Source organism: Bradyrhizobium sp. JR4.1, from assembly GCF_040548605.1.
In the GTDB taxonomy this organism is placed as follows: domain Bacteria; phylum Pseudomonadota; class Alphaproteobacteria; order Rhizobiales; family Xanthobacteraceae; genus Bradyrhizobium; species Bradyrhizobium canariense.
The window spans coordinates 171,791-226,630 of sequence record NZ_JBEPRY010000008.1; the positions used below are offsets into that span (position 1 = coordinate 171,791).

Sequence of the window (54,840 nt, forward strand, 5' to 3'; positions counted from 1 at the left end):
CCGGTCCCGTGGCGGCGATCCTGCTGCGCCGCGCCGGCATCGAGTCCGCGATCTACGAGGCCTGGCCCTATTCGAAAGGCATCGGCGGCGGCCTTCAGATCGCACCGAACGGCATGCAGGTCATGGACGAGATCGGCCTTTCGAACGAGCTGATCAGCCGCGGCTCGATCGCGGAATCGTTCGACTTCTATTCGCAAGCCGGAGAGAGGCTCGGCTCGATCAACCGCGACATGGCGCGGCGTTTCGGCCAGCCCGCGGTCAATGTCTGCCGCGCCACGCTGAACGAGATGCTGATCGACAAGGCCTGGTGCGCGTGCGTTTCACTCTATTTCGAGAAGCGCCTGATCAAGATCGAGGATCGCGGCGACCAGCCGATCATCGCCTACTTCGCCGACGGCACCACGGCCGAAGGCGACTTCCTGATCGGCGCCGACGGCGTGCACTCAGTGACGCGCCGCCAAGTGGTGCCGGACGGGCCGCAACCGTTCGACACCGGCCTGATCGGCTTCGGCGGCTTCGTGCCGCACGCCGTCCTCGGTGGCCGACCGATCGGTCGGCACGTCGAGACCACGTTCGGGCAGAGCGGCTTCTTCGGCTATGGCTATTGCAGTCCCGATCCGAACGACGGCGTGATGTGGTGGAGCACGCAGCCGGCGCACGGCATGGACGCGGCGATGTTTCGCGCGCTCGACGATGCAACGCTGAAGCAGCACCTGCGCGGTTTCCACCGCGGCTGGCACGACCCGATCCCTGGCATCATCGATGCAGCCGAGAACATCGTGGTCACCGACACGCTCGACGTCGCCACCCTGCCGACCTGGTCGCGCAAGCGCTCGCTGCTGATCGGCGATGCCGCCCATGCGACCAGCCCGCATGCCGGTCAAGGCGCCTCGCTCGCGCTGGAAGATGCGATGCGCCTCGCCCGGTTGATGCAGCAAGGCCAGGAGCTCGGCGTCACCTTCCGGGCCTTCGAGGCCGAACGACGCCCTCGCACGGAAAAGATCGTCGCCATGGCCCGCCGCAACGGCAACAGCAAGCGCGAGTTCAGCGCCACCGGCGCGTGGATGCGAAATCAAATGATGAAGTGGCTGCTGCCCCTGGGCGCAAAGAGCATGGAGTTCATGTACGCGTACGACGCGCGGGCGGTGTAAGCGCATCAGGTCGAACCGTACTCGGCCGCGTCATGGACGGCGCAAGAAGAACCAGTCGCAGAGCGTTGAAACATAGTCATTATAACCAATGTCACATCCATAAGCTGCATAACCATATTGGAAAGACCATCCCATGATTGCAGTGACCGGTGCCACTGGCCAACTCGGCCGGCTTGTCATCCATTCCTTGTTGAAGGCTGTGCCAGCACAGCAGATTACAGCCGTCGTCCGAGATCCAGCCAAAGCAGAGGCCTTCAAGGCTGAAGGTGCTGCCGTCCGCCCAGGCGACTACGACGATCCCACGGGCCTGGAACGTGCTTTCGCCGGCGTAAGGAAGCTGTTGCTGATCTCGGCCGGCGAGCCCGGCAAGCGGGTTCGCCAGCATGAGAACGCGATCACCGCGGCGAAGGAATCTGGGGTTGAGCTAATCGCCTATACCAGCTTGCTGCATGCAGACATTTCGACACTGGAGCTTGCCGCCGATCATCGGGCGACCGAGACGCTGCTGAAGGCGAGCGGCGTGCCATATGTGTTGCTGCGCAACGGCTGGTACACCGAAAACTATCTCGGCGCGTTGCCAATGGCGCTTGCGCATGGTGCGTTTGTCGGCTGCGCCGGCGAAGCGCGCATCGCGTCGGCGAGCCGCCTCGACTACGCGGATGCCGCCGCCGCAGTCCTGACGTCGCGGGAGGATCAATCGGGCAAGGTTTACGAATTGGCGGGCGACGAGCCCTACACGCTTGCCGAACTGGCGGCCGAAGTTGCGCGCCAGACAGGCAAACCAATCGTCTACAGGAACATGTCGGAAGCAGGGTTTGGTGAGGCGCTCATTGGCGCGGACCTTCCCGAGCCGGTGGCGCGCATGCTCGTCGGGTTCGACATCGCAGCGGCAAAGGGCGATCTGTTCGACGATCGGCGCGACTTGAGCGACCTTATTGGTCGTCCGACGACGCCGTTGCGCGCGGCGGTCTCCGATGCACTTGCAGCGGTGGCCCTCCAAGCGCCACCGCCTGTCGCCGTGAAGGGATAGTCAATGCGAGCTGCAATTGTTCATTCGTTTGGTTCTTCACCGACCTTTGGCGAGTTTGCAGAGCCTTGCGCGGAGGCTGGCGAAACGGTCATCGACGTTCTCGCCGCGCCGCTGAGCCCGATCGTGAAAAGTCTCGCCGCGGGCAAGCACTACACGAGCAATACCAGTTCGGGCAGCGCTGGCTTCGTGCCTGGTGTCGATGGGGTTGGGATGAATTCCACCGGTGAACGGGTGTATTTCATATTTCCCAAGTCCCCGTTCGGCTCCATGGCGGAGAAGTCGCTGGTCGCATCGAGCGCGACCGTGCCTGTGCCCGATGGTATTGACGACGCGCGGGCGGCTGCCGTCGTAACCAGCGGGCTCTCTTCGTGGGTTGCTCTCACGCGCCGTGCGAAGTTCGTGCGGAGCGAGGCCGTGCTGATTAACGGTGCGACCGGGTCGGCGGGAAGCCTGGCGGTTCAGATCGCCTCCTATCTGGGCGCCAGCAGGATCATCGTGACCGGGCGAAATGCAACCAAGCTCGCCGCGTTCCCCAAGACGGTCGAGACAATCCGACTGGACGAAAATGTGGACGCTTCGCTGCAACGCGCGTTCTCCGAAAAGATCGATGTAGTTCTCGACTATCTCTGGGGGAGCCCGCAACCAGAGTCATCGCTGCGGCAACGGACGGACGCGGATCTCGCAGTGGAGAACCTGCCATTCGTTACGTCCAGCTCGGCTCAATCGCTGGAGAAACAATCCCACTTTCGGCGCATGCGCTGCGCAGCTCTGGCCTGGAGATTCTTGGCAGCGGGATCGGCAGTCTCTCGATTTCGGAACTGATCTCGGGGGCCGGAGAACTTTTGGCGGCTCTGCCAGCCGGCGGTTTTGACACCCCGGTGAAGACGTTGCCCCTCACGGCGATAGCCGAGGCCTGGAACGACGCTGCGGATGACCACCGGATTGTCTTCCGACCATAGACCTGCTCAATCTTCGAATCCCCGATCATTCGGCTCCACGTGAGCGGACGTCGGCACGAGGATTCGCTCAGGCGCCTGTAGCACTCTCCTCGTCTTCAAGCTTCTTGCGCAGCGCCTTCATGAGGCGACCCGCGATCCTGAGGTCTTCCATCGGGAGACCTTGCACCAGGGAGTTGATTCTGGGGTCATACAGGCGGATGGCAGCGTCGTAAGTCTTCCGTCCCTTGTCCGTCAGCACCACAAGGTGCGCGCGACGGTGATGTGGATTGGGCTCGAACGTAACGAGCCCTTCCTGGGCCAGGTCATTGACGATGCGCTGAACGTTCTGGCGGTTCGCTCCGAGGTCGCGGGCGAGCCAGGCGACCGGCTGGGCGCGGTCCGCGGCTACGATTGCCCCCAGAATTTGCCAGCGCGCGCTGGTCAGGCCGAGCGGAGCGACCAGCCGGTCGCCCCACGTCACGGTCAGGTTGTTGACCCTGAACAGATCGAGAATGAGCTCAGTCAAAGCATCACCGGCCGGGGATCGCTTGGTAGCGCGCATATTGTTACCATGACCTTAGTTGACATCATAATGTCAATATGGTTCTCTGCAGCATAAATATCGACATCATCATGTCACATTGAACAGGCTGGCCGTATTCGGTCAAGGGAACCCAATTATGATCAAGGTGATCCATCCCATTGCTGGCGCAATCGCGCTTCTGACCATCTCGACATTTTGGCTGTCGACCGCACTCAGCGAGCTTTTCGCATCCCAAGCCGTCATCACCGCCGTCAAGACCGCCATACCATGGGGCTTTCTGTTGCTGGTCCCGGCGCTGGCGGCGGCGGGGGGCACGGGCCTTACGCTGGCACGGGGTCGGCGAGCCGGCCTGGTCGGCGCCAAGGTCAAGCGAATGCCGCTGATCGCCGGCAATGGCGTCCTGGTCCTCGTCCCCGCCGCACTGTTCCTCGCACATAAGGCGAGCGCCGCCGAGTTTGATGCGGTCTTCTATGCGGTGCAGGCTGTCGAGCTTGCCGCAGGAGCTGTGAACATCACCTTGCTCGTGCTCAACACGCGAGACGGCTTGAGGATGAAAGGTCGGTTTCGCCGCCTGGGAGAAGGGAAGGTGACAGCTACTTCTCCACTGTGAACGTCAGCCCTGCATTCTCCTGCAGCCGCTTGATCAGCTTGTGCTGCATCGCCGCGCCCGGCGTCCAGAGACCAGCCGGTACGGCCGGCGTGTCGCGCAACAAGCAGATTGCGCATTCGGAGATGATCTTCGCCGTCGACGCATAACCCGGATCGAGATCGCCCTTGACCGCCGCGCGAACCTGACGGCCATCGGAAGCAATCGCGACATAGAGCAGGTCGTAATGACCGTTGTCGCGCTCCTCCTTTGAGGGGCCCTCGCCCGGCTTGAGCGCTTCAGGACCGGTCTTTTCGCTGTTGGCGGCCATGACGCGCTTGGCGTTGGCCTGCCCTTCCTCCCCCGCCCCCGTCAGCACCATTTCGTCGTAGACAAAATCCCGGCCATACGGGAATCCCATCAGCAAGTTGGAGCGATGGACATTGCGCGTGTTGAGGATCGCCATCGCGAACGGTGCGGACCAGGATTGCAGGTCCTCCTCGAAGATGGGCCTGTTGCCGCGCGGCTGTTTCGGTCCCTCGAAGCCCGGCGTGAAGGCAAATGGGTCTTTGAGGATCGACACCAGGCTGAGGTCCTGCGCCACCGCCTCAAAGGTGACCCTTGCACTTGTCGAAGTGCCGCCGGAGAATTTCCAGCTGAGGTCGCGGACGCGGCCCTTGACGCGCGGTGCCGGTGCGCCGAACGCGCGCTTGGCCTGCTCTTGCACGAAGAACGCACCGAGCTCGAACGGCACCGAGTCGAATCCGCAGGAGAACAGGATCCGGGCGCCGCTCGCTTTCGCTGCGGCTTCATGCTTGTCGATCATCCGCTTCAGCCAGATCGGCTCGCCGCAGAGATCCATGTAGTCGGTGCCCGACGCGACGCAGGCGGCAAGCAGATCGGAGCCATAGAGCTGGTATGGACCGACCGTGGTGACGACCAGCTTCGCCTGATCGACCATCGCCCGCAATGACGTAGAATCGGCTGCGTCCGCAACGATGAGCGGCGTGTCGGCAGGCGCGCCGATCGCATCGCGGACCAATGCGAGCTTGTCACTGCTGCGACCCGCCATCGCCCATGTCGGCGCGCCGTCACCGACGTAATGCGCGGCCAGGTACTCGGCGACGAGCTGGCCGGTATATCCGGTTGCGCCGTAGACGACGATGTCGAATTTTGCGGACACGAATCGGCTTCCTGGGGATCGTGGGCTTTAAGCTTCCACAGCGAAGGTCAGCCCAGCATTCTCCTGCAGCCGCTTGATCAGCTTGTGCTGCATCGCCGCGCCCGGCGTCCAGAAGCCGGCTGCGACGTCGGTCGTGTCACGCAGCATGCAGATCGCGCATTCGGAGATCATCTTCGAGGTCGAGCCGTAGCCGGGATCGCGGTCGCCGGTGACGCCGGCGCGAACCATGCGGCCATCGGGTGCGATCGCGATATAGAGCAGATCGAACAGACCGTTTTCGCGCTCTTCCTTCGACGGCCCCTCGCCCGGCTTCGGTGCGTCGGGGCCGGTCTTGCCCGCATTGGCAGCCATCACGAGCTTGGCGTTGGCCTCGCCCTTCTCGCCGGGACCGGTCAGGACCATCTCGTCGTAGACGAAGTCCTGGCCGTAGGGAAATCCCATCAGCATGTTGGAGCGGTGAACGTTGCGCGTGTTGATCAGCGCCATCATGAACGGCGCCGCCCAGGATTGCAGGTCCTCCTCGAAGGCGGCCCTGTTGCCTTTCGGCTGCTTCGGACCGGTGAAGCCGGGCGTCAGCGCAAAATGGTCGTTGAGGATGGCGACAAGGCTGAGATCCTTGGCCACCGCATCGAAGGTCGCCTTCGCGCTCGCGGCGGTGCCGCCCGAGAGCGTGCCGCGCATGTCGCGCACACGCCCTTTCACCCGCGAGGCCGGCGCGCCGAACACACGTTTGGCTTCTTCCTGGACGAAGAACGTGCCGAGCTCGAACGGCACGGAATCGTAGCCGCAGGAAAACACGATCCGCGCGCCGCTCTCTTTTGCAGCCGCCTCGTACTTGTCGATCATCTGGCGCATCCAGATCGGCTCGCCGCAGAGATCGAAATAATCCGTGCCCGTGGCCACGCAGGCCGCGAGCAGTTCCTCACCGTAGAGCTGATACGGCCCGACGGTGGTGATCACCGACATCGTCCGTTCCGCCATCGCCTTCAGCGAGGCCGCATCCGACGCATCCGCGACAATAAGCTCTGTATTCCCGGGTGCGCCGATCGCATCGCGCACCGATTTCAGCTTGCCGAGGCTGCGGCCCGCCATCGCCCATTTGAGCGAATGGTCGCTCTTGTAATGCTGGGTCAGGTATTCGGCGACGAGCTGGCCGGTAAAACCGGTCGCGCCATAGACGACGATGTCGAATTTCGCAGAGCTCATGGTCGGCCTTTACTTTACTTCTTCGCGTAGCTCACGCCCATGCCGGCACGGACGTCGCTTTGGATACCATAGGGCGGGATCGGATAACGCAGTCCGTTCTTGGCCAACGCCTTCATGCCCACAACCGCCTTGGCGAGATGTTCCGGCTTCAGGGCCATCAGCATCTCCTCGTCCGGCACGCCGCCATAGCGCCGTTCGGCATAGCATGGCAAGGACAGGCTGGGCTCACCGCTCTTGAGCGCCCTGCCCCAGGAATCGGCGCAGGCGGTCTCGCCAACCACGCCCCACTCGAACTTCTTGTAGCCGGTATATTGCAGCCCGTTGATCAGGATGATCATCTGCCCCGGCGTCGCATAGACGAGACAGATGTCGGGCGGATCGAGCCGGCCGCTCGCCAGCGGACTGACCGCGAGCGCCTGATATTGCCCGAACGGAACCACATCCAACGCCTCCTGGCGCTTGCGTGCGTCCTCGGCCGTGCCGTGCCAGACCCCGACATAGTTTTCGCCGGCGAGCCATTTCTCATCCTGCGGTGCAAGACCGATCACGGCGCGGCATTGCGCGCCGACGAGATCGTCGGCGGTGATGCCGACGGTCCAGCCCAGACGCGCCGCCATGCTGACGATCTGGTCGGTGGTGTGGACCGCGTTCGGCCGCCGGATTTTCGGGATTGCCTCCATGTCCGCGGTCCGCGCGAACAGCTTCATGCCGATCACCGTGGTCTTCAGCCGCAAAAGGCTGTTGAGATCGGCGACGAGGCCGGCAAGATCGATGCTGTCTGCACTCTGCTGTTGCATGGCGTCCTCCCGGCCGGCAGTCGCGCGCCGGCGCTGATATTGCTTGTTGAACGGTTCTAGTCCTTCGCCGGTCCCGGGAGCAACTCGCCAGTCCGGCCCATCAGGCGGTAGGCGACGAGCCCGATCCATTCGCGCACGGCGACCTCGGTTCGGCCGAGCCCGTCCGTGCCGACATTGGTGAAAGAGAAGAGATCGTCACGGCCGCCCATTCGCCAGTCCACGGGATAGGCTTCGACGTCAAATCCCGCCTTGCGAAAGATCCCCATCGAACGCGGCATGTGAAAGGCCGAGGTGACCAGGAGCCAGCGTTCGCCCGGTTTCGGTGATACCAATTGCTTGGTGAAGATCGCATTCTCGTAGGTGTTGCGAGAGTCCCGCTCGAGGATCAGGCGCTGCTTCGCGATGCCCAGATTCTCCAGGATCGGCGCGGAGTAGTCGGCCTCCCGGGAGTCCGTCGAAACCAGGTTCGCGGTGCCCCCGGTGAAAACAACGCGCGTGTTCGGATAGCGGCGCGCGAGCTCGGCCGGCGCAAACAGGCGATCGGCCGCGTGCGCGACGACCGGCGTGCGGTGTGCCGCCGACAGATCGGTGTCGACCGAGCCGCCGAGCACGATGATGCCGTCGGGCGCACCGCGCGACGGATCCCACGGCGGAAAACGCGACTCCAGCGGATAGAGCAAAAGGTTACCGAGCGGCGAAAACGCGGCGAGCGCCAACATGATCAGCGTGGCCGCGGCGAGCTTGCGGCCGAATGCGGCAAAGCGCGTCGCCATCAGGACGACCGAGACGATCCCGAGCTCGATCATCAAGTTGATCGGCAGCACCGCGGCGCCGAGGGTCTTGGACAGGACAAAAAGCAGGGGAGCCTCGCTGGAATGATCGTGCCTGTTGCGCGCGGGCTTGACCCGCCCGTCGATCTTCAGAAAGCTTCTTGGAAGAGGATCGATTGCCTGGTCAAGCCCGGGCCTGTGAAACGGACGGACACCACATGACCCATCACCACCTGCATTCCAGCCCCGAGACCTGTCATTGGGGCTTCTTCGAGGCTGCGCTCAAGCCCGTCCTCACTATCGCGAGCGGTGACGAGGTCACGGTCGACACGATCAGCGGCGGTCCGGACATGCTGCCCGACCGCAGCAAATTTCACATTCCGCCCGAGATGCACGAGGTTCATGCCAAGAACGAGCGCATGCTGCCGGGCCACATCCTCACCGGCCCGATCGCGGTCGAGGGCGCCGAGCCCGGCGATGTGCTCGCGGTCGAGATCCTCGACGTCCAGCTCCGGCAGGATTGGGGCTGGAACATGATCAAGCCGCTGTCCGGCACCCTGCCCGACGATTTCCACGAGACGCGCATCCTGAACATCCCGCTCGACCGGTCGCGGATGGTCGCCCGCATGCCGTGGGGGCTCGACCTGCCGCTCAAGCCGTTCTTCGGCGTGATGGGCGTTTCGCCGCCTCCGGCCTGGGGCCGCATCTCCTCGCTGGTCCCGCGCGCCATGGGCGGCAATCTCGACAACAAGGAGCTTGGCGCCGGGGCGACGCTGTATCTGCCGGTGTTCGTCCCGGGCGCGCTGTTCTCCTGCGGCGATGGCCACGGCGTGCAGGGCGACGGCGAGGTCTGCGTCACCGCGATCGAGACCGCGCTCCAGGGCCGCTTCCGTCTGACGCTGCGCAAGGACCTCAGGCTCGACTATCCCCGTGGCGAGACGGCGACGCACTACATGACCATGGCCATGGACCCCGACCTCGACCAGTGCGTGGTGCGGGCACTGCGCGACATGATCGTGCTGCTCGGCGAAAGGCGCAATTTGTCGCGCGAGGACGCCTATACGCTGTGCAGCCTGGCGGCCGATCTGCGGGTGACCCAAACCGTCAACGGCTCCAAAGGCATCCATTGCATGATCGAAAAGGCGATCGTGCACGGCTGAGCCGACCCGCCCTCTCCTGACCTCTCGAGGCCACGCCGCCGCCGGCCTGTTCGCGCGGCATGCCTTGTCACGCCTAATTTCCCTCGCGATTCCAACGAGCTGAACAGGCGCCACAGCCCGCATTTGACTTCTGCCTCTAAACCTAAATAGAGTCTTAATCGTAACTTTTATGTACCCGCGTATGAGGCTAGCGTTCGTCCATGGCCACCGAAAAAGCCGAGACTGACCGCATTCCCGTAACCTTGGCGCTCTCGACCATCACCTATCTGGAGAAGCTGGTGAGACAGGGCACCCACGGCACCAGCGTTCCCGGCGTCGCACGTACCTTGATCGAGGAAGGCATCCGTCTCGCCATCAAGGACGGGCTTTTGTCGATCCGCGACAATGGCAGGACGTGAGCGCGCGCCGAACGTGAGGCGGACGGATCTCGAGAGGCGGATGGCCGACATCTGCAACCTGGGACCGCACCAATGCCTGTTCTCTCACCAACCTGGACCGACGAACGACTTGAACTTTTGAAGCAGCATTTCGAGGCCGGCCTCTCCTGCCGCGAGATCGCCGCCGACATCGGCGTCAGCCGCAATGCCGTGATCGGCAAGCTGTCTCGCCTCAATCTGACGCGCGGCCGGACCATCGACGACCGCAAGGTTCAGGACAGGGGCTTGGCGCCTTCGCGCACGCCGCGGACCGTGCCGCGGCTGCAATACGAGATGCTCGCCACGATCTATGGCGAGACCAGTGCGCCGATGGTCGCCGCTCCGATCGACGACGCCAATCGCTGCTCGCTACTCGAACTTGGCGAGAACCGCTGCCGTTGGCCGATCTCGACGCCCGGCGCCGACGATTTCTGCTTCTGCGGCAACTCCGCGCCCGACGGCCAGTCCTATTGCGTCGGCCACAGCCGCCTCGCCTACCGGCCGAATTCCCGCGCGCGCGTCATGCGCGCTTAGAACCATATCCTAGAGCCGTGTCCTCAAACGAAAAACCTCCGGCAGGGCATTGCCGGAGGTTTCTGGAGGTTTAGCATCAAGTCAGAGCCGCAACTTTCGTCATCGGCTTCGAGTTATATAGCTTAGTAACTCAGGTAAGTAAATAAATTTGGGCCGATCGAATCGCATGGCTCGTCTTCGCCGCCCGCACAGACTGCCGTATTTCCGAAAGCCATCTTCGTAAAAATGCTCATCTCATAAAAAAAGCCCCGGCGGTGTCCCGCCGGGGCTGCGTCATATCCGAAGATCAAGGCTTACCAGTTGCGCTGGGCGCGAACCAACAGGCTGTAGGTGTCCTGGTCCTTCAGCTCATAGGTCGCTGCAGGCTTGGCAACGCTGGTGAGCGCCGGCGTCGTGATCACGCCCGAGTACTTCTGGTCAAGGTGGCTGTAGGTGAAGTCAGCCGAGAAGGTCAGGTTCTTGACCGGGGTCCAGCGGGTGATGACACCGATCTGGCCGATGTTGAAGTCCGGGTTGCAGGTGCCGGTCAGGGTCGCGAACGCGGCGCTGCCGCAGATCATGCCCTTGGCCGTGCCGCTGTAGTTGACGGCAGCCCACGCACCATAGAGCGCCGAGTTCCAGTACGGGCTCCAATTGTGGGTGTAGGCACCACGGAAGCCGTAGGTCTTGGTCAGCTCGAGGCCGCTGCCGGGTGCGAACACCGCGTCAGACACGCCGGCGAAGCCGATGCTCTGATACGCGCCGCCCGAACCGCCGAACATCGAGTAGCTGGTCGCTGCCAGCTCCTGGAAGTTGTAGCGGCTCGCGCCGTCGGTGTAGACGCCCGAGATGTTGATCACGTCGCCGGCACCGGTCGGGATGTTCTTGATCGACAGAGCCAGCTGGACGGCCCAGCCCCACTTGTCTTCAGGATGACCGGTGGCTTCGCTCGCGCCGTAATAGCCGACATGGTTGTCGTGCGCCGCGACCGAGGCCTGGAACAGGCCCCAGGCCTGGTCGACCCGAAGCGTGCCGACGAGATCGGGGGAGCGGGTGCCGCCGAGATCGTTGGAGCCGTAGGCACCGCCGAGGACGCCGGTGGTGGACATGCCGGCCGTGTTCCAGAGCGCGGTCTGGAACACCTGCGTCTGGTCCTGCGCCGAGACGATCGCCGTCACGCCCTGGCCGAGATCGGCGGTGTAGGTGAACTGGGCAACACCGTTGGTGCTGCCGCTGCCGCCGACGAGCTGGTCGAAGTTGTTGCCGGGATAGTTGATCCAGGGCGCGTCGAACTGCGACACGGCCTTACCCATGGTGAAGCCGGCGAACTGGATGAAGGCGTAGTAGACGCCGAGCGCACCGCCCGAGGTGGTGCCGTCGGTGCCGTTGACGGCGCCGCTGGTCGAGCCGATCAGGCCCGTGCCTGCGGCGTTGAGGCCGAGCGTGCCGCTGTACTGAGTGGCACCCGTTCCCGAACCGGCGCCGACATAGTTGCCGGTCGTCCAGGTGAAGACCGCATCGAAATAGGTGCGGACAACGCCGTACTCGGTCGCGGTGCGGGTGTCGATGTTGAGATCTTCACGGGCGCGCATCGAGTAATAGTTCGTCAGGCGGTTGTTCGCCGCGAAGACGTTGTTGTACTGGGCGCTGTAATTGCCGCCGGCATTGAGCGCCACTTCGGCACGCAGATAGCCGCCCAGCTTGATGCAGGTGTCGCTGCCCGGGATGTAGTAGAAACCCGCGCCGTAGAGCGAGCAGACCTTCACGTACTCGACCGCCTTGGCCTTGACCGGAAGATCAGCCGCCTGAGCTCCACTGACGGCGATCAGACCCGCCGCAGTGCCGAGCAAAAGGCTCTTCACCACTTTCATATTAAAAACCTCCAAGTTGCTCATGTTACGAAGACCGGACCATGAGGTCCCCCAGATCCCCGTCTTTCAAATCCGCTCGGCCGCTTTGCGCACACACCCGCTTTCGACGCGAGGGACGTGGGCGAACCAGCTGCAACGGGACGATCGAGTACCCCCCACCGTCACGACGCAATATGCCTGCGCCGTTCACTAATCAAAATACCTTATTTGATAAGCTTTGTGGTTTCGCTAAACCTGTGCCCCGCATGCAACACCAAGGCGAAGCGATTCCGTGAGCTGATCATCTTTGTAGTTTTAGTGACGAAATTACCCTGCTCTGCACTTGCGTCAGAGCAGGCTTGCGTGGACTATGGCTTGCACGATACCGGCCGCCTACAAATCAGATCACGGGAGTGACGCTGTGTCAGCGACGAGGAAAGAAGGGGCGCGCCTCCGCTCCATCGGCAATCTGGATATCATCAGGCGCTTCACCTGGGAGATATCGTCGATCAACATGTATCTGGAGGAGCTGCGTCAGTTCTGGGCGAGAACGCTCGGCATCAGCGGCCCGCAATGGCTGATCCTGATGGCGATCTCCGACCTCGACAAGGACGACGGCATTCCGGTCAACGTCGTCTCAAAACTGCTCCACGTCGACCCGTCGTTCGTCACCACCCAGTCCAAGTTGCTCGAGAAGAAGGCCCTGTTGCGCCGTCGCCCCTCGCCGACCGACGCGAGGGTGGTGCGGCTGTCCCTGACCGAGAAGACGCAGAAGCACCTGGCGAGCCTCAACGAGCAGTACAAGACGATCAGGGAATTCGTCTTCCAGGAGTTCGACGAGAAAGAGCTGACGGAATTCACCACCAAGCTCGCGATGCTGAAGACCCGTCTCGAAAAGGCCTGCGTCCGCCTGACCCTCGACTTCTGAGGCGACGTCCTTAAATGCGCCCCGCGGCGCCGAGCCGCGATTCCAGCCAGTCGAAGATGTATTCGTTGGCGAGGCTCGGATTGTCCGCATGGGCCTGCGCCGCGCCGGTTTCGGCCGCGGTGAACACCTTCAACATGACATCCGAACTGCCGAGCCGGGACGTCTGGACGATCTGACGCGCTCGATCCGCCTTGAGCCACCCGTCCTCACCGAGCGTGATCAGCACCGGACAATCGGCGCTGGAGGCCATCAGGGGAGCATGCGGCACCGGAACGATGCTGACGTCGCTCATCGCGAATCGGCTGGCAAAGAAGGCCCGCTCGTGCAGGTCCCACAGGCCGCCGTCGCAGACGGCGGCGGCAAGCCGCGGCTCCTGCAGCACCGCGCGCGCCACGAAGGAAGAACCCCAGCCATCGGCGACGATCGCGACGCGCTCGAAATCGACCTCGCTGCGCGTCTCCAGATAGTCCATGACGCACGGAATCGCACTCTCGAGATCCCGGCGCCGCAACAGCGCGTCGAGATAATCGTCGCGCTGGTCGCCGAACAGGTCCAGCGCCAGCAGCGAGAAGCCGCGCTCGCGCGCATGCGGCGCGAGCTTGAACAGAAATTCCTCCTTGCGGTGGCCGGGCTCGCCGATGCAGATCACGGTCGGGGCTCGCAGGCGTCCCGACGGCGCGGGCAGGAAATAGCCCTGCAACGAATGGCCGTCGAGCCAGGGGATCGTCAGGACCTCTCCGGCCGGGTCGCGCGCGGCGAGGAAGCGGCGGGCGCAATCCTGCATCGCGAGGACCGCGACCCAGCGGCGCTCGTCCGCCTGATCGAGCGGCATTGCGGCCGCACTGTAGTAATTCATGGCGCGGAGCCAGTTGCGCTGCGCAGTCGCCCTGTGACCTTCCGCGAACGCGGCCTCGGCACGAAGTCGATTGGCTTGCGCCAGATTCTTCCACTCACGATGCCAGGACTGGTCTTCGCCCCGCTTCAGCCGCCGCGCGATCATCAGGCATTCCGCGATCGTGGCGCCGCCCTCCTGGGCCGCGGTGAGGAGCCGCGTGAACTCAGCGGAGATGTCCTCTCGCTCCGGGCAAAGGATCCAGTCGTCGGAGAGGCATGCGGGTATCATCGGGAGCTACGCTCTGGTCATCGCCTTACAGATGACTGACTAAACTATTTTGGTTCCCTGACCAAGCTGCCGTGCGCCGAATGAGAGCCGTTCGAGATCACCATCGCTTGAACGCAGGGACGTCTCGCATGCGTGACATTCCAATTCGTCATGAGTGACTGAACACTGGCAGGAAGAATGGCGGCGAACTGGCAAGAGAACTGGCAAGAGGTGGCACGCGAAATTGCCTGCGCGCCTCTTGCCATGATGCTCATCATACCTATATCCGCGCCCGCTCGGCGGCCGCCTCAGCCGAGCCGCCAGCCGACCTCCTGCGTAAAACTTTCGTAGAACGCGCGGTCGTAGGCCTGCTCCGGCGTGGCGCGCACGCGCTGGTCGAGGCGCTTTGCGTCCTCGCCCACGAGAATGCGCCATTGCTCCGCCTTGACCCCGTCGAGGATGATCCTGGCGGCCTGCGCCGCCGTCGTCGGCGCATCCTCGAGGAAGCTGCGGGCGCGCTCAGCGAACGCCGCCTGGATGTCCTCGTCCGACATCTTGTCGGCATCCGGCACGCCGGCCGCGACCATGCGCTTGCGGGTCAGCGCAACCTCGTCGGCATTGAGCCGCGCCGAGCCGTCGGCGCTCTGCACCTTGCGCGAGTTGGAGACGATCGAGGTGCCGATATGGCCGGGCATCACCACCGAGCATTTGACGTGCGGCGCGTGCAGGCGGAGGTCATTGATCAGCGCTTCGGTAAATCCCTTCACGGCGAACTTCGCCGAGCTGTAGGCGGTGTGGGACTGGGTCATGCCGATCGAGGCCCAGAAGCCGTTGACGCTCGCGGTGTTGACGATGTGGGCCTCGTCCGCCGCGACCAGCATCGGCAGGAAGGTGCGGACGCCGAGATAGACCCCGCCCCAGCAGATGTTGAAGGTGCGCTCCCACTGCTCGCGCGTGTTGGTGAACAGGCTGCCGCCGCCGCCGATGCCGGCGTTGTTGAACAGAAGGTGGATCCGGTCGGTCTTCTGCTGCTCGGCGAGTTCGTCGCGGAATCGCTTGAGATGATCCTCGATCGAGACGTCGGCGACATGGGTCGTGACGCGCAGGCCCTGCGGCAGCTTCTCGACCTCGCACAGCCGCTTGGTCTCGGCCATCGCGGCTTCCGAGACGTCGCACATCGCAACATTGCAGCCCTCGGCGACGAGCTGCCGCGCGAGCTCGCGCCCCATTCCCGTGCCGCCGCCGGTGATGACGGCGATCTTTCCTGCAAAATCCTTCATGGGACTTTCGGCCCCTCCCTTGTCGGTATGTTTCTTCACGGCTAGCGCCGCACGCATCGAAGCGCGCGCAAAATGTAGCAGCGCCGCATCCGCAGGTAAAAGCGGATCGGCGCTGCCATGCTCATCAGTATTTCGGGGCGCGGACTATTCGGCCGCCTCGACGCGCCGCCCGTTCAACGCGCCGAGCCCGTCCAGCGCCTTGCGGATCGCCGCCTGCTGCGCGGGCGAGGCCTCCGGCATCGGCGCGCGCGGATAGGTCCTGGGCAGGCCCTGCAGCGTCTGCGCATAGCGCGTGCAGGCCGGCAGATTGTCGGCAATGACGGCGTTCCACAGCGTCAGCAACTTCTTGTGCAGGTCGAGCGCGCGCGGATGGTCACCCGCCTTCACCGCATCCCACAGCGCGACGGAGGCATGCGGCGCCGCGGTCAGGATCGCGGCGATCGAGCCATGTGCCCCCAATGTGTAGGACGGATACATCAGGGCATCGACCGCGCTGTAGATCAGCTTGTCGGGGGCCATCATCATGAGGTCCGCGAACAGTTTCAGGTCTCCCGCGCTCTGCTTGACGCCGACCACCAGCGGCACCTCGGTCATGATCCGCGTCAGCAGCGCCGGCGAGAGATAAGACCACGGCACCACATTGTAGATGATGATGGGCATGCCGGTCTCATCAGCCATGGCGCGGAAATGCGCCACCATCGCCTCGTCGTCCGGCTTGAACAGATAGTGCACCGGCGTGACCTGGAGCGCCGCGACATTCATGTCGCGCACGAGCTTGCCGCGGCGAATCGCATCGCGCGTGGAATCGACGATGATGCCGGCGATCACAGGAATGCGTCCTTTCACCGCCGCAACGGTCGCCTCCATCAGGTCGCGATATTCCTCGTGATCGAGCGTGTGCCCCTCGCCGGTCGAGCCGCCGGCCGCGACGCCATGCGCGCCGGCGCCGATCATCCAGTCGACCTGGAGCGCCACAAGGGTGTAGTCGATCTCGCCATCCTTCCGGAACGGCGTCGTCATCGGCGGAATCACGCCGGTCGGTCGTGCCTTCATGGTCTGCCCTCGCGTTTCCATATCCCTTGTGGCGGCTCCGCTCTTTTGGCGGGTGGCCACGCCTGCAAGCCTACCGGCTGCGCGCGGCCTGTGAAGCGCCACCGGCGCGGCGCTGCCCCCACAATCGATCATCCCTGCGTCTCACCCCTGCCGGTTCCCCGTATTTGCCCGGCTTCGGTTTAGGGGCAATTTTTTACAATCCGAATCGCTAAAGGGAGTCCGGACGCTGGGTCGAGTCGGCCAAGCCAGCGTGTTGTTTGCGTCACAGGCTCTGGCACTCCGCTTGCATCCTCTTCGTGGTCAGAAACTACCGATGAGGTGACTGGAATGTTCGTGACCGTCGTTGCCGTGCTCTGCCGGCTGAGTGCAGCCAGCTCAGGCAGTTGCATCGAGGAAATCGTGACCGACAGCAACATGACGCCCGAGATGTCGATGATGCAGTGTGCGATCGGCGCACAGGCCCCCTTGGCGAAATGGATGGGCGAGCATCCGATCTACCACGCCAACTGGCGGCTCGATCGCTACAAATGCGTTCCGGGTCACTACGAGATCAAGGGCCACGCCTAAGGCCCCGCAAAACTACGTCTATCGAGGAAACGCCCCGGGGGCCCTGCCTTGTCGCTCCGCATGGGCACCGTTAGCGCCAGCCCCCATCGTGGTGCCGCCGCGTCCTGTGACAACCGTCACGCTTCCCCTCAAGCCACTGCACGAAGAATCATCGCACGCGCTTTGCGCCCCTCCGGTGTCGGCATCAGCGCATAATTGTGCGGCTGGTCGCGCAAGAGATGCAGCTCCGCCGGCACGTTGACCGCCCTTGCCCTCTCCGCGAGACCGACACTGTCGGGATAGAGCAGATCGCGCGTCCCGGAGAAGATGAGCATCGGCGCGAACGCGCGAAAGCCGCCGTTGAGCGGGCTGACGAAGGGATGGTCGATATCGAGCTCGCCGGCATAGAGCCGCCCTGCTTCGAGAATCCCGGGAATGTCCTGGATCGGATCGCGCGCGGCGATCTCGACCTGCTCCGGACGGCTGACCGACGCATCCGCCGCGGGAGAGATCAGCACGAGCCGGTTCGGCTGCCGATGCCCGCGATCACGCAGCCACTGGCAGGCGGCGAGCGCAAGGCCCGCCCCGGCCGAATTGCCGACCACCGTGACCTTTGCGGGACCCGCATCCTCCAGCAGCATCCGCAACAGCTCGGCTGTCGCCGGCACGACGTCCTTCGCGGTCGCGCGCGGCGCAAGCGGATAGATCGGCACCACGCAGACGATGCCCGCCTTGCGAGTCATCTGGCCAACGAAGCGCCAATGCGCCGGCACGATCTCGTTGATGTAGCCGCCGCCATGCAGGAACATGACGTAGTTGCAGCCCTCATGGCCCGATGACGGCGCCGTGTAATAGACCGGCCACCCTCCCATCTTGGTCAACGTCGCCTCGACGCCGCGCCCGAGCCCCGTCGGCTCAAACGAGGCCGGCTCCAGCGCGAGCTTCTGCACGTGCGCCTGCACCGCCTCGGCGGACGCGAGCTGCTCCTTGTACGGAAGCTGCCTCAGCAGCATGTTGAAGGCGCGGCTTTGCAGGCTTGGTGCGGGTTCGCGCCGGGACGGCGCACTGAAGACGCAACCGCCCGGACAGAACTGCAAGGCCGACACAAGTCTTGCAACGCTCATCTTGCAACGCTCATGGCCACATCCCCATCTGGCACTTTCGACAGGGCGACAAAGAGGCTTGCCGGCCCGCCGCCATTTGCCGCTATATTGCGAGCATTCACTCGCTTTTCCTACTCGCATTCAGATCACAAGGCCGTGGCCCGTAAACCACCCACAAAGCCGCGGAAGAACGCCTCGCAGGAGCGATCCCGCGTCACCGTCGACGCCCTGGTCGAGGCAACCGCTCGCATTCTGGCCAAGGAAGGCTTTGAGAAGGCCAGCACCAACCGCATCGCCGAAGTCGCCGGCGTCAGCGTCGGCTCGCTCTACCAGTATTATCCGGGCAAGGAGGCGCTCGTCGCCGCCGTGATCGACCGTCACAACGAGGAGATCATGCAGGTCGTGCGCGCCGCGCTGACTGAGGTCGCCGAGATGCCGATCGAAAAGGCCGTGCGTCGCCTCGTCACGGTCGCACTCGAAGCTCACCGTATCGACCCAAAACTGCACCGCGTGCTCGCCGAGCAGATTCCCCGCACCGGGCAGCTCGCCGACGTCGAAGTCTTCAACCGCGAAGTCCACACCCTCGTCCGCGCCTATCTCGAAAGCCGCCGCAAGGAGATGCGCAAGATCGATCCGGGGCTAGCCACGTTCATTTGCGTCAGCACGATCGAGGCCGTCGCACACAACGCCGTGCTGAATCAGGCGGAGCTACTCTCAGAGAAGATGGTGCGGACGCTGGTGGACGAGACGACGCGGATGGTGGTGGGGTATTTGAGGTAGGCTTGGCGCTGCAATCACAACTGTGCGGACATAATCAGGCAGTTCCGTCGCGAGCCGGGCTGCGCCACGGTTCGGAAGGCCGCCAAAGCCCTTGAGGCGCAACGGACCGAAGCCAGCTGCCCTATAGCTGTTTACTTGCAAGCGTGAATCGATCGCAGATCGCATAGATGCTCGAAGCAATGGCGAGGCGCTGCGGTTGGAAGCCCTTGGTGGTCGTCAGGAGGTCAGCCGGGCGAAACATTCTGGCGCACTTTCACGTTAGGACAAAGAGTCAATCGTCAGCCGAGGATGTACGTTGAGTGTTCGTTCCGCTTCTCAGCACAATCTTCTCGACGCTCACCGAGGAGAGATGCCGTCTCATGAATTCGGACGCATCTTGGCGGCGTTGCTCGAGCAGAAGATCGATCAGCGCGATATGCTCGCGACAACGAACGGCGGCGTAGCGGCGGTCGAGAGACTGTCTGTATTCCATCAGCCGGCGGAGCCGGTCAACGCGCTTGAGACTGTCAATGAAAAACGAGTTCCGGCTGCAATCAATGATCGTCTCATGCAGCTTGCTGTTCATGTCGAACAGCGCCGGGCTGGACACAGACCATATCTCCCCGTCTACGAGCCGCTGCTGCTGGTCGCGACACGCCTCCAATGAGGCCCTGTCGAGCACAAACCCTGGCTCCAGAATGGCCGCCGGCTCGATGACCAATCTGAATCGATAGCTGTCCTTGTAGGCCTCAATCGAGGTGAGCATCGGAAGGAAGGTCCAGCCGTGTCCAGGCAACCGTTCGATCCAGCCCTCGCTGAGAATGCGGCGTAGCAAGCGGGCCAGTTCACCGCGCGTTAGCTCGTAGCGCCGTTGCAGCTCGTTCTCGGTAACACGTTCCGGCAGCAGACCTTCAAGGCGGTCCTGCGCCATGCGCAGATACAAATCCTCATCTCTCGGGACCGCACCAGCGTGGTCAGGCCAACGGGCCTTGCGAACATCGACGGTGATGAAGCCACCGCTTCCAGCAACACCGAGTACCCCCTGCGCGTGCAGAAGGCGAAGCGCCGAGCGGATCGGGGAGCGCGAGACGCGGAATTGCGCCGCAAGCTTGCGCTCGACAAGTCGAGTCCCAGCGGAAGGATTCTCGGCGCGCAGATGCTCCGCAATCTGCTTTGCGAGCTCGTTGATGAGCGGAGTCGGCTGCATCTCGGTCCATTCCATAGAGCGTCGGCGTTTCCTTAGCGAAAGCGGCAACGCGGAGCCAAGCACCACGAGGGCATTTAAACAGCAACGCTCGTTTCCGCACCGGAAACGCGAACTCGGATCTCGCCCGATTGGTATTTTGCTATTGCAAAATACCACAAAACCGGGTACGAGCCACCCATCCCTCGAAAGAAGGGGTCCAGGGAGGCGCTCATGATAGTGCAAGACGACCGGTTGCGGAGCCGGAGAGACCTGCTCGGCGAGGTCGCTGCGGCACTCGCGATGTCCACCGCGAGCTCGGCAATAACGACCCGGGCACGGGCCACCGGTGCATCTCCAAAGCTCCCGTTTCCACCGTCGGGCTCGACCGACTGCCACGTCCACCTTTTCGAGCCCGACCATTTTCCTTACGTGGAGCCGCGGGCCTACACGCCCGGAACAGCTTCCGTAGAGCAGCTTCAGAGCTTCAGACGAAATCTCGGAATTGACCGTGTGATTCTGGTGCAACCCAGCGTCTATGGCGATGACAATCGCTGCATGCTGAATGCACTGCGTGTGCTCGGCCCTGACGTCGCCCGCGGCATCGCCGTTATCGATCCGGCTCGCACCACGGATCCCGATCTGCGCACCCTCAAACAAAGCGGCGTCGTTGGTGTGAGAGTGAACCTCAACGTCAAGGGTGAGGACCGCGCTACCGCCGCGATTGTTGCCGTTTCAAGCGCCATGTCCCGCGTTAAGGCCGTCGGGTTGGCTGTCCAAATTTATGTCGATCTGCCGTTGATGGAGTCCCTTTCCCACACCATTGCGGCCTCGCCCGTTCCGGTCATTCTCGATCATTTCGCCGGGGCCGAAGCGGCGCGTGGTCCCGAACAGCCGGAGTTCGCCGCGTTGCTGCGCTTACTCGACACCGGGAAAGTGTGGGTCAAGCTGTCCGCCGCCTATCGAGCCTCGCGGCGCGCTCCCGACTATGACGACGTCGCTCTCCTTGCACGCGCTCTGATCGCGGCAAATCCGGACCGCCTCCTATGGGCTTCGGACTGGCCGCACACTGGGGGTGGCGCGGAGCGACGCGAGCGCAAGTCGGGAGAGATCGAACCTTTCCGGCAAGTCGACGATGCCCACCTGCTCTCGCTACTGGCGTCATGGACCGACGAGGCGACCGTGCTGCGAAAAATTCTCGTCGACAATCCCACCCGCCTCTACGGCTTCTGAGGAGCGAGACGGATGGCTGACCAAGCGATGGCACTTGCAGGGGATGAAACGAAGCCGGATCGCGCACCCACGGCTTTCGGCCGGTTCTGGCGCTCCTGGATGGATACCGATATCGGCATCATCCCGGTGCCTGTCTACGTCCTCCTCGTCGGATTGCTCGTCACCTTCAACGCGACCGGCCACCTCGGTGGCGAGATCGCGATGGTGATCGGAATCATGGCCGCCTTTGCCTTCACCTTAGGTGGAATCGGAAACCGCCTTCCCCTCATTCGTCATATCGGCGGCGGCGCAGTGCTGGTGACCTTTGTCCCATCCTATCTTGCCTATAAGGGGTGGATTCCGGCTGCTGCGATCAAGGTCGTCGGCGACTTCTTCAGATCCACCAATGTGCTCAGCCTGTTCATTGCCGTCGTGATCGTCGGCAGCATCCTGAGCATGGATCGCACGATCTTGATCAAGGGCTTTGCGAAGATCTTCGTGCCCCTCGCCACGGGCAGCGCCGTCGCAGCAGCCGTCGGCACGGGCATCGGCAGCCTTCTTGGATTGGGAGCCTTCGACAGCTTCTTCTTCATCGTCGTCCCCATCATGGGCGGCGGCGTTGGCGAGGGGGCCATACCTCTTTCGATCGGGTATGCTGGGATCACCGGTACCGCCCAGGGCGAGGTCCTCGCGCGCGTGCTGCCGCCGATTTTGGTTGGCAATCTCACCGCGATCATTCTGGCGGGAGCGCTCAACCATCTCGGCAAGATGCGGCCCAGCTTGACGGGCGACGGACAACTGCAGCCGGTCCGTGATGCCGATCTTGCCGACCAAGTAGAGGCGACCAAGACCGACGGAAGCATGCAGAACCTCGCCGCTGCCGCGATGGTTGCCGTCACGCTGTATCTCTGCGGCGTGCTCGCCTTCCATTTGCTGCGGTTCCCCGCGCCGGTTGTGATGCTGTTCATGGCCGTTGTCCTGAAGCTTGCTCATGGGGTCACACCGCGCATCCAGGCCGGCTCCTATGCCGCCTACAAGCTCTGCCTAACTGCAGTCGCCTACCCCATGCTGTTCGCTTTCGGCGTGGTGCTGACTCCATGGGACAAGCTGGTCGCGGGCTTCGCGCCCGCCAATCTCATCACGATCGTGGCGACCGTCTCGTCGATGGTGCTCACGGGCTTTCTTACCGCGCGTTTGGTGAACCTCTACCCGATCGAAAGCGCGATCGTCACAGGAACCCATAGCGGCATGGGCGGCGCCGGCGATATCGCCATTCTGTCCGCCGGCAACCGCATGCGGCTGATGCCGTTCGCGCAGATCGCGACGCGCATCGGCGGCGGCATCACCGTCACCCTTGCGCTCCTCGCAATGGCCTATTTCAACCGCTAGCCCTCAAGTCAAGACAGGAAATTCATGAAGATCATCGTTCTCCCAGGCGACGGAATCGGACCCGAAATCACCGAAGCGACCCTGCGCGTGCTTGATGTCGCCGACCAGGCTCTTTCGCTCGGCCTTGAGTTCGAAACGCATCAGATCGGTCTCGTCGCGCTCAAGGAGCAGGGGACGACTTTGCCGGACCACGTGATGGCGAGGATACCGCAAGCCGATGGCGTCATTCTCGGCCCCGTGTCCCATTACGACTATCCGGCGCGTGACAAAGGCGGCATCAACCAGTCCGGCGAATTGCGAGTGAAGTTCGACTTGTATTCGAATATTCGTCCGTGCCGCTCGCGGAAAGGTCTCAGTATCCTGCGCAAACCTATGGACCTGATCCTCGTCCGTGAGAACACAGAAGGCTTCTACTCCGATAGGAACATGTTCGCGGGCTCCGGCGAATTCATGCCCGATCCCGATATGGCGTTGTCGGTCCGGAAGATCACAGCCAAGGCCTCGGCGCGCGTCGCCCGAACGGCATTCGCGCTGGCACGCGGTCGCCGCAAGAAGGTAACTGCCGTGCACAAGGCCAATGTGGTCAAGATGTCGGACGGGCTGTTCCTCCGCGAAGTTCGTCGCGTTGCGACCGACTTCCCCGATGTCGAGCTCGAGGAGCTCATCGTCGATGCAACCGCGGCGCTCCTGATCCGGACACCGGATCGCTTCGACGTCATCGTCACCACCAACATGTTCGGCGACATCCTGTCCGATGAGGCGTCCGAACTGTCCGGCAGCCTGGGACTCGGAGGGTCGATCAATCTTGGCGACAGCATCTGCGTTGCCCAAGCCCAGCATGGCTCCGCTCCCGACATTGCGGGCCAAGGTATCGCCAATCCGACCTCGCTTATCCTGTCCGCGGCGATGCTGTTGCAGTGGCGGGGCCAACGTGACGGAAACGCGCGGATACTCTCAGCCGCGCAACTCATCGAACGAGCTGTCGATCAGGTTCTCGATAATCCAGCGACCCGCACCCGCGACGTCGGCGGTGGACTAGATACACGAGCGTTCACCGACGCGGTGATCGCAACCCTGACCAATGTACTGGCGAACAACGCCGCAGCCTGATCCCTCAAGCATTTCCAGGACATCGGATGCCTATCGTCTCACGCAATCCATATGACGGCACGGAGCTTGCCCGCTTTGCAACCCACACCCCGCAACAGGTCGATGGAGCGTTGACCGCCGCTGCGGCAGCGCAGCGCCGGTGGCGCAGGGTCCCTATCGAAGAACGCGTCGAAATCCTGCGCAGATCTGCTCGCGTGTTGCGAGCCGGCAAGGTGGGCTTCGCTGAACTGATCACGCACGAGATGGGGAAGCCCATCGTCGAGTCCGAGGCCGAGATCGAGAAGTGCGCGGTCACGTGCGAATACTATGCGGAACATGCGCCGCGCTTCCTGGCTGACGAACCGGTCGCCTCGAATGCCAGCGAGAGCGCCGTCGTCTTTGACCCGCTCGGCGTCGTGCTCGCGATCATGCCCTGGAACTACCCGTTTTGGCAGTTCTTCCGGTTCGCCGCGCCGGCTTTGGCGGCCGGAAACGGCGCCATTCTCAAGCACGCCAACAATGTGCCGCAATGCGCGCTTGCCATCGAGGAGGTCATTCGGAAAGCTGGCGCGCCGGAAGGTTTGGTTCGCGCACTGCTGGTCGAGGCGACCGCGGTCGCAAGCCTCATCGCGGATAACCGAATTGCCGCGGTGACCCTCACCGGTTCGACGCAGGTCGGCTCCATCGTCGCAAGCCAAGCCGGCCAGGTGCTGAAAAAGCAGGTCCTCGAGCTCGGCGGCTCGGACCCGTTCATCGTGCTTGCCGATGCCGATGTCGAGACTGCCGCGACCGTCGGGGTAAAGGCTCGGTTCATCAATGTCGGCCAGAGCTGCGTCAACGCCAAGCGCTTTATCGTGGAAGAAGCCATCGCGGACAGGTTCGTGGCTGCTTTCGTCGACGGGGCGCAGAGGCTCAAGATCGGTGACCCGATGGCCCGCGACACCCAGATCGGGCCGATGGCACGGGCGAACTTGCGAGACGAATTGCATGGGCAGGTTGAGCGGACGCTCGCCGCCGGAGCCGTTCTCAAGCTCGGCGGTCGGCCCGTCGAAGGGCCTGGCTTTACCTATAAGCCCACAGTCATCGACCATGTCGGCACCGAGATGGTCGCCTTCTGCGAGGAGACCTTCGGCCCGGTTGCCGCAATCACTCGGGTCAAAGACGCGCAACAAGCGGTCGCAGTCGCGAACCAAACCGAATTCGGCCTCGGCGCCGCGTTGTGGTCCGGCGATCTCGAACGCGCCCGCAGGCTTGCTCGCAGCATCGACGCAGGTGCCGTCTTCATCAATGGCATGGTCGCGTCTGATGCCCGACTGCCTTTCGGCGGCATCAAGAAGTCAGGGTACGGCCGCGAACTCGGTGTCTACGGCATCAAAGAATTTACCAACATCAAGACTCTCTGGATCGGCCCCGCCAAGGCTTGAAGCAATCTCCCTCCTGGAAAGGACACATGATGACAATGACGTCTGCAAAGCCTGCCGTCCTGCGACCCTCTGAAATCCCCGCACGGCAGCGCGGCGGCGGCGCCAAGACGATCCCGCTCGTCACTCGCCGTACCGGCTCGAGTAGCTTCATTAACGGTATCACGATCTTCGAACCGGGCGCAGCGATCCCTATGCACAAGCACAACTGCGAGGAGAGCGTCCTGCTGCTCGAGGGAACCGCGGTCGCGGAGATCGACGGGGTCGAGTACCCTATCGAGGCTGGCGATGTTACGTTCATTCCGGCCAACATTCCGCACCGCTTCCGCAACGTCTCGCTGAGTGAGGGCATGAAGATCCTGTGGACCTACGCTTCGGTGGATGCGACACGTACTTTAATCGAGACGGGAGATGTCCGCTCCATCGACGACGAGCACAAGGCTGAGGTGGTGACCTGAATACACGAGAAGGCATCTGGAGATGCGCACGCGGACAAGTTCTGAATCGGATCAAAGCAGCCGCCCGAATGGCTCTTTGATCGGCCAACGGTTAGTCCCTCTCATTGCGCGGTAGAATTCAGAGCTGCGCCGGTCTACCGACGAAGCGAGGGGCTGTCTCTCACGGTGATCTGCCAAGGATGAACCTGCCAGATCTCGCCTGCAGGACCCTCGCCTCGCAGCCCGCTGGTCAGCCTGGCGGTCTCCTCTTGGCTGCTGAAAGCCCCGCAAGCTCCTCCCCGGTCTCGTCGGTCAGAGCCTTTCCGCCTAGATCCTTCCGACCGCAAGCCGGCACCATAACATTATGCACCTGTTTTGCCCGACGCGTCAAACCGCTTCGGAAAAACGGTATCGCGCCAATGACTTCGCTACTGTGCATGGGGTTGTTTTCGGCATTTTGGTTTGCCGGAGGCCGAAGCGGCCACGCGCTCCAGATCGGTGCACGCGCATCGCGGCGGGAGCAGGCTGCACGCCGCCGTCAATCCGCCCGACAGATGATTTGAAAAATGGTCGGAGCGAGAGGATTTGAACCTCCGACCCCTAGTCTCCCAGACTAGTGCGCTAACCGGGCTGCGCCACGCTCCGAACGTCGTTCCATTAGCTAGGATCGCCGGTTTGCGCAAGGCGAGGTGACACCATTTTGCTGCCCCTGCCGAAAGGCCCCCGGAACTGCCCCAAAGCCGGGGAGATCCGGCCTCAGGCGTCCTTCAGTGCCTGATCCAGCATCTCGCGGCAGGCAATGAGCTCGGCGAGCACCCGTCCGAGACGCTCCCGGTCGATCGCGCTGGGGCCGGCGGGCGCGGCGGGGGTGCCGCCCTTGCGGAAGGTGGTGAGGATTTCCTCGTCGTCGGTCTCGGAGAAGCGGAAGTCGATGCCCTCCTCCTCCTCGCCCTGGTAGTCGTCATCGTCGCTGTCGCGGGCGCCGCGGACGCCGGTCTCCTCCTCGGGCTCCATCAGGCTCGCGCCGACGGCGTCTTCGATGGCGCCGAACGAGACCGCGGCCGCGCCGTCGGCGAGGCCCTGCACCGATTTGACGCCGTGTTCTTTCAGGATCCGCTGCACCCCGCGGATGGTGTAGCCCTCCCCGTAGAGCAGACGGCGGATGCCCTTGAGCAGGTCGACGTCGTCAGGGCGGTAATAGCGGCGGCCGCCGCTGCGCTTCATCGGCTTGATCTGGGAGAAACGCGTCTCCCAGAACCGCAGCACGTGCTGCGGAATGTCGAGTTCCTGCGCTACTTCGCTGATGGTTCGGAACGCATCCGGCGCCTTGTCCAAATGCCAAATCCTTATCCGGAAGGCGGATTACGCCTCGGGTTGCGCCTTGCTGGCGTCGCCATTGGTGCGGTGCTGGGCGTTGATCCGCTGCTTCAGGATCGCCGACGGCTTGAACACCATGACCCGGCGGGGCGAGATCGGCACCTCGGTGCCGGTCTTGGGGTTGCGACCGATGCGCTGACCCTTCTTGCGGACCATGAAGGAGCCGAACGAGGACAGCTTCACCGTCTCGCCTTTCTCAAGGCAATCGGTGATCTCCTTCAGCACGAGTTCCACGAAGGCGGACGATTCCGTGCGCGACAGCCCTACCTTCTGGTAGACGGCTTCGCACAGATCGACACGCGTTACGGTTTTACTTTGATCGGTCATCGCCCTGCCCCACATCACGGCGAACAATTGTTGTCTGAAATTATGAGCTTACGATACGGCGGTCAACAGCCCTCATCAATGCAGGCGCATCGATAATCCGATCTGATTCGGGCAAAATTTTATCGACTGTGGCTTACCAGCGCACCAGCGCGGAGCCCCAGGTGAAGCCGCCGCCCATGGCTTCGAGCAGAACCAGGTCGCCGCGCTTGATGCGGCCGTCCTTGCGCGCCACCGACAGCGCCAGCGGGATCGAAGCCGCCGAGGTGTTGCCGTGAAGGTCCACCGTCAGCACCACCTTCTCCGGCGCGATATGAAGCTTGTGCGCGGACGCGTCGATGATTCGCTTGTTGGCCTGGTGCGGCACGAACCAGTCGATGCTGTCGGCATTGAGCCCGGTCGCCTCGAAGGCGTCGACGATCACGTCGGTGATCATGCCCACCGCGTGCTTGAAGACCTCGCGGCCCTCCATGCGCAGATGGCCGACAGTCTGGGTCGAGGACGGGCCGCCGTCGACGAACAGCTTGGCCTTGTGGCGACCGTCGGAGCGCAGATGCGTCGTCACGATCCCGCGGTCGGTGGCGGCATTGCCCGGCTGCTCCTGCGCCTCCAGCACTACCGCGCCGGCGCCGTCGCCGAACAGCACGCAGGTACCGCGATCGGTCCAGTCGAGGATGCGCGAGAAGGTTTCCGCTCCGATCACCAGCGCGCGCTTGAAGGCGCCCGTGCGCAGGAAATTATCGGCGGTGGCGAGCGCGAACACGAAGCCCGAGCACACCGCCTGGAGGTCGAAGGCCGCGCCGTGATTGATGCCGAGCCCGTGCTGCACCGCGACCGCGGTCGCGGGAAAAGTGTTGTCAGGCGTCGAGGTCGCGAGCACGATCAGGTCGATCGACTGCGCGTCCAGGCCGGCATCGGCGAGCGCGGCCTGCGCCGCCTTCAGCGCCAGATGCGAGGTGAACTCGCCCTCGGCCGCGATATGCCGCTCGCGAATGCCGGTGCGCTGCACGATCCACTCGTCGGACGTGTCGATGCGCGCCGCCAATTGGGCGTTGGTCACCACCTGCTCCGGCAAATAAGAGCCGCAGCCCAGCACGACCGAACGAATTTGAGTCACGAAACAGCCTCCTGCGCGGCCTGCACGGAATTGAGTGCACCACCTTCGCGGTTGAGCATCTGATTGATCTTGTTGAGGAGATCGAATTTGACCATCTCATAGCCAACATCAATCGCATAGGCAAAGCCTTCGGCGGCGATTCCGCCATGGCTCTTGACCACGATCCCGTTCAATCCCAGCAACACGCCGCCGTTGGATTTGTTCGGATCCATCTTGTTTCGCAGGGCCTGGAAGGCGTTCCGCGCAAAGAGATAGCCGAGCTTTGACAGCCAGCTGCGCTTCATCTCGTCCCGGAGCAATTCCGCCATCTGCCGCGCGGTTCCCTCCGCGGCCTTCAGCGCGATGTTGCCGCTGTAGCCCTCGGTGACGATGACGTCAGCCACCCCCTTGCCGATGCCGTCGCCCTCGACGAAGCCGAGATAGTCGAGCTCGGGCAGGTTCCTGGCGCGCAGGATTTCGCCGGCCTCGCGGATCTCCTCGTGCCCTTTGATCTCCTCCACCCCGATATTGAGCAGGCCGACCGTGGGACGCTTCTTGTTGAACAACACGCTGGCCATCGCTGCGCCCATGATGGCGAGCGACACCAGATGGTGGGTATCGCCGCCGATGCTGGCGCCGAGGTCGAGGACCACGGAATCGCCGCGCCTGGTCGGCCACATGCCGGCGATGGCCGGACGGTCGACGCCCGGCAGCGTGCGCAGGTGGAAGCGCGACATCGCCATCAAAGCGCCGGTATTCCCGGCGGAGACCGCAACATCCGCCTCGCCCTTTTTCACCGCATCGATGGCAAGCCACATGGAGGAGGTCCGGCGGCCGCGCCGCAGCGCCTGGCTCGGCTTTTCCTCGCCGCTGACCGCGACATCGGTGTGAATGATCTTCGAGGCGGCCTTCAGGGCGGGGTGGCGGTCGAGCTCGGGCTCGATCTTGGCGCGGTCCCCGATCAGCAGGAATTCGATCTCGCGATGCCTATCAAGCGAGATGGCGGCGCCTGGGATGACCACGGCTGCGCCGGCGTCGCCCCCCATGGCGTCAAGCGCGATGCGAACCTTGCTTGGCATAAAAGTCCTGGAAACCTGGTCTGGTGCGGTCTTGAACGAGCGGGGCCGCAAATGGGTCCGCCACGAACATGGCGGTCGGTCAAGCGCCACGCCGCACCCGGACCGGGGCGCGACAATAGCGTTTTGTTATCCCGAAACAACCTCTTGCCCCCAGCCTTTTGCATCCGGGAGCATCGGGCTGCGGACGGACTAATTCACAAGAAACACATCAAAATCAAACAGATAATTCGACCTTTCAAACCACGATCGCAAACACCTCGCGCCCCGTAGCAAAGCGGTCCTCTGGGGGAGACGGCACCTATTGGTCTTTCTTCTTGTCCTGGAGTGCCTTCAGGACCGCAAAGGGATGGTCCTCCGGATCGGGGGCGATGACCTCGGGCTCAAACACCACCCCCGGTTTCCGCGGATAGGGATCGACCGCCAGAAACAGGGCGTCGGTGGCGAGCCGGCCGAGGTCGATGATGCCATTGACGATCGCCTCCGGGGGGTCGGCGACCTGCTCCTGATCGTCCTGCCCCTCCTCCATCAGGTCGGCCAGGCGGCGGACCTCGGCCTCGGGGGCAAATATCAGGTCCACCTCCTCGTCGATCTCGCTCTCCATCGGGTCAAGCGTGACCACACAGGTCTGGCCGATCCGAGCACGAACGTGGCCCGTAACCTGGATCCGGTTGCCGCTTTTCGGCACGACATCGAAGTCGGCCTGGACCGAGACAACCTCGCGCAAGCCTGCCGTCTCGGCCATGGCCTGCCGCTCGGCGGCCGAGGCCTCGAGCTTGCGATGCAGGCCGGTATCCGGGATCTGGGCAACGATGACGGGCACCCGCCAGGGATCGGGCCCGGATGCTGGTATCGGTCGGGTCATGGCGTGACATCCTCAGGAAGCGCTGGAGGAAACTTGAAGGACGCACCCAGCAGTGCGGCCTCGCCGGTCCGGCCGAGCTCGGCCTCGGCAGCCCTGGCATAGGCCGCGAGCCGCTGCGCCTGGTCCATGCCGGCCCCATTCAAGATATTCTTGCAGATCGCCGATGCCAGCGCCTCGCCGCCGCTTTCCATGGCCTGATCGTAGGCCTGGACCCGGCCATAAAATGCCTCGCCGAAGGCCCGCATCCGCTTCGGCACGGTCTGGTCGCCTATCCCCATCTCGCGCAGATTGTCGTCCATGTCCTCGCAGAAGCGGTCGAACAGCGCCTGCGACAGCTCGGTGGCGCCCTGAACCGTGCGCAGACGGCGCAGCAGCAGCCAGAGGTGCAGCAGCAACAGATCGAAACGCCCGTTAACGCTATCCGGCACGCCCAAGTCTCGGTAAAATATGGGTTCTCGCGCCTGCGTCACGATCATGCCATAGATGGCTTCAATGGTGCCCGGCGAGGCTAGGCGGGGTTTCCTGAAGTGATTGAACGGCCAAAGCATTGTGGTTTCCGCAAGCGGGCGCGCGCGTGTTGCATTCAGAGCCTCCGCCCGGTACTTCAGCGCCTCGCGCGACGCAAGGGGACGGAATCAGTTCCGCTATGACGATAACGAACCAGACCAGCCTGCGTGCTGACCAGCCGCGCGGCCTTCAAGCATGTTGGCGCGGCTTGCGCCTGTTCGCGGCCGTGGCCTTGGTTGGCGCTGCGCTTGCGGGCTGCACCGGCGAGCAGTTCCAGAAGGGTTACATCCTCCCGCCCAACGCGCTGGAGCAGATCCCGATCGGCGCGAGCCAGGACCAGGTGCTGATCGTGATGGGTACGCCCTCCACCGTCGCAACCCTCGACGGCGAGGTGTTCTATTACATCTCGCAGCGCTCCGAGCGCATGGTCGCCTTCATGAACCAAAGGGTCGTCGACCAGCGCGTCATCGCCGTGTATTTCGACAAGAACCGGCGCGTGCGCCGGCTTGCGAATTACGGCCTGCAGGACGGCAAGATCTTCGACTTCATCAGCCGGACCACACCGACGTCGGGCCAGGAGATGAGCTACCTTACGCCGATCTTCAAACTGCTCAGCTTTAACTGAGCCTTCAGCCTGCGGCCTCGTGCGGCTTGCCGTTGCGCGTCCGGTTCCATACGCTCCCCGCAAAACAAGACCCAGGGAGTGGATTCGTGCCCAATCAATTGCTGTCCCGCCGTCGCGTGCTCACCGGTGCTGCCGCCATCTCGGCCGCAGCAATCCTGCCGCGATCGAGCCTGGCGGACTGGAAGCCCACCGAAAACGTCCGCCTCGTCGTGCCGGCTGCCGCCGGCGGTTCGACCGACGTGATGGGTCGGCTTCTGGCGGCGCATCTGCAGACCGCCTGGGGCCAATCGGCCGTGGTGGAAAACCGCTCCGGCGGCGGCGGGACGATCGGCACGGCCGAGGTGGTCCGCGCCAAGCCGGACGGCCACACCATCCTGATCGGCAATCCCGGCCCGAACGCGATCGCCTACAGCATCTTCAAGAACCTCACTTACAAGCCGGACCAGCTCCAGCCGGTCTCCAACATGATCCGGATCCCGAACATCGTCTCGGCGCATCCCAAGACCGGCATCAAGTCGATCGCCGAGCTGGTCGCCTATCTCAAGGCCAATCCGGACAAGCTCAGCTACGCCTCCTCCGGCGTCGGCCAGAGCCCTCATCTCACCGGCGCCTGGTTCCTGCAGCTCACCGGCCTGAAGATGACGCACATCCCGTTCCGCGGCGCCGGTCCCGCGCTCCAGGCGGCGCTCGCCGGCGACATCCAGATCCTGTTCGACAATCTCTATCCGAGCCTGCCGCAGGTGCAGAACGGCACCCTCACCGGCCTCTGCGTCACCACGACCGAGCGCAGCGATCTCGCGCCGAACCTGCCGACCATGCGCGAGAGCGCGCCAGAGCTTGCGGCGTTCGACGTGTCGTCGTGGTTCTCCGTGTTCCTGCCGAAGGGCGTGCAGCCCGCCGTTCTCGAAGCGCTCAACCTGCAAGTAAAGGCGATGCTCGAACGCGACGACATCAAGAAGAACATCGCCGCCATGGGCGCCCGCGCCGATTACGGCACGCCCGACCAATTTGCCGCCTTCGTGGACGCCGAGACGAAGAAGTTCGCCGGCATCATCCAGAAGGAAGGCCTGCAGATGGACGTGCAGTAGGCCCTGCTTGTGGCGCAGGGGATTTGAACCAGTTGAAGGCGAGGAGCACGGCCGCCGCCAGCGCGACTGCCAACATTGTGCGAGGCCCGGATTGCCGGGAGCCTCTTTGCGCCTTGCCGCAAGCTGGACAGACACTGTCGGCCGCCAACATGTCGCAGCCGCACCGGATACATCTGGTCGTCTCGAACTTCATGGCGACGGTCTCCGCAAAGCGGATAACAAAAAACCCGCGGCTTGCACCGCGGGTTTGTCGCAGGAAAGCTGCCTCTGGTTCAGTGCGCGAGCACCGCCAGCAGCAGCAAGGCAACGATGTTCGTGATCTTGATCATCGGGTTCACCGCCGGTCCGGCCGTGTCCTTGTAGGGATCGCCGACGGTGTCGCCGGTCACGGCCGCCTTGTGGGCGTCACTGCCCTTGCCGCCGAAATGACCGTCCTCGATGTACTTCTTGGCGTTGTCCCAGGCGCCGCCGCCCGAGGTCATGGAGATCGCGACGAACAGGCCCGTCACGATCACGCCGAGCAGCATCGCGCCCACGGCCGAGAACGCCGCCGACTTGCCGGCCGCCCCGCCCCCCGCGATCGCATAGATCACGAAGTAGACGAAGATCGGTGACAGCACCGGAAGCAGCGAGGGGATGATCATTTCCTTGATCGCCGCCTTGGTCAAAAGGTCGACCGCCTTGCCGTAATCCGGCTTGTCGGTGCCTTGCATGATGCCCGGCTTCTCGCGGAATTGTCGGCGGACCTCCTCGACGATCGCGCTCGCCGCGCGGCCCACGGCCGTCATGCCCATCGCGCCGAACAGATACGGCAAGAGACCGCCGAACAACAGGCCCACCACGACGTAGGGGTTGTTGAGCGAGAAGTCCGGTTTGACGCCGGCGAAGTAGGCGTGGTGCGCGGAGTCCGCAATGAAGAACTTGAGATCCTCGTTGTAGGCCGCGAACAGCACCAGCGCGCCGAGACCGGCGGAGCCGATCGCGTAACCCTTGGTCACCGCCTTGGTGGTGTTGCCGACCGCATCGAGCGCGTCGGTCGACTTGCGAACCTCCTTCGGCAGGCCCGCCATCTCGGCAATACCGCCGGCGTTGTCGGTGACCGGACCGAACGCGTCGAGCGCGACGACCATGCCGGCGAGGGCCAGCATCGTGGCGGTCGCGATCGCGATGCCGAACAGGCCGGCGAGGCTGTGGGTGACCAGGATGCCGGCGATGATGACGAGCGCGGGCAGCGCGGTCGACTCCATCGAGATGGCGAGGCCCTGGATCACGTTGGTGCCGTGGCCGGTCACCGAGGCCTGGGCGATCGACTTCACGGGACGATAGTCGGTGCCGGTGTAGTATTCGGTGATCCAGATGATCAGCGCGGTGACGGCGAGGCCGACCACGCCGCACTCGAACAGCGCCATGCCGGTATAGTCGACGCCGGCGAGCTTGCCGAAGCCGATCAGGTAATAGATCACGCCGGCGATGCCGACCAGCGACAGGACGCCGGTTGCGATCAGACCCTTGTAAAGCGCGCCCATGATCGACTGGCTCGGCCCGAGCTTCACGAAGAAGGTGCCGATAATCGAGGTGATGATGCAGATGCCGCCGATGGCGAGCGGCAACGTCATCATGTCGGCGAGGATCGGCGTCTTGGCGAAGAAGATCGCCGCCAGGACCATGGTGGCGACCGCGGTCACCGCATAGGTTTCGAACAGGTCGGCGGCCATGCCGGCGCAGTCGCCGACATTGTCGCCGACGTTGTCGGCGATGGTGGCCGGGTTGCGCGGATCGTCCTCGGGAATGCCGGCCTCGACCTTGCCGACGAGGTCGCCGCCGACGTCCGCACCCTTGGTGAAGATGCCGCCGCCGAGACGGGCGAAGATCGAGATCAGCGAGGCGCCGAAGCCGAGCGCCACCATGGCGTCGATGACGACGCGGCTGTCAGGCGCAAGCTTCAGCGAATGGACCAGGAAGCCGAAATAGAGGGTCACGCCGAGCAGCGCGAGACCCGCCACCAGCATGCCGGTGATGGCGCCCGCCTTGAAGGCAAGCTCGAGACCACCCGCGAGCGACGTCGTCGCCGCCTGGGCGGTGCGCACATTGGCGCGGACCGAGACGTTCATGCCGATGAACCCGGCCGCCCCCGACAGGATCGCGCCGATGGCAAAACCGATCGCGACATAGAGCCCCAGGAAATAGGCAAGCAGCACGAAGATGACGATGCCGACCATTCCGATCGTGGTGTATTGACGCCGCAGGTAGGCCTGTGCGCCTTCGCGCACCGCTGCCGCGATTTCCTGCATGCGCGGAGACCCCGCATCCGCGCTCAACACCGAAGACGTCGCCCAGATCGCGTAGACGACGGAAAGCACTCCGCAGAGCACAATCAACCATAATGCTGTCATGTGATTTTTTGCCTCAGATCCTTGATGAACGTACCCCCGGCGCCTTTTGTTTTCCGTCGTGCGGTGCGGCGCCTTGATTTGAAAAAGGCCGCCCCTTGCCCGAAGGCGCGGCCTTAGTCGGTCACGACCTTGCCAAAATCAAATTGAGGGTGCAACGCCAGATAAGGCCGAAAAGCCGATCTCGGCAGGTATTTAGCCGGTCTTGGCAGCCCGGACGCCGGTTTGGAGCATTTCCTAGAAGTGGCTGTAGGACAGCCGCTTCAAGACCAGCTCCTGGCCCTGCCCGTCCAGGAAGCGCGGCCGCTCATGGCCCGCGACGATCGTGCCGATCGCCGTGACGGCAAGGCCTGCCGCCCGCCCCAAGGCAATCAGCGCGTCGCCTTGCGCCGCCGGAACGGTACACAGCACCTCGTAATCGTCCCCCCCGGCCAGCAGCGTCTCAACGGAAACGACGTTGCGTGCGATCAGGCCGGCGGCAGCGGCCGAGAGCGGCACGCTCGTCACGTCGATCGTGGCCGAGATGCCTGACGCCGCACAGAGCTTGGTCAGATCTCCGGCAAGGCCGTCGGAGACATCCATCGCAGCCGTCGCATGCTCACGCACGCCTTGCGCGAGAGCATTGCGGGGCTGCGGCACGCGATAGCGCGAGATCAGAGTCTCGCGCGCGTGCGAATCGGAGGCCAGCGCATTCGCCACCGCGCCGCCCTTGAGCACATCGAGGCCAAGCGCGGCGTCGCCGATCGTTCCCGTCACCAGAATACGGTCGCCCGGTTGGGCGCCGGTGCGGCCGACCATCCGCCCCTGCGGCACGCGGCCAAAGGCGGTGATCGAGATCATCTGCGGCCCCGGCGTCGACACCGTGTCGCCGCCGAGCAGCGGACAGGCGAAGGCTTTCGCATCCTCGCCGAGCGCGTCCGCGAACGGCCTGAGCCAGGCGTCTTCCCTGCTGCGCAGCGCCAGTGTCAGCACGAAGCCGGCCGGCGCGGCCCCCTTGGCAGCGAGATCGGACAGGTTCACCCGCAGCGCCTTGCGGGCGATGGTATCGGGCGGATCGGTGGCAAGATAATGCACGCCCTCGACCACCGCGTCGGTGGTGACGACGATGTCGCTGCCGAGCGCCTGCAGGATGGCGGCATCGTCCACCAGCCCCAACGCGCCGGGATCAGTCGCCAGCGGCTTGAAATAGCGCGCGATGAGGGAGTCTTCGGCGGAGGGATTGTGCGGGCTGGTCATTAGCGTCCGCCACATACATCGCTGTCATCGCCCGGCTTGACCGGGCGATCCAGTACGCCGAGCCGCCTCTGCTCAAGCACCACCGCCGCGGCGTACTGGAGCACCCGCCTTCGCGGGTGATGACAGCGGAATACGGGGCAGCCACATCGCATCAAATCACCGCCCTGCGCCTCAATCTACCCCCGCCCGAACTCGTCACCGCGAAACTGGCGGCCGATCTGGTCGAGCACCGCGTTGACCATGCCGGTCTCCTCGCGGTCGACGAAGGCATTGGCGACGTCGACATATTCGGAGACGACGACGCGGCCCGGCACGTCCTTGCGGTGTTCCAATTCGTAGGCCCCTGCCCGCAGTACCGCGCGCAGGATCGCTTCGATACGCTTCAACGGCCACCCCTTCGACAGCGCCTCGTCGATCAGCGGATCGAGCTTCTTCTGGTCGCGCACGACGCCGGAGACGACGTCGCGGAAGAACGCCGCTTCCGCCGGGAGATATGTGTCGCCCTCGACCTCGTTGCCGAGCCAGTGGCTCTCGAACTCCGCAAAAATGTCGTTGATGCCGGCACCGCCGATATCCATCTGGTACAGCGCCTGCACGGCTGCGAGCCGCGCCGCACCGCGCCGGTTCGCCTTCTTCTCCGTGCCAACCGGCGGCTTCTTGTTGTTATCGGCCATGATCAAGCCCGCGCCAGCCGGCGCTTTATGCGCAGCATCGCAATCGCGGCCCGCGCGGCGTCGCCGCCCTTGTTCAGCTCGCTGGCGCGCGCCCGCGCCCAGGCCTGCGCCTCGGTGTTGACGGTGAGGATGCCGTTGCCGAGCGGCAGCTTGCGCGCCACCGCCAGGTCCATCAGCGCGCGCGAGGATTCCTGCGAGACGATCTCGAAATGGATGGTGTCGCCACGGATCACGCAGCCGAGCGCGATCGCGGCGTCATAGGGCTTGCCATTGGCGGCCGCGGAATCGATCGCGATGGCGATCGCCGCAGGAATCTCCAGTGCGCCGGGAACCGTGATGACGTCGTGGGTCAGACCGGCCGCCTTCAGCTCGGCCACCGCGCCTTCCAGCATCGCGTCCTGGAGATCGTCGTAGAACCGCGCCTCGACAATCAGCGCGCGCGCGCCGGAGATGTCGGTCTGGTCCTTCAGGGGTGCGCGCCGCGCGTCTGCCATTGCTCAATCCGTCTATTTTGGGTCGGCCGTTTTGTAGTCGCCGCAAGCCGGCAAGCCAAGTTTTAAACTGTCATTCCGGCGCGATGCGAAGCATCGAACCCGGAATCTCGAGATTCCGGGTCTGGTCCTGCGGACCATCCCGGAATGACGGCTACGCAGTCGTTTCGGTCAGTCGCGCCGCGTAGCGCGCCATCAGATCGACCTCGATATTAACCTCGTCCCCCGCCTTCCAGCCGCCGATCGTCGTGACTGTCAGGGTGTGCGGGATGATCAGCACCGAAAAGGTCACGTCCTTCACCGTATTAACCGTCAGCGACACGCCGTCGAGCGTGATCGAGCCCTTGGTCGCGATGAACCGCGCCAGCTCCCGCGTCGTGGAGAGCTCGAACCGCGCCATGTCGGGCAGGTCCTCGCGGCTCACGAGGGTCGCGATGCCATCGGCGTGGCCGGCGACGATATGCCCGCCAAGCTCGTCGCCGATCTTGAGCGCACGCTCGAGATTAAGCCTGGTGCCGACCCTCCAGTGCTTGGCGGTCGTTAGCGCCAGCGTCTCGGCCGCGGCATCGACGTCGAACCAGGTCCTTTGAGCAGAGTCTTTGCCGCCTTCGACGCCGGACGCAACCACCGTCAGGCAGACGCCGTTGCAGGCGATCGAGGCGCCGTCCGCAATGGTGGTCTGGTCGTAGCGGCAGGCGATGCGCAGCCGGTGCAACTGGCCCTGCGCAGTCGGCGTAAAGCCGACGATCTCGCCGATATCGGTGACAATGCCGGTGAACATTACGCGCGCTCGTAGATGGTGAGAGTATCCTTGTCGAAGGTCTCGCTAGCATGAACCTTGTAGGCCTGCGACTGCGTGATTTTCGACAGGGGCAATGCAGCGAGCGCATCCACCCCGTCGGCGCCCACCGCCTCCGCGCCGCGGAACAGCCAGATCTCGTCAACGAGGTCGGCGGCGATAAAGGACGCCGCGACGCGGCTGCCGCCCTCGACCATCAGCCGCGTGATGCCCTTCCCGGCCAATGCATGCAGCACCGCCGCAAGATCGAGTCCCGAGGCGTTGCCGGGCGGCACGCGGATCACCTGGGCGCCGGCAGCACCGAGCCGCGTGGCGGCCGCGGCCTCCGCCAGTTCAGAACCCACCACCCACAGCGGAATCTCGCGCGCGGAGCCCACGAGCTTGCTTGCGCCGGGAATGCGCAGGCTCTGATCGAGCACCACGCGCACCGGTGAGCGCGCTGCCATGCCCGGCAGGCGGCAGTCGAGTAGCGGATCGTCCGCCAGCACCGTGCCGATGCCGACCAGGATGGCGTCGCTCGAGGCGCGCAGGAGATGCACCCGGTTGCGCGCCGCCTCGCCGGTGATCGCGACCGGCTTGCCGCCGGCCGCGCCGATCTTGCCGTCGGGCGAGACCGCGAGCTTCAGGATCACATGCGGGCGGTGATCCCTGATGCGACGGAAATGCCCGGCATGATCGAAGGCGGCTTCGCGCGCGCACAGACCCACATCCACCGTGATGCCGGCGGCACGCAGGCGTGCATGGCCCTGACCCGCGACTTCCGGATTGGGATCCTCGATCGCGGCCACCACCCGCTTGATGCCGGCGGCGATCACGGCGTCGGCGCACGGTGGCGACTTGCCGAAATGCGAGCACGGCTCCAGCGTGACGTAGAGCGTGGCGCCGCGCGCGCCCTCGCCCGCGCGCCGCAGCGCTTCAGGCTCACCATGCGGTCGTCCCCCCGGTTGGGTCCAGCCGCGGCCGACGATCACGCCGTCCTTGACGATGACGGCGCCGACGGCGGGATTGGGCCAGGTACGTCCCTGCCCGCGCCTGCCGAGCGCCAGCGCAAGCTCCATGAAGCGCCGGTCGGCATCCCTGGACTCGCGCGCCTTCTGCGCGAATTGATCCTCCAGGATGCTTTCGATCATTCGGAAGACCACTTCATCGGCCCCAATTTTGCATCTTATAAGAGGTGGAATTGTGTTTCTGCTTAGGACGCTTCGGACGTTGGTTGGTCGTTGCCACCAATATCTTCGTCCGCGCCGATCTCCTTAGCCCTGTCAATGCAGGCTTTCGATTGCTCCGGGTCGTCCGATCTTGGCCTTCGCTCTGCAACATCGTTAGCCTTCTAAGTTAGCGGCAATAAAATCGGCAATCGGCCTTGGCTTGTCTACGTTTCCGGCAAGCCATAGTCCTATAAACGCGGACGAAACGATATTGGCAGGGATTAAGCCAGCAGAGCGCCCCACTTGGTGAAAGAGCAAATGGGGGTACTGGCCGAAATAGGCCACTCGGGATTTCAAAGTAGGCCAACTTACTTTCTTGGCTTCCCCCAGGTGAGCGTTTTGGTCGTTTTCACGACGGCGACCGTTGCGGTCGTTACCACCACGGTTTGTTGCGGCAGCGGTCGCGGTTTCCAAAGGCTGCTGTGCGTTGAGTACGCATCGACCTTGGTGCCAATGTGAGTTTCGGCCCAGTGCCAATCGCCATACTGACTGGGTAAGACCCTGTGCGCCATCAGCCGACCAATCCAAGTAGCTAACCAGTCCGCCGCTTGAATGGTTTGGTAGAGGTGGCTTTCCACTTGAAACGGCGGTTCGATTAAGTTTCTAGCGGGATCGCTTCCGAACATGGTTTTGGCTGCTGTTTCGAGCAGTTTAATGCGATCCGAATGTTGATCCAAGATCATCATAAATTGCTCGTTTTGCTGCTCGCAAAAACGATCAATATTGCGAACCGAATGAGCCAAGACGGTCGAATAGAGGCCACTGGCTTTTGATTTGTCCGGTGTCTGGTATTTGTGCCGACCGTAATAAAAAAGACGCCCGTCGCGCTTGTAGATCTGATTGACGATTCGAGAACCTGCCGACTTGAGGGCCTTGTATTGCCGTATGTTTCTGGTGGTGAAGAGTTCTGTGCCCTTTTTTTCCCATGTCGCAGGATGATTACCGCTCGCCTCTAGGTCCGCATCCAATAGTTGATTTTTGTATTGGAGAAACCAAGTCGCGAATGATCGCACGTTCCCGTGGGGCAACAAAAAGCCAGCAAGCCCGAACACTGGACTTTGGTTGTATTTCCTGTCGGAGCGGCCAACAAACGGACCAATGTGGCCAAACTCGTCGAGAAAGGCGATATACATTCCCTGCCCCAGATACGCGGAAGCCCGCGCAACTGAATGCGCGGGCTCCGGAACTGGACACGATCACGTTGAACCGTGGCCGAGACCTATATAACTAGCGCGAACTAACAAATCAACAAGAGAATAAAGCACAGTAATTCCAATTACTTATACCATGTTCTCCGAGCTATATCCACAGGCTAGAACAATTCGCTTGCGGGCCAAATGTTCCATGTCGCTTCTATTTACCCCCTTGGTACCATAAACTTCCGGGCCGATCTGGCGGGGTCTCAGTTGGCAGCGCGGGGGCCACTTGCGTCTGGATTTCGTCCGGTGGCCTACTCGGGTCGCGTAACGGCGTTCTCTGCTCTGCCCGCAGCCTGTCCGCTTTGTCGAAGTACTTGAGAGCGAGGACGTGGAGGGCTTCGGCCTTAACCGGGTCCGATTCAGCAAGGGCCATGCGTGCTGTAACTTCGGCTTGTCGCAACATCCTCATGATCCGAATGGCGATTATAATACTTGACACCAAAGGCCCGAAGGATGGGCTCAGCGCTCTTGTCCCCACTCTTGACCAGACCATGGTTGCCGGCCTATAAGCTGGAACCATGGAACGCGAATCTCTGCCCATCTTTGCCTCTCTCGAAGAGGAAGAAGCTGCCCTCCGGGCGCGGCTGGAGAAGATTGTGCAGTTCAAAGCGCTGGCCCGCGAACTCGGACTTCCCGGCCCTTCGGCGCAGCTAACAGCGGCTATGTCTGCACCTACGATACGCCCGCAGTCCTTTGATGGGACTCTTGCAGGGCTTGTGCAGTGCTATCGGACTGATCAGCGCTCACCCTATTTCCAGCTCAAGCATAGGGTCCGGAACGGCTACGACGGCAATCTGAACAAGATCGTGGCTGACTTCGGGAACTATGCCATCGAGAGCCTTACGGCCGATCGCATCATGGGCCTATACAACCAGTGGGCTGATGGCGGTAAGATTGCCATGGGTCATGCTCTGGCAGCTAAGCTGCGGCTTCTGTCCGGCTTCGGCGCAACTATCTTGGGTGACACCCGCTGCATCCCGTTCGCCCATATCATGCGTACGCTACGCTTCCCCGCAGCGGCGGGGCGTCAGGTGCCGATGACGGCCGAGTACGCGACGGCTTTACGCCGGAAGGCCCATGACATTGGGTGGCCTTCGATCGCACTAGCGCAGGCTCTCCAGTTTGAACTGAGGCTGCGTCAGGTCGATGTAATCGGCGAGTGGATTCCGCTTTCAGATCCGATGCCCTCAACGATTGTTTGGGGCAACGAGAAGTGGGTTCGCGGGCTGCGTTGGACCGACGTGGATGACAAGCTGATTTTGCGCTTCACCACGGTAGACAAGGTCAAGCGGAAGATTCCGCATGAAGTAGACATAACCAGGTTGCCGATGGTGCTGGAAGAACTCGAAAAGCTTCCGGCCGTACCGACATCGGGTCCGATGATCATCTGCGAGGCCAACGACCGTCCCTATTCGCCAAATGAGTTTCGGCGCAAATGGCGGCTCGTAGCCAATAAGGCTGGCCTACCGGACAACATTCGCAACGCGGACAACATCCGCGCTGAAACGAGGCCGTCCCAAGAAGCCCTCGTCTTACCGTGGGAAAAGAAAACGGCGGGCTGAGCCCGCCGGTACCAATCCGTCTGCATGAGGCCGTGGCACTGGTGCAGAGGGGAAGCGAAAGGGTGGGAACCCCGAGTAGCTATGCGGCGCGAAACGGGGCGGTCACGGTAAGCCCCGATAAGGAGGTTGTTATGCAACCACCATAGTGTAGGCGTGGCGCTGCACCGGTCTGACCACTGGTGCGGCGTCACGCCGATACTATAGGTAAATCCTTGGGAAAATGCAAGGAATCCCGCGAGCGAGCCACGGCCGGATGACCGTCCATAGGCGTCGATCTTAAATCGATACTCAGCTTTCTCTCGTCCTGCGCCGTTCGGCTTTCGCTGTATGGGACACGGGGTTACCCAACTACTTGCTCTTCCAATTGACGCATAATCTTGCTGGGGGGTGTCTCCAGCGCTTTCGACAGCTTCAAAAGCATAACGATCGTCGGAGATTTCAGACCGCGTTCTATCTGGCTCACATAGGTCCTATGGATGCCTGCGCGTTCCGCAAGCTCCTCTTGGGACAGTCCAGCTGACTGCCTTAGACCGGAGATGATTTTTCCTAACGTGATGTTGGGGCTGGCCACCCCGCCATCATCTGAACTTGAAGACTAAAGTGCTACAGACTATAGTATTCAAGATGGCGCGCCGTGACAAACAGAAAAAGTACGGCGGTCAGAAGAAGGCCGTTTTCAGCCAGCCGCGTCGGTTGGCGACGGTCAAGGAGGCATGTGCCTACGCCAAGATGGGCCACACCACGCTCTATGAGAAGATCAACGCCAACGCGATCATCGCTTACAAGCGCGGGCGCAAAACGCTGATCGACCTCGACAGCATCGACGTCATGAACGACCGCGAGCTGAAGCCGTGGAAGTCCGGCAAGTGATCGGCCCGCACGAGCGCCAACGAAAAAGCCGCCCCTCAGGGCGGTTTGTTTTTGTCCGAAACTCTCCGCTTTTATCCGGCTCCTTTGGGGGCCACCGTGGGGGCCACTCATTTTGGCCACCTCAAAAAACTAAATTAAAACAATAGCTTATAGCAACAAATGATTCTTCAGAATGCGGAAGATCATTTGCGGATCGCGGCGAGCCGCGCTTCCTCCTCACCGGAGAGCTCACCGAGCACGTCGGCGAAATCCTTGGCTTCGCGGAAATTGCGGTAGACCGAGGCGAAGCGGACATAGGCGACGTCGTCGAGCGTGCGCAGATGCTCCATCACGGTCTCGCCGATCACTTCGGAGGAGATTTCGGCTTCGCCCCCGGTCTCGAGCTCGCGCACGATGGTGGAGACCATCTTCTCCACCCTTTCCGGCTCGACCTGCCGCTTGCGCAAGCTGATCGACACCGAGCGCATCAGCTTGTCGCGGTCGAACGGAACGCGGCGGCCGTTGCGCTTGATCACCGTGAGCTCGCGCAGCTGCACGCGCTCGAAGGTGGTGAAGCGGAAATTGCAGGCGACGCACACGCGCCGCCTGCGGATCACGGAAGAGTCCTCGGTCGGACGCGAGTCCTTCACCTGCGTATCGAGACTGTTGCAGTTCGGGCAGCGCATCCGTTGACCTTGACCGGTTTTCTTGAGCCTTACTGATAGATCGGGAAACGGTCGGTGAGCGCCTTGACCCGTTCCTTGATCGCGGCTTCCACCAGCGGCGCCTTGCCGTCGGAAGATTGCGCGATCGCGTTGAGGACTTCGGCGATCATGCTGGCGACCTGCTGGAATTCAGCGACGCCGAAACCGCGGGTGGTCGCCGCTGGCGTCCCCAGACGAATACCGGAGGTGACAAACGGCGACTCGGGGTCGAAAGGAATGCCGTTCTTGTTGCAGGTGATGGCGGCGCGAACCAGCGCCTTCTCCGAGGCGTTGCCCTTCAGGCCCTTCGGCCTGAGGTCGACGAGCATCAGATGGTTATCGGTGCCGCCTGAGACAATGTCGAACCCGTGGCTCTTCATCGCTTCGGCCAGCGCCTTGGCGTTCTCGACGACGTTCTTGGCATAGACCTTGAAGTCCGGCCGCAGCGCCTCGGCAAAGGCGACTGCCTTCGCCGCGATCACATGCATCAGGGGGCCGCCCTGCAGGCCCGGGAAGATCGCCGAGTTGAATTTCTTGGTCAGCGCCTCGTCATTCCACAGCATCAGGCCGCCGCGCGGACCGCGCAGCGATTTGTGGGTCGTGGTGGTGGTGATGTGCGCGTGAGGCACGGGCGAAGCATGCACGCCGCCGGCGACGAGACCAGCGAAGTGCGCCATGTCGACCAGCAGGTACGCGCCGACGCTGTCCGCGATCTCGCGGAAGCGCTTGAAGTCCCAGGCGCGCGAATAAGCCGAGCCGCCGGCCACGATCAGCTTCGGCTTGACCTCCTCCGCCTGCTTGGCGACCGCGTCCATGTCGATGATCTGGTCCTCGCGGCGCACGGTGTAGTGCGCGGCCTTGAACCACTTGCCACTCATGTTGACGGGGGAGCCGTGGGTGAGATGGCCGCCGGCCGCAAGATCGAGGCCCATGAAGGTGTCGCCGGGCTGGAGCAGCGCCAGAAACACCGCCTGGTTCATCTGGCTGCCGGAGTTCGGCTGCACGTTGGCAAAGTTGGCGCCGAACAGCTTCTTGGCGCGATCGATCGCAAGGTTCTCGGCGACGTCGACCCACTCACAACCGCCGTAGTAACGCGCGCCCGGATAGCCTTCCGCATATTTGTTGGTCATCACCGAACCCTGCGCTTCCAGCACGGCACGGCTGACGATGTTCTCGGAGGCGATCAGCTCGACCTCGTGACGCTGGCGGCCGAGCTCGCCCTTGATGGCGGCTGCGATTTCCGGGTCAGCCTGCTCGAGCGAGGCGGTGAAAAACGAATCGGGCGCGGAGGCGGTTTTGGCGAAGGTCATCTTGCGAATATCTCCACCGCCGCAGCCTTTTGGCGGGCTACGGGCGGGTCTGGTGTGGCGATCGGAAGCGGCGTGCGCGATCTACCACATTGCCCGCAACAGGCCAAGGGTTTGCGGGTCGGACCTGTGATTTATGCAAGATATGGTGGGATTGGAGGATTTGGACGACCGGGCGGCATCCGGTCGTCCATGTCCTGAAAGGCCCGCTTTGGGCTCGAAACGCCGCGCGGTGCGACCGTCTGACTGGCCGGCCGAGCTCTAAAGCCCGGTATACCCCGCCTTCACGGGGTCCACGCTGCCGTCGAGCTGCCGCAGATAGGTGAGGCCGCAAACCGTCAACCTGTGGGTGTCCTTCTCGCCGGCTTCCATCAACGTGTTGAGGTAGTTCGTCACCTTTTCCCGCGCCTCCGCGCTCGCCGCAGACGTGCGGTTGGCGAGCAAATCGTAGGTATGCATGATCCGGTCGATGGCAGCTTCCATGGCACCCTCTGGTTCTTGCCGCGTTTGGGAGTTGAGATCAGGCAACCGCTTTGGCCTCGGACTGCGCCTCGAACCTGACGATGGCCTTGTTGGCCAGCCTGATCTTGTTGAATTCGCCGAGCTGGAGCAGCTTGATAACGATCTCGAGCAGGCGTTCGTCGGTGACGAGGGTGTCCCGGATCGCGCCGGAGCGGCGAAGATAGTTCGCGGCGATGGCGTAGGCCTCGCTCACGAGTTCCACGTTCATCACCCCAACGCCACGCTCGACCAGCATCGTCAGCCTCCGATCCGGAGGAGATAAGCATCGAACCGGGAACTCGTTCCCTGGTGTCGGGGAATTTTTTCGCAACCGCGAAATAAAAACGCACCGGTCCGGACACAGCCGGGCCGGCGCGCTTGGGGAAGCTCAGGCACGTTCGGGAGGCTTGCCGGTCTTGTTGTGGGCCGGCTTGGCCAAATCCCGTCGAAAGAGCTCAGAGACGATACAGGATCTGGTCGGTCCAGAACCGCTCGAGGCGGTGCAGCGACTTGTTCAGGGTCGAGAACTCCTCGCCCGAGATGCCGCCGACCTGCTCGACCGTCTTGACGTGCTTCTGGTAGAGCGAGTCGACGATGCGGCGAACTTCCTGGCCCTGCGGCGTCAGGCGGATGCGCACCGAGCGGCGATCAACGCGCGAGCGCTGATGGTCAAGGAAGCCGAGCTCGACGAGCTTCTTCAGATTGTAGGAGACGTTGGAGCCGAGGTAATAACCGCGCGTGCGCAGTTCGCCCGCGGTCAGCTCCTTGTCGCCGATGTTGTAGAGCAGCAGCGCCTGAACCGAGTTGATGTCCGCACGACCGCGGCGATCGAACTCGTCCTTGATGACGTCGAGCAGCCGGCGATGCAGCCGCTCCACCAGAGTCAAAGCTTCCAGATAGAGCGTCTGCACCGAACCCTGCTGGCCGGAGACGCGCTCTGCGGTATCTGCCGCAGTTGCGACGGCTTTCATCATGACACTTCCCCTGTTGTCGTTTTTATCGACACTCATTCGACGAAACTTGTGTCCCGTCTGATAGGTGCAACTTAAGGGGCTCGTTTGAAGATCGGCTTAAATAAGAGAATAAAGAGATCATGAATTTAAGACAGTGAATTGCGGATTAAGCCTGTGCCACAAGCACTTTTCGCAATAGTCTGTTGACTCTCGCAAGGTCCTGTTCACCCTCCGTCCGCCCCGATTGTCGCATTCCAGAACAGCCCCGCCCCGTTTCGAAACGGCCGCGTAAGAGCTGTGGCGGAACATGCTGGTTAGCGAAAACTTACGTCGAATTTTACGCAACCAACCGTCAACCAAGCGGGCACAACTGCGCCCTCGTGTCCCGGACGAGCGGAGCGAAGATCCGGGATCCAGGGGCCACAAACGAGCTTGTGGAGAGATGGGCCCTGGCTCAGCAGCGCATCACTGCGTGCTGCGCAGCGTCCGGGGCACGAGAGAGTGTGTGTGAACGTTGAAATCGAGTTTGCTATGGCGGCCGTTCGCGTGCGGCCATCCAGGCGAGTGCGAGATAGGCCGCCAGCATGAAGGCTTCGACCCCGACCACGACCAGGCTGCCGCCGTAGATGCCCGGGAACATCAGCTCGATCACCGCCATCGACACCACGGTCGTCAGCCACACCACCGCGCCCCAGGGTGTGGCGAGCCACAGCCCAACCGCGGCAACGAGCTCGATCACGGCGAAGTAGATGGTCGAGGCCTGCCAGGCCATCGACTGGTTCTCGAAAGCCTCGTCCTCGCCGCCGACGAAGCCCGTCACCTGCGCCCAATGATAGAGGCCCTTGAGGATCGAGAGCAGCGCCATCACCCGCAGGAACAGCACGAGCCGGCGCGTCCAGACATTGTCGTCGGACTCAGCCCGCTCCGACGAGATCGCCGCCACCGACATTGCGCTGTCTCTGGCATTGTCTCGGACGGCGTCCCTGGCGCTGTCGCGGGCCGCATCGCGGGTGGAGATCTCGGACATGCCCCCTTCTGGCTGCTTTGCCCCGCAAAATCAATCGGCTGCCATCTTTTGCGGCAGGTCAAGCCGCGGTGACGGGAACCATGCGAGCTGGTATAAGAATAATTCCAGCCGGAGGAAGAGTAATGGCGATCAAATACGGACGTCCGATCGAGTTGCGCGAGGTCTCGCGCCGGGATGGCACTGGGGCCTCCCCTGCCCTCGATCTGACCGTCCGCCCGCGCCGCAACCGCAAGGCCGAATGGGCCAGGCGCATGGTGCGCGAGAACGTGCTCACGACGGACGATCTGATCTGGCCGCTGTTCCTGATCGACGGCAACAACAAGCGCGAGCAGATCGCCTCGATGCCGGGTGTCGAGCGTCTCAGCGTCGACCAGGCCGTGCGCGACGCCGAGCGCGCGATGAAGCTCACCATCCCCTGCCTCGCGCTGTTTCCCTATACCGAGCCGTCCCTGCGCGACGAGGAGGGCTCGGAAGCCACCAACCCGAACAATCTGGTCTGCCAGGCGGTGCGCGCAATCAAGAAGGAATTCCCGGAGATCGGCATTCTCTGCGACGTCGCGCTCGATCCCTTCACCAGTCACGGCCATGACGGCCTGATCTCCGACGGCAAGATCCTGAACGACGAGACGGTCGCCGTGCTGGTGCGTCAGGCCCTGGTGCAGGCCGAAGCCGGGTGCGACATCATCGCGCCCTCCGACATGATGGACGGCCGCGTCGCCGCGATCCGCGAGGGCCTGGATCGCACCGGTCTGCTCGACGTGCAGATCATGGCCTATGCCGCAAAGTACGCCTCCGCCTTCTACGGCCCGTTCCGCGATGCCATCGGCTCGGCCAAGACGCTCACCGGCGACAAGCGCACCTATCAGATGGACAGCGCCAACACCGACGAGGCGTTGCGCGAGGTCGAGCTCGACATCGCCGAGGGCGCCGACATGGTGATGGTCAAGCCCGGCATGCCCTATCTCGACGTCGTCCGCCGCGTGAAGGACACGTTCGCGATGCCGACCTTCGCCTACCAAGTGTCCGGCGAATACGCGATGATCGCGGCCGCCGCCAACAACGGCTGGCTCGACGGCGACCGCGCCATGATGGAGAGCCTGCTCGCCTTCAAGCGCGCCGGCGCCGACGGTGTGCTGAGTTATTTCGCGCCGAAGGCAGCGGAGAAGCTGCGGACGCAGGGGTAAGCCCCAACGTCGTCCCGGCGCGGCCGGGCACATCTGTCTCTTCATCGTCGTCCTGGCGAAAGCCAGGACCCATACCGCGTGATCTATCGAGAGCACGCAGTATCGACACCGGCGAACGTACCAACCTCCAGTCTTGGCCAAACTTCTCCTTGGGGTAATGGGTCCTGGCTTTCGCCAGGACGACACTGAGGGGTGTGGCGTCAGCGCCCTTTCCTCCCGCCTCCGCCGCCCCCGAATTGCCGGAATATTTCGGCTTGTTAATGCCGGCACCCTTGGCGCGCGGACGACCTGTTCCCATGTCTTTCCACGGGAGTCCTGCCACGGGAGTTTCCCTCGGGAGAACGGTCATGTCGTATTCGGACTCGGGCAATGCCTGGCGCAATGACGGTGGGGCGCAGCCGCATGCCTATGATCCCTATCTGCACCCGGAACTGTTCCGGGGCGTTGCGACGCGGCGGGTGTTCGCCTTCCTGATCGACATGGTCGTGATCTCGGTGCCGGTGATCCTCGGCTACCTCTTCATCGCGGTGTTCGGCGTGGTTACGCTCGGCATCGGCTGGGCGCTGTTCTGGCTGGCCTGGCCTGCCTCCGTGATCTGGGCCATCGTCTATTACGGCGCCTGCATCGGCGGTCCGTCGTCCGCGACCATCGGCATGCGCGTGATGGATCTGGAGCTCCGCACCTGGTACGGCGCGCCCGGCTATTTCGTGCTCGGCGCCACCCACGCCGTGCTGTTCTGGGTGACCGTTTCGTTCCTGTCGCCCTTCGTGGTGCTGGTCGGGCTGTTCAACGGCCGCAGGCGCTTGCTGCAGGATTTCGTGCTGGGAACGGTCGTGATCAACAATTCCGTTCGTGCGCCGGTGCCTCAGGGCGCCAGAACCTACTGATCAAAGGACCTACTGATCAACCAACCCGGATCAAGAACCTATCAACCTGGACCCGCTATGCTGACCGATGTGACCTGCCGAGTAGACCGATTGACCGGGGGCTTTTGTAGCGCGATGCTGATGCACATTTTGGAGGCCCACGACGTCCCTTGACCCAGCACTCGCGCGACACCCCACAATTTTACCTCACGGCGCCGTCACCCTGCCCCTATCTGCCGGGCCGACACGAGCGCAAGGTGTTTACGCACCTCGTAGGTGAGCGCGCCGGTGACCTCAACGACCTCCTGACCCATGGCGGCTTCCGTCGCAGCCAATCCATCGCCTACCGTCCGGCCTGCGACCAGTGTCGCGCCTGCGTCTCGGTCCGGGTGATCGCCAACGAGTTCCGCCCCTCCCGCAACTTCCGCAAGGTGATCGCGCGCAACGCCGACATCATCGGCGAGCAGCGCAGCGCGGTGCCGACCTCCGAGCAATATTCGGTGTTCCGCGCCTATCTCGATTCCCGTCACCGCCATGGCGGCATGGCCGACATGACCGTGCTCGATTACGCCATGATGGTCGAGGACAGCCACGTCGAGACCCGCATCATCGAGTACCGCAAGCGTGGTCCCGACAGCGGCATCACCGGCCGCGGCGAGGAGCTGATCGCGGTCGCGCTGACCGACGTGCTCAGCGACGGCCTGTCGATGGTCTATTCGTTCTTCGAGCCGGGCGAAGTCAGCCGCTCGATGGGCACCTTCATGATCCTCGACCACATCGCCCGCGCCCGCCGGCAAGGACTGCCTTACGTCTATCTCGGCTACTGGATCGAAGGCTCGAAGAAGATGGACTACAAGGCCCGCTTCCTGCCGCAGCAGCGCCTCGCGCCGTCAGGCTGGCTGCGCATCGACGCGCAAGGCGACGCGGCGTCCGAGCCGCAGGATTAGCTCTCCGTCGTGCCGCGAAAGCGGGGCATCCAGTACGCCGCGGCTTCTCGGGTCAATCACAACCGTCTCTGGAATACTGGGTCGTCCGGTCCAGCCGGACGACGACAGCCGCGATGTGTTCACCCGAACAGCGTATCCGCCAGCAGCTTCAAGTTCAAAACCACGATGATGCCGGCAACGATCCACGCGATCGCCGCGACCCACGCCGGGATGACGAACTTGCCCATCTTGCGGCGGTCGGAGACGAAGCGGACCAGCGGGATGACGGCGAAGGGCAATTGCATCGACAGCACGACCTGGCTGAACACCAGCAGATCAGCCGTGCCGCGCTCGCCGTAGATCGCGGTGACGACGATCACGGGAACGATCGCGATGCCGCGCGTCAGCAACCGGCGCGCCCAGCTCGGCAGGCGCAGGTCGAGAAAGCCTTCCATCACGATCTGTCCGGCGAGCGTCGCCGTCACCGTTGAATTGAGGCCCGAGGCGAGCAGCGCCACCGCGAACAGCGTCGAGGCGATGCCGAGGCCGAGCAGCGGAGACAGCAGCTCGAAGGCCTGGCCGATCTCGGCCACGTCAGAATGGCCGCTCTTGTGGAAGGTTGCGGCAGCCACGACCAGGATCGCGGCATTGATGAACAGCGCCAGCATCAGGGCGACGGTCGAGTCCGTCGTCGCCCATTTGATCGCCTCGCGCCGGCCGGTGTCGTTGCGCTCATAGGCGCGGGTCTGCACGATCGAGGAGTGCAGATAGAGATTATGCGGCATCACAGTGGCGCCGATGATGCCGATTGCGATGTAGAGCATCTCGGGATTGGTGAAGATCTCGGTCTTCGGCACGAATCCCCTCAGCATCTCGGCCACCGGCGGTGCTGCCGCGGCAAGCTGGACCGTGAAGCAGACAGCGATCACGACGAGCAGTGCGATGACGAAGGCCTCGAGGAAACGGAAGCCACGGTTCATCAGGATGAGCAGCAAAAAGGCATCCAGCGCAGCGATCAGCGCGCCGCCGATCAGGGGAATGCCGAACAGGAGTTTTAGCGCAATTGCCGTGCCGATCACCTCGGCGAGATCGCAGGCGATGATCGCCGCCTCGCAGGCGATCCAGAGCAGGAAATTCACGGCCGGCGAATAGGTCGCACGGCAGGCCTGCGCGAGATCTCGGTCGGTGACGATGCCGAGCCGCGCTGCCAGCGACTGGAGCAGGATCGCCATCAGGTTCGACAGCAGGATGACCGAGAGCAGCGTGTAACCGAACTTCGAGCCGCCAGCGAGGTCGGTCGCCCAGTTGCCGGGGTCCATGTAGCCGACCGACACCAGATAGCCCGGGCCGACGAAAGCGAGCAGGCGCCGCCACCACACCCCCGCGATGGGGAGGGCGACCGAGGCATTCACCTCGGCAAGGCTCTTGGTCGCAGGCGCATCATTGCGCCAGCCGGCGGCGTCTCGGGTCAGATCGGGAGAGCGAGCATCCATGGGTCGAGAATACCGAAGTCGAGCCTTATTGCAACTCATTTGCAACTGCATCTAGCCGCATCGGTCCTCGGCGGCCGCTATGTGCCGCCCTGTCGGGAAGCGGGTGGGTTTGGCCGTGGTCGGAGGCGGATAGTGGCGCCAACCCGACTTGCAGGAAATGAGCCATGTCAAATCCGCTTCGCCTCCCCGAGACATTCAACCGCCTCGCCTGGTCGAACCTGGCGGCACAGTCGGCCGAACAGATCGCGCTGGCCGCGGCCCCCATCGTCGCGGTGCTGACGCTCGGCGTCGCCGAAGGCCAGACCGGCCTGCTCCAGACCGCTCTGACCCTACCCTTCGTCCTGTTCGCCATCCCGGCCGGCCTGCTGGCCGACCGCATCTCCCGCCGTTCGCTGATGGCGGGCGCCGAGGCGCTGCGGGCCGCGGCCCTTGCAGCGATCGTGCTGCTGCTCGCGCTCGGCGCGCTCAACCTGCCGCTGCTGGCGCTGCTCGGCTTTGCCGCCGTGTGCGGCACCGTCGTCTACAGCGTGGCCGCGCCGGCACTGGTGCCCTCGCTGGTGAGTTCGGACCTGTTGCCGGCGGCCAATGCGCGGATCGAGCTCGCACGCACCATCGCCTTCGCCAGCGGGCCTGCGCTTGGTGGCGCGCTGGTGGGGTGGTGGGGCGCGAGCCCGGCCTTCGGCTTCGCGGCCGCGCTCTCGGCTATCGCCGTCGTGCTGCTCTCCGGCATCTACGAGCCCGCCCGCACGCCGGCGCCACGGCGGCATCCGCTCCAGGACATCCGCGAGGGCGCGGCCTTCGTGTTTCATCATCCGCTGCTGCGGCCGGTCTTCATCACCCAGTTCATCTTCAACACCGGATGGTTCCTGCAGATCGCGGTGTTCGTGCCCTACGCCGTACGTCACCTCGGCCTAAACGCGGTCGGCGTCGGCACCGTGCTGACGATGTACGGTGTCGGCATGGTGATCGGCGCGCTGTTTGCCACGCGCGTGATGAAGCGCGTCGCGTTCGGCACGGTGGTCGGCCTTGGCCCCGTCACCGGCTTCGTCGCCGCAATGGTGATGGCGCTGACGGTGCTGGTCCCCTCCCCCTGGCTTGCCGCCTTGAGCTTCTTCCTGCTCGGCGTCGGGCCGATCCTGTGGGTGATCTCGACCACAACGCTGCGCCAGTCGGTGACGCCGCCTCGCCTGCTCGGCCGCGTTTCCGCCATCAACATCATGAGCTACGGCGCCCGCCCGGTCGGCTCGGCGCTGGGTGCGATCGTCGGCGGCCTCTGGAGCGCGGAAGCGTGCCTTTATCTCGCGGCGGCGGTGTTCGGCGTGCAGGCGCTGGTGATCTGGCTCTCGCCCGCGGTGGCCCTGGACCGGCAGCCCGACATGGTGGGCGATGAGGTGGTGGCGCGGTGTTAGGCAGTTTCTCCGCCGTCGTCCTGGCGAAAGCCAGGACCCATTACCCCAGGGAGCAGTTTGGCAAAAATCGCCAACTATGAGTCTTCGCAAAACTGCAGGCGGTGGTTATGGGTCCTGGCTTTCGCCAGGACGACATTGGGGGGCACCGCGGAATTTAATTCGCCAGATACCGCTCGTAGCTCCCTGTCACCGGCTCGCTCGCATCCACCTCGGGATCGAGCGTGTAGAGATCCTGCGCGCGGCCGATGCCGCGCAACGCGTAGCGGCCGGTGGAGACGAGATAGCGGCGGCCGGCGGCATCGAGGCCCTTGTAGAACTCCGCCGAGGCCAGCAGCTCGCGATCGACCGAACGGCTCATCGAGGCGATGCGACTGACCTCGTTCACGGTCGGACCGACCACGGTGAAGTCGAGCCGGTCCTCGCTGCCGATATTGCCGTAGAAGACCTCGCCGACATGCAGGCCGATATAGGCGGACGTGGTGGGACGGCCCTCGGCGCCCCGCCGCAGATTGAGCGCTGCAACGTTCTTGCGGAATAGATGCTCGGCGCGCAGCGCGGCGCGCCGGGCATACGCCATGTCTTCGCCGGTGAACATCGCGAGCACGCCGTCGCCGATCAGCTTCAGCACGTCGCCGCCGGCGTCGTGGATGGCATCGATCACGGCCTGCGCATAGTCGTTCAGGAACGGGATGATCTCGTCGGGGCCGATGCTCTCGCTGATTCCGGTCGAGCCGCGCAGATCCGAATACCACAGCACGGCGTTGATGCGTTCGGTGACGCCGCGCGAGATACGTCCGCTCAAGACCTGCTCTGACGCATCGCGGCCGAGATAGACGCGGCCGAGCGTGCGCGCGATGTCGACCTGCTGCGCCGACTTGATCGCGAGCCCCAGCACCGGCACGAGGTCGCGCAGCGCTGCGAGCTCGGCGTCGGCGAAGCCGCTGTCGCGTCGCGTTGTCCAGGAGGAGTAGAGGCAGTCCATCTGCCCGAGCGCTCCGGTCTCCCCGAAGCGATGCACAAAGGCCAGGAAATGGCGATGACCCGTTTCAGCGAGCTCACCGATTTGCGAAAAATCGAGCGAGGGCGCCTCGGCGAGGTCGATCACCATCTCGTCGTGACCATGCTCGAGCAAATGATAGAACACCGAGCGGCGCCAATTGTTGGCCGCGTCGCCCTCGGCCGTCGAGCCGTATTCGACGACGTCGCTCTCGTTGGTCGGCGTATCGCTCCAGCGGAAGGCGCGCCCCTCGTAGATCGGGTGCAGCGTATCGATGACGACAAGCCCACGCGAAAGTTCCAGCCCCTCAGCGCGGCAGCGCTCGCAGAAGCCGCGCAGCAGTTCGGGTTCGGGCAGGCCCGTGAGCCCCTGGCCGGCCAACCAGTTCATCAGCGCAAGGCGCGAGGTCAATTGCATGCGCCATTATGCCGTGCATTCGTGACGAGCGAAAGGCGGCGCGC

General features: G+C 63.5%; 56 protein-coding genes and 1 tRNA gene (1 of these 57 running past the window's edge). 23 read left to right on the forward strand and 34 right to left on the reverse strand.

The window, feature by feature from the left end:
- The 3 genes from ABIB90_RS18695 to ABIB90_RS18705 form a co-directional block, all read left to right on the forward strand.
- Positions 1-1,151: the 3' portion of an FAD-dependent monooxygenase gene (locus ABIB90_RS18695; protein WP_354164049.1), read on the forward strand. 46 nt of this gene lie to the left of the window's left edge; the window shows 1,151 of its 1,197 coding nt (coding positions 47-1,197); its start codon lies off the left edge, out of view; it ends in the stop codon at positions 1,149-1,151.
- A 133-nt stretch (positions 1,152-1,284) separates the two neighbouring features.
- Complete coding sequence (locus ABIB90_RS18700; RefSeq protein ID WP_219682245.1) at positions 1,285-2,181, forward strand: SDR family oxidoreductase; 897 nt, start codon at positions 1,285-1,287, stop codon at positions 2,179-2,181.
- A gap of 3 nt (positions 2,182-2,184) precedes the next feature.
- Positions 2,185-3,003 (forward strand): zinc-binding alcohol dehydrogenase family protein, encoded by an 819-nt coding sequence (locus ABIB90_RS18705; RefSeq protein WP_354164047.1) that lies wholly within the window; start codon positions 2,185-2,187, stop codon positions 3,001-3,003.
- A gap of 204 nt (positions 3,004-3,207) precedes the next feature.
- Here the strand turns inward: ABIB90_RS18705 and ABIB90_RS18710 are convergent, their stop codons facing one another.
- On the reverse strand, positions 3,208-3,681 hold the full coding sequence (locus ABIB90_RS18710) for a MarR family winged helix-turn-helix transcriptional regulator (protein WP_219682247.1): 474 nt from the start codon (positions 3,679-3,681) through the stop codon (positions 3,208-3,210).
- Positions 3,682-3,799: 118 nt separating this feature from the next.
- Here ABIB90_RS18710 and ABIB90_RS18715 point away from each other — a divergent pair, with 118 nt between their 5' ends.
- Positions 3,800-4,273 (forward strand): hypothetical protein, encoded by a 474-nt coding sequence (locus tag ABIB90_RS18715; RefSeq protein ID WP_354164044.1) that lies wholly within the window; start codon positions 3,800-3,802, stop codon positions 4,271-4,273.
- Here ABIB90_RS18715 and ABIB90_RS18720 read toward each other — a convergent pair.
- The 4 genes from ABIB90_RS18720 to ABIB90_RS18735 are packed head-to-tail and all read right to left on the reverse strand — an operon-like array spanning position 4,257 to position 8,259.
- On the reverse strand, positions 4,257-5,432 hold the full coding sequence (locus ABIB90_RS18720) for a saccharopine dehydrogenase family protein (RefSeq protein ID WP_354164042.1): 1,176 nt from the start codon (positions 5,430-5,432) through the stop codon (positions 4,257-4,259). The genes ABIB90_RS18715 and ABIB90_RS18720 overlap by 17 nt on opposite strands.
- A 27-nt stretch (positions 5,433-5,459) precedes the next feature.
- Entirely contained in the window at positions 5,460-6,638 is a 1,179-nt protein-coding gene (locus ABIB90_RS18725) for a saccharopine dehydrogenase family protein (RefSeq protein ID WP_354164040.1), read from the reverse strand.
- A gap of 14 nt (positions 6,639-6,652) precedes the next feature.
- Positions 6,653-7,435: a DUF169 domain-containing protein gene (locus tag ABIB90_RS18730; RefSeq protein ID WP_219682248.1), complete on the reverse strand. Its 783-nt coding sequence runs from the start codon at positions 7,433-7,435 to the stop codon at positions 6,653-6,655.
- A gap of 56 nt (positions 7,436-7,491) precedes the next feature.
- Positions 7,492-8,259, reverse strand: a complete 768-nt coding sequence (locus ABIB90_RS18735; protein WP_354164038.1) for a YdcF family protein — start codon at positions 8,257-8,259, stop codon at positions 7,492-7,494.
- Positions 8,260-8,423: 164 nt separating this feature from the next.
- Here ABIB90_RS18735 and ABIB90_RS18740 point away from each other — a divergent pair, with 164 nt between their 5' ends.
- From ABIB90_RS18740 to ABIB90_RS18750, 3 genes are all read left to right on the forward strand, one after another.
- The gene (locus ABIB90_RS18740; protein WP_354164036.1) at positions 8,424-9,365 is read left to right on the forward strand and encodes an acetamidase/formamidase family protein; all 942 of its coding nucleotides are present in this window, start codon (positions 8,424-8,426) and stop codon (positions 9,363-9,365) included.
- A gap of 200 nt (positions 9,366-9,565) precedes the next feature.
- Positions 9,566-9,763, forward strand: a complete 198-nt coding sequence (locus ABIB90_RS18745) for a hypothetical protein (RefSeq protein ID WP_007603456.1) — start codon at positions 9,566-9,568, stop codon at positions 9,761-9,763.
- A 72-nt stretch (positions 9,764-9,835) separates the two neighbouring features.
- On the forward strand, positions 9,836-10,315 hold the full coding sequence (locus ABIB90_RS18750) for a GcrA family cell cycle regulator (RefSeq protein WP_354164033.1): 480 nt from the start codon (positions 9,836-9,838) through the stop codon (positions 10,313-10,315).
- Positions 10,316-10,608: 293 nt separating this feature from the next.
- On the opposite strand, the gene ABIB90_RS18755 is transcribed toward ABIB90_RS18750, so the two are convergent.
- Positions 10,609-12,165, reverse strand: a complete 1,557-nt coding sequence (locus ABIB90_RS18755) for a porin (protein WP_354164031.1) — start codon at positions 12,163-12,165, stop codon at positions 10,609-10,611.
- Between the two features lie 400 nt (positions 12,166-12,565).
- Here ABIB90_RS18755 and ABIB90_RS18760 point away from each other — a divergent pair, with 400 nt between their 5' ends.
- Positions 12,566-13,072, forward strand: coding sequence for a MarR family winged helix-turn-helix transcriptional regulator (locus ABIB90_RS18760; protein WP_027518311.1), 507 nt, complete (start codon positions 12,566-12,568; stop codon positions 13,070-13,072).
- Positions 13,073-13,082: 10 nt separating this feature from the next.
- On the opposite strand, the gene ABIB90_RS18765 is transcribed toward ABIB90_RS18760, so the two are convergent.
- The 3 genes from ABIB90_RS18765 to ABIB90_RS18775 all read right to left on the reverse strand — a co-directional run bounded on the left by ABIB90_RS18765 (position 13,083) and on the right by ABIB90_RS18775 (position 16,507).
- Positions 13,083-14,195, reverse strand: a complete 1,113-nt coding sequence (locus ABIB90_RS18765) for an alpha/beta hydrolase family protein (protein WP_354164029.1) — start codon at positions 14,193-14,195, stop codon at positions 13,083-13,085.
- 287 nt (positions 14,196-14,482) lie between these two features.
- Positions 14,483-15,454: an SDR family NAD(P)-dependent oxidoreductase gene (locus ABIB90_RS18770; protein ID WP_354164027.1), complete on the reverse strand. Its 972-nt coding sequence runs from the start codon at positions 15,452-15,454 to the stop codon at positions 14,483-14,485.
- 144 nt (positions 15,455-15,598) lie between these two features.
- The gene (locus ABIB90_RS18775) at positions 15,599-16,507 is read right to left on the reverse strand and encodes a dihydrodipicolinate synthase family protein (protein ID WP_354164024.1); all 909 of its coding nucleotides are present in this window, start codon (positions 16,505-16,507) and stop codon (positions 15,599-15,601) included.
- Between the two features lie 327 nt (positions 16,508-16,834).
- Between ABIB90_RS18775 and ABIB90_RS18780 the strand changes: the two genes are divergently transcribed.
- Positions 16,835-17,074 carry a hypothetical protein gene (locus tag ABIB90_RS18780; protein ID WP_007611067.1) on the forward strand — a complete coding sequence of 80 codons (240 nt, stop codon included), beginning with the start codon at positions 16,835-16,837 and terminating at the stop codon, positions 17,072-17,074.
- Positions 17,075-17,202: 128 nt separating this feature from the next.
- Here the strand turns inward: ABIB90_RS18780 and ABIB90_RS18785 are convergent, their stop codons facing one another.
- A complete protein-coding gene (locus ABIB90_RS18785; protein WP_354164022.1) occupies positions 17,203-18,177 on the reverse strand; it encodes an alpha/beta fold hydrolase in 975 nt (324 codons plus the stop codon).
- A gap of 135 nt (positions 18,178-18,312) precedes the next feature.
- On the opposite strand from ABIB90_RS18785, the gene ABIB90_RS18790 reads away from it, so the two are divergent.
- A complete protein-coding gene (locus ABIB90_RS18790; RefSeq protein WP_354164020.1) occupies positions 18,313-18,936 on the forward strand; it encodes a TetR/AcrR family transcriptional regulator in 624 nt (207 codons plus the stop codon).
- Positions 18,937-19,207: 271 nt separating this feature from the next.
- Here the strand turns inward: ABIB90_RS18790 and ABIB90_RS18795 are convergent, their stop codons facing one another.
- Complete coding sequence (locus ABIB90_RS18795; RefSeq protein WP_354164018.1) at positions 19,208-20,137, reverse strand: GntR family transcriptional regulator; 930 nt, start codon at positions 20,135-20,137, stop codon at positions 19,208-19,210.
- Between the two features lie 264 nt (positions 20,138-20,401).
- Here ABIB90_RS18795 and ABIB90_RS18800 point away from each other — a divergent pair, with 264 nt between their 5' ends.
- From ABIB90_RS18800 to ABIB90_RS18820, 5 genes are read left to right on the forward strand one after another with little or no spacing between them, the layout of a single operon-like run.
- The gene (locus tag ABIB90_RS18800) at positions 20,402-21,331 is read left to right on the forward strand and encodes an amidohydrolase family protein (protein WP_354201182.1); all 930 of its coding nucleotides are present in this window, start codon (positions 20,402-20,404) and stop codon (positions 21,329-21,331) included.
- Between the two features lie 12 nt (positions 21,332-21,343).
- On the forward strand, positions 21,344-22,699 hold the full coding sequence (locus ABIB90_RS18805) for a 2-hydroxycarboxylate transporter family protein (RefSeq protein WP_354164014.1): 1,356 nt from the start codon (positions 21,344-21,346) through the stop codon (positions 22,697-22,699).
- A gap of 24 nt (positions 22,700-22,723) precedes the next feature.
- Positions 22,724-23,809, forward strand: a complete 1,086-nt coding sequence (locus ABIB90_RS18810) for an isocitrate/isopropylmalate dehydrogenase family protein (protein WP_354164012.1) — start codon at positions 22,724-22,726, stop codon at positions 23,807-23,809.
- A 26-nt stretch (positions 23,810-23,835) separates the two neighbouring features.
- Positions 23,836-25,212 (forward strand): NAD-dependent succinate-semialdehyde dehydrogenase, encoded by a 1,377-nt coding sequence (locus tag ABIB90_RS18815; protein WP_354164010.1) that lies wholly within the window; start codon positions 23,836-23,838, stop codon positions 25,210-25,212.
- A gap of 26 nt (positions 25,213-25,238) precedes the next feature.
- Positions 25,239-25,667, forward strand: coding sequence for a cupin domain-containing protein (locus ABIB90_RS18820; protein ID WP_354164008.1), 429 nt, complete (start codon positions 25,239-25,241; stop codon positions 25,665-25,667).
- A 546-nt stretch (positions 25,668-26,213) separates the two neighbouring features.
- On the opposite strand, the gene ABIB90_RS18825 is transcribed toward ABIB90_RS18820, so the two are convergent.
- The 7 genes from ABIB90_RS18825 to ABIB90_RS18855 form a co-directional block, all read right to left on the reverse strand.
- A tRNA-Pro gene (locus ABIB90_RS18825) sits at positions 26,214-26,291 on the reverse strand.
- Between the two features lie 111 nt (positions 26,292-26,402).
- Positions 26,403-26,981, reverse strand: coding sequence for a MerR family transcriptional regulator (locus ABIB90_RS18830; RefSeq protein WP_219685258.1), 579 nt, complete (start codon positions 26,979-26,981; stop codon positions 26,403-26,405).
- Positions 26,982-27,008: 27 nt separating this feature from the next.
- Positions 27,009-27,350, reverse strand: a complete 342-nt coding sequence (locus tag ABIB90_RS18835) for an integration host factor subunit alpha (RefSeq protein ID WP_018456841.1) — start codon at positions 27,348-27,350, stop codon at positions 27,009-27,011.
- 133 nt (positions 27,351-27,483) lie between these two features.
- Positions 27,484-28,464 (reverse strand): beta-ketoacyl-ACP synthase III, encoded by a 981-nt coding sequence (locus ABIB90_RS18840; RefSeq protein ID WP_354164005.1) that lies wholly within the window; start codon positions 28,462-28,464, stop codon positions 27,484-27,486.
- Positions 28,461-29,522 carry a phosphate acyltransferase PlsX gene (plsX, locus tag ABIB90_RS18845; protein ID WP_354164003.1) on the reverse strand — a complete coding sequence of 354 codons (1,062 nt, stop codon included), beginning with the start codon at positions 29,520-29,522 and terminating at the stop codon, positions 28,461-28,463. Before plsX ends, ABIB90_RS18840 begins: the two co-directional genes overlap by 4 nt.
- A gap of 298 nt (positions 29,523-29,820) precedes the next feature.
- Positions 29,821-30,384: a YceD family protein gene (locus ABIB90_RS18850; protein ID WP_007603442.1), complete on the reverse strand. Its 564-nt coding sequence runs from the start codon at positions 30,382-30,384 to the stop codon at positions 29,821-29,823.
- Positions 30,381-30,932 (reverse strand): ubiquinol-cytochrome C chaperone family protein, encoded by a 552-nt coding sequence (locus ABIB90_RS18855; RefSeq protein ID WP_007603440.1) that lies wholly within the window; start codon positions 30,930-30,932, stop codon positions 30,381-30,383. The genes ABIB90_RS18850 and ABIB90_RS18855 overlap by 4 nt, the downstream gene beginning before the upstream one ends.
- A gap of 98 nt (positions 30,933-31,030) precedes the next feature.
- On the opposite strand from ABIB90_RS18855, the gene ABIB90_RS18860 reads away from it, so the two are divergent.
- Positions 31,031-31,516, forward strand: a complete 486-nt coding sequence (locus ABIB90_RS18860; RefSeq protein ID WP_354164000.1) for an outer membrane protein assembly factor BamE — start codon at positions 31,031-31,033, stop codon at positions 31,514-31,516.
- Between the two features lie 86 nt (positions 31,517-31,602).
- The gene (locus ABIB90_RS18865; protein WP_354163998.1) at positions 31,603-32,604 is read left to right on the forward strand and encodes a Bug family tripartite tricarboxylate transporter substrate binding protein; all 1,002 of its coding nucleotides are present in this window, start codon (positions 31,603-31,605) and stop codon (positions 32,602-32,604) included.
- A gap of 272 nt (positions 32,605-32,876) precedes the next feature.
- On the opposite strand, the gene ABIB90_RS18870 is transcribed toward ABIB90_RS18865, so the two are convergent.
- The 7 genes from ABIB90_RS18870 to ABIB90_RS18900 all read right to left on the reverse strand — a co-directional run bounded on the left by ABIB90_RS18870 (position 32,877) and on the right by ABIB90_RS18900 (position 40,535).
- Entirely contained in the window at positions 32,877-34,997 is a 2,121-nt protein-coding gene (locus ABIB90_RS18870) for a sodium-translocating pyrophosphatase (protein WP_354163996.1), read from the reverse strand.
- Between the two features lie 234 nt (positions 34,998-35,231).
- Entirely contained in the window at positions 35,232-36,230 is a 999-nt protein-coding gene (thiL, locus tag ABIB90_RS18875) for a thiamine-phosphate kinase (protein WP_354163994.1), read from the reverse strand.
- 176 nt (positions 36,231-36,406) lie between these two features.
- Positions 36,407-36,904 carry a transcription antitermination factor NusB gene (nusB, locus tag ABIB90_RS18880; protein WP_007603430.1) on the reverse strand — a complete coding sequence of 166 codons (498 nt, stop codon included), beginning with the start codon at positions 36,902-36,904 and terminating at the stop codon, positions 36,407-36,409.
- A gap of 2 nt (positions 36,905-36,906) precedes the next feature.
- Positions 36,907-37,398: a 6,7-dimethyl-8-ribityllumazine synthase gene (gene ribH / locus ABIB90_RS18885; RefSeq protein ID WP_219685266.1), complete on the reverse strand. Its 492-nt coding sequence runs from the start codon at positions 37,396-37,398 to the stop codon at positions 36,907-36,909.
- A gap of 151 nt (positions 37,399-37,549) precedes the next feature.
- Complete coding sequence (locus ABIB90_RS18890; protein WP_354163991.1) at positions 37,550-38,176, reverse strand: riboflavin synthase; 627 nt, start codon at positions 38,174-38,176, stop codon at positions 37,550-37,552.
- On the reverse strand, positions 38,176-39,324 hold the full coding sequence (ribD, locus tag ABIB90_RS18895; RefSeq protein WP_354163989.1) for a bifunctional diaminohydroxyphosphoribosylaminopyrimidine deaminase/5-amino-6-(5-phosphoribosylamino)uracil reductase RibD: 1,149 nt from the start codon (positions 39,322-39,324) through the stop codon (positions 38,176-38,178). The genes ABIB90_RS18890 and ribD overlap by 1 nt, the downstream gene beginning before the upstream one ends.
- Before the next feature lie 386 nt (positions 39,325-39,710).
- Positions 39,711-40,535 (reverse strand): DUF3800 domain-containing protein, encoded by an 825-nt coding sequence (locus ABIB90_RS18900; RefSeq protein WP_354163987.1) that lies wholly within the window; start codon positions 40,533-40,535, stop codon positions 39,711-39,713.
- Between the two features lie 584 nt (positions 40,536-41,119).
- Between ABIB90_RS18900 and ABIB90_RS18905 the strand changes: the two genes are divergently transcribed.
- Complete coding sequence (locus tag ABIB90_RS18905; RefSeq protein ID WP_354163985.1) at positions 41,120-42,163, forward strand: site-specific integrase; 1,044 nt, start codon at positions 41,120-41,122, stop codon at positions 42,161-42,163.
- A 340-nt stretch (positions 42,164-42,503) separates the two neighbouring features.
- Here the strand turns inward: ABIB90_RS18905 and ABIB90_RS18910 are convergent, their stop codons facing one another.
- A complete protein-coding gene (locus ABIB90_RS18910; RefSeq protein ID WP_354163983.1) occupies positions 42,504-42,734 on the reverse strand; it encodes a helix-turn-helix domain-containing protein in 231 nt (76 codons plus the stop codon).
- 53 nt (positions 42,735-42,787) lie between these two features.
- On the opposite strand from ABIB90_RS18910, the gene ABIB90_RS18915 reads away from it, so the two are divergent.
- Entirely contained in the window at positions 42,788-43,033 is a 246-nt protein-coding gene (locus tag ABIB90_RS18915) for a helix-turn-helix domain-containing protein (RefSeq protein WP_354201180.1), read from the forward strand.
- Positions 43,034-43,215: 182 nt separating this feature from the next.
- Here the strand turns inward: ABIB90_RS18915 and nrdR are convergent, their stop codons facing one another.
- The 6 genes from nrdR to ABIB90_RS18945 all read right to left on the reverse strand — a co-directional run bounded on the left by nrdR (position 43,216) and on the right by ABIB90_RS18945 (position 47,504).
- A complete protein-coding gene (gene nrdR, locus ABIB90_RS18920) occupies positions 43,216-43,698 on the reverse strand; it encodes a transcriptional regulator NrdR (protein WP_007603426.1) in 483 nt (160 codons plus the stop codon).
- Positions 43,699-43,727: 29 nt separating this feature from the next.
- Positions 43,728-45,026 (reverse strand): serine hydroxymethyltransferase, encoded by a 1,299-nt coding sequence (gene glyA / locus ABIB90_RS18925; protein WP_007603425.1) that lies wholly within the window; start codon positions 45,024-45,026, stop codon positions 43,728-43,730.
- 258 nt (positions 45,027-45,284) lie between these two features.
- On the reverse strand, positions 45,285-45,506 hold the full coding sequence (locus ABIB90_RS18930) for a hypothetical protein (RefSeq protein WP_007603423.1): 222 nt from the start codon (positions 45,504-45,506) through the stop codon (positions 45,285-45,287).
- A 37-nt stretch (positions 45,507-45,543) separates the two neighbouring features.
- A complete protein-coding gene (locus tag ABIB90_RS18935; protein WP_354163978.1) occupies positions 45,544-45,780 on the reverse strand; it encodes a hypothetical protein in 237 nt (78 codons plus the stop codon).
- A gap of 199 nt (positions 45,781-45,979) precedes the next feature.
- Positions 45,980-46,498: a transcriptional regulator LdtR gene (gene ldtR / locus ABIB90_RS18940; RefSeq protein WP_007603420.1), complete on the reverse strand. Its 519-nt coding sequence runs from the start codon at positions 46,496-46,498 to the stop codon at positions 45,980-45,982.
- Between the two features lie 508 nt (positions 46,499-47,006).
- Positions 47,007-47,504, reverse strand: a complete 498-nt coding sequence (locus tag ABIB90_RS18945) for a DUF6163 family protein (RefSeq protein ID WP_007603419.1) — start codon at positions 47,502-47,504, stop codon at positions 47,007-47,009.
- 122 nt (positions 47,505-47,626) lie between these two features.
- Between ABIB90_RS18945 and hemB the strand changes: the two genes are divergently transcribed.
- The 3 genes from hemB to ABIB90_RS18960 all read left to right on the forward strand — a co-directional run bounded on the left by hemB (position 47,627) and on the right by ABIB90_RS18960 (position 50,501).
- Complete coding sequence (gene hemB / locus ABIB90_RS18950) at positions 47,627-48,688, forward strand: porphobilinogen synthase (protein WP_354163976.1); 1,062 nt, start codon at positions 47,627-47,629, stop codon at positions 48,686-48,688.
- Between the two features lie 347 nt (positions 48,689-49,035).
- Complete coding sequence (locus ABIB90_RS18955) at positions 49,036-49,575, forward strand: RDD family protein (RefSeq protein WP_007611123.1); 540 nt, start codon at positions 49,036-49,038, stop codon at positions 49,573-49,575.
- Positions 49,576-49,724: 149 nt separating this feature from the next.
- The gene (locus ABIB90_RS18960) at positions 49,725-50,501 is read left to right on the forward strand and encodes an arginyltransferase (protein WP_007603416.1); all 777 of its coding nucleotides are present in this window, start codon (positions 49,725-49,727) and stop codon (positions 50,499-50,501) included.
- A gap of 119 nt (positions 50,502-50,620) precedes the next feature.
- Here the strand turns inward: ABIB90_RS18960 and ABIB90_RS18965 are convergent, their stop codons facing one another.
- Positions 50,621-51,973, reverse strand: coding sequence for an Nramp family divalent metal transporter (locus ABIB90_RS18965; protein WP_354163973.1), 1,353 nt, complete (start codon positions 51,971-51,973; stop codon positions 50,621-50,623).
- 164 nt (positions 51,974-52,137) lie between these two features.
- Here ABIB90_RS18965 and ABIB90_RS18970 point away from each other — a divergent pair, with 164 nt between their 5' ends.
- A complete protein-coding gene (locus tag ABIB90_RS18970) occupies positions 52,138-53,382 on the forward strand; it encodes an MFS transporter (protein ID WP_354163971.1) in 1,245 nt (414 codons plus the stop codon).
- A gap of 154 nt (positions 53,383-53,536) precedes the next feature.
- On the opposite strand, the gene ABIB90_RS18975 is transcribed toward ABIB90_RS18970, so the two are convergent.
- Positions 53,537-54,796, reverse strand: a complete 1,260-nt coding sequence (locus ABIB90_RS18975; RefSeq protein WP_354163968.1) for an adenylate/guanylate cyclase domain-containing protein — start codon at positions 54,794-54,796, stop codon at positions 53,537-53,539.
- Between the last annotated feature and the right edge of the window lie 44 nt (positions 54,797-54,840).

Excerpts from the sequence above, each read along its gene's own strand:
- ABIB90_RS18710 (WP_219682247.1), bottom strand. The coding sequence starts at position 3,681 with ATGCGCGCTACCAAGCGATCCCCGGCCGGTGATGCTTTGACTGAGCTC.
- ABIB90_RS18905 (WP_354163985.1), top strand. The coding sequence starts at position 41,120 with ATGGAACGCGAATCTCTGCCCATCTTTGCCTCTCTCGAAGAGGAAGAA.
- ABIB90_RS18765 (WP_354164029.1), bottom strand. The coding sequence starts at position 14,195 with ATGATACCCGCATGCCTCTCCGACGACTGGATCCTTTGCCCGGAGCGA.
- ldtR (WP_007603420.1), bottom strand. The coding sequence starts at position 46,498 with ATGATGAAAGCCGTCGCAACTGCGGCAGATACCGCAGAGCGCGTCTCC.
- hemB (WP_354163976.1), top strand. The coding sequence starts at position 47,627 with ATGGCGATCAAATACGGACGTCCGATCGAGTTGCGCGAGGTCTCGCGC.
- ABIB90_RS18815 (WP_354164010.1), top strand. The coding sequence starts at position 23,836 with ATGCCTATCGTCTCACGCAATCCATATGACGGCACGGAGCTTGCCCGC.
- ABIB90_RS18900 (WP_354163987.1), bottom strand. The coding sequence starts at position 40,535 with ATGTATATCGCCTTTCTCGACGAGTTTGGCCACATTGGTCCGTTTGTT.
- ABIB90_RS18965 (WP_354163973.1), bottom strand. The coding sequence starts at position 51,973 with ATGGATGCTCGCTCTCCCGATCTGACCCGAGACGCCGCCGGCTGGCGC.
- ribH (WP_219685266.1), bottom strand. The coding sequence starts at position 37,398 with ATGGCAGACGCGCGGCGCGCACCCCTGAAGGACCAGACCGACATCTCC.
- ribD (WP_354163989.1), bottom strand. The coding sequence starts at position 39,324 with ATGATCGAAAGCATCCTGGAGGATCAATTCGCGCAGAAGGCGCGCGAG.
- ABIB90_RS18715 (WP_354164044.1), top strand. The coding sequence starts at position 3,800 with ATGATCAAGGTGATCCATCCCATTGCTGGCGCAATCGCGCTTCTGACC.
- ABIB90_RS18820 (WP_354164008.1), top strand. The coding sequence starts at position 25,239 with ATGATGACAATGACGTCTGCAAAGCCTGCCGTCCTGCGACCCTCTGAA.
- ABIB90_RS18775 (WP_354164024.1), bottom strand. The coding sequence starts at position 16,507 with ATGAAGGCACGACCGACCGGCGTGATTCCGCCGATGACGACGCCGTTC.
- ABIB90_RS18750 (WP_354164033.1), top strand. The coding sequence starts at position 9,836 with ATGCCTGTTCTCTCACCAACCTGGACCGACGAACGACTTGAACTTTTG.
- ABIB90_RS18930 (WP_007603423.1), bottom strand. The coding sequence starts at position 45,506 with ATGGAAGCTGCCATCGACCGGATCATGCATACCTACGATTTGCTCGCC.
- nusB (WP_007603430.1), bottom strand. The coding sequence starts at position 36,904 with ATGGCCGATAACAACAAGAAGCCGCCGGTTGGCACGGAGAAGAAGGCG.
- ABIB90_RS18860 (WP_354164000.1), top strand. The coding sequence starts at position 31,031 with ATGACGATAACGAACCAGACCAGCCTGCGTGCTGACCAGCCGCGCGGC.
- ABIB90_RS18870 (WP_354163996.1), bottom strand. The coding sequence starts at position 34,997 with ATGACAGCATTATGGTTGATTGTGCTCTGCGGAGTGCTTTCCGTCGTC.
- ABIB90_RS18785 (WP_354164022.1), bottom strand. The coding sequence starts at position 18,177 with ATGAGCGTTGCAAGACTTGTGTCGGCCTTGCAGTTCTGTCCGGGCGGT.
- ABIB90_RS18855 (WP_007603440.1), bottom strand. The coding sequence starts at position 30,932 with ATGCTTTGGCCGTTCAATCACTTCAGGAAACCCCGCCTAGCCTCGCCG.
- glyA (WP_007603425.1), bottom strand. The coding sequence starts at position 45,026 with ATGACCTTCGCCAAAACCGCCTCCGCGCCCGATTCGTTTTTCACCGCC.
- ABIB90_RS18795 (WP_354164018.1), bottom strand. The coding sequence starts at position 20,137 with ATGGAATGGACCGAGATGCAGCCGACTCCGCTCATCAACGAGCTCGCA.
- ABIB90_RS18725 (WP_354164040.1), bottom strand. The coding sequence starts at position 6,638 with ATGAGCTCTGCGAAATTCGACATCGTCGTCTATGGCGCGACCGGTTTT.
- ABIB90_RS18730 (WP_219682248.1), bottom strand. The coding sequence starts at position 7,435 with ATGCAACAGCAGAGTGCAGACAGCATCGATCTTGCCGGCCTCGTCGCC.
- ABIB90_RS18850 (WP_007603442.1), bottom strand. The coding sequence starts at position 30,384 with ATGACCCGACCGATACCAGCATCCGGGCCCGATCCCTGGCGGGTGCCC.
- ABIB90_RS18835 (WP_018456841.1), bottom strand. The coding sequence starts at position 27,350 with ATGACCGATCAAAGTAAAACCGTAACGCGTGTCGATCTGTGCGAAGCC.
- ABIB90_RS18935 (WP_354163978.1), bottom strand. The coding sequence starts at position 45,780 with ATGCTGGTCGAGCGTGGCGTTGGGGTGATGAACGTGGAACTCGTGAGC.
- plsX (WP_354164003.1), bottom strand. The coding sequence starts at position 29,522 with ATGCCAAGCAAGGTTCGCATCGCGCTTGACGCCATGGGGGGCGACGCC.
- ABIB90_RS18770 (WP_354164027.1), bottom strand. The coding sequence starts at position 15,454 with ATGAAGGATTTTGCAGGAAAGATCGCCGTCATCACCGGCGGCGGCACG.
- ABIB90_RS18800 (WP_354201182.1), top strand. The coding sequence starts at position 20,402 with ATGTCCACCGCGAGCTCGGCAATAACGACCCGGGCACGGGCCACCGGT.
- ABIB90_RS18810 (WP_354164012.1), top strand. The coding sequence starts at position 22,724 with ATGAAGATCATCGTTCTCCCAGGCGACGGAATCGGACCCGAAATCACC.
- ABIB90_RS18755 (WP_354164031.1), bottom strand. The coding sequence starts at position 12,165 with ATGAAAGTGGTGAAGAGCCTTTTGCTCGGCACTGCGGCGGGTCTGATC.
- ABIB90_RS18945 (WP_007603419.1), bottom strand. The coding sequence starts at position 47,504 with ATGTCCGAGATCTCCACCCGCGATGCGGCCCGCGACAGCGCCAGGGAC.
- ABIB90_RS18705 (WP_354164047.1), top strand. The coding sequence starts at position 2,185 with ATGCGAGCTGCAATTGTTCATTCGTTTGGTTCTTCACCGACCTTTGGC.
- ABIB90_RS18780 (WP_007611067.1), top strand. The coding sequence starts at position 16,835 with ATGTTCGTGACCGTCGTTGCCGTGCTCTGCCGGCTGAGTGCAGCCAGC.
- ABIB90_RS18915 (WP_354201180.1), top strand. The coding sequence starts at position 42,788 with ATGGCGCGCCGTGACAAACAGAAAAAGTACGGCGGTCAGAAGAAGGCC.
- ABIB90_RS18700 (WP_219682245.1), top strand. The coding sequence starts at position 1,285 with ATGATTGCAGTGACCGGTGCCACTGGCCAACTCGGCCGGCTTGTCATC.
- ABIB90_RS18745 (WP_007603456.1), top strand. The coding sequence starts at position 9,566 with ATGGCCACCGAAAAAGCCGAGACTGACCGCATTCCCGTAACCTTGGCG.
- ABIB90_RS18890 (WP_354163991.1), bottom strand. The coding sequence starts at position 38,176 with ATGTTCACCGGCATTGTCACCGATATCGGCGAGATCGTCGGCTTTACG.
- thiL (WP_354163994.1), bottom strand. The coding sequence starts at position 36,230 with ATGACCAGCCCGCACAATCCCTCCGCCGAAGACTCCCTCATCGCGCGC.
- ABIB90_RS18970 (WP_354163971.1), top strand. The coding sequence starts at position 52,138 with ATGTCAAATCCGCTTCGCCTCCCCGAGACATTCAACCGCCTCGCCTGG.
- ABIB90_RS18740 (WP_354164036.1), top strand. The coding sequence starts at position 8,424 with ATGACCCATCACCACCTGCATTCCAGCCCCGAGACCTGTCATTGGGGC.
- ABIB90_RS18805 (WP_354164014.1), top strand. The coding sequence starts at position 21,344 with ATGGCTGACCAAGCGATGGCACTTGCAGGGGATGAAACGAAGCCGGAT.
- ABIB90_RS18955 (WP_007611123.1), top strand. The coding sequence starts at position 49,036 with ATGTCGTATTCGGACTCGGGCAATGCCTGGCGCAATGACGGTGGGGCG.
- nrdR (WP_007603426.1), bottom strand. The coding sequence starts at position 43,698 with ATGCGCTGCCCGAACTGCAACAGTCTCGATACGCAGGTGAAGGACTCG.
- ABIB90_RS18975 (WP_354163968.1), bottom strand. The coding sequence starts at position 54,796 with ATGCAATTGACCTCGCGCCTTGCGCTGATGAACTGGTTGGCCGGCCAG.